The organism is Arthrobacter sp. NPDC093125, assembly GCF_044754225.1.
In the GTDB taxonomy this organism is placed as follows: domain Bacteria; phylum Actinomycetota; class Actinomycetes; order Actinomycetales; family Micrococcaceae; genus Arthrobacter.
This window is the reverse complement of sequence record NZ_JBIVOQ010000003.1, coordinates 297,819-339,269: the sequence shown is the minus strand read 5'-3', so window position 1 is coordinate 339,269 and position 41,451 is coordinate 297,819. Positions and strand designations below refer to the sequence as shown.

35 protein-coding genes and 1 pseudogene are annotated in these 41,451 nt (G+C 64.6%); 13 read left to right on the top strand and 23 right to left on the bottom strand.

What is annotated here, in order from left to right; translation table 11 throughout:
• The coding region (locus ACIP9X_RS08820) for a hypothetical protein (RefSeq protein WP_400479336.1) at nt 1–994 on the bottom strand (994 nt) is incomplete at its 3' end.
• A 304-nt stretch (nt 995–1,298) separates the two neighbouring features.
• On the opposite strand from ACIP9X_RS08820, the pseudogene ACIP9X_RS08815 reads away from it, so the two are divergent.
• Nucleotides 1,299–1,602: pseudogene (locus ACIP9X_RS08815) on the top strand (helix-turn-helix domain-containing protein); the annotation flags it as partial.
• A 104-nt stretch (nt 1,603–1,706) separates the two neighbouring features.
• Here the strand turns inward: ACIP9X_RS08815 and ACIP9X_RS08810 are convergent.
• The 6 genes from ACIP9X_RS08810 to ACIP9X_RS08785 form a co-directional block, all read right to left on the bottom strand.
• On the bottom strand, nt 1,707–1,943 hold the full coding sequence (locus tag ACIP9X_RS08810; RefSeq protein ID WP_400479335.1) for a hypothetical protein: 237 nt from the start codon (nt 1,941–1,943) through the stop codon (nt 1,707–1,709).
• Between the two features lie 197 nt (nt 1,944–2,140).
• The gene (locus tag ACIP9X_RS08805; RefSeq protein ID WP_400479334.1) at nt 2,141–2,416 is read right to left on the bottom strand and encodes a hypothetical protein; all 276 of its coding nucleotides are present in this window, start codon (nt 2,414–2,416) and stop codon (nt 2,141–2,143) included.
• Between the two features lie 40 nt (nt 2,417–2,456).
• Entirely contained in the window at nt 2,457–3,203 is a 747-nt protein-coding gene (locus tag ACIP9X_RS08800; RefSeq protein WP_400479333.1) for an ANTAR domain-containing protein, read from the bottom strand.
• A 190-nt stretch (nt 3,204–3,393) separates the two neighbouring features.
• Nucleotides 3,394–5,604 (bottom strand): S8 family serine peptidase, encoded by a 2,211-nt coding sequence (locus tag ACIP9X_RS08795; RefSeq protein ID WP_400479332.1) that lies wholly within the window; start codon nt 5,602–5,604, stop codon nt 3,394–3,396.
• Between the two features lie 152 nt (nt 5,605–5,756).
• Nucleotides 5,757–6,317, bottom strand: a complete 561-nt coding sequence (locus tag ACIP9X_RS08790) for a Clp protease N-terminal domain-containing protein (protein WP_400479331.1) — start codon at nt 6,315–6,317, stop codon at nt 5,757–5,759.
• On the bottom strand, nt 6,317–6,538 hold the full coding sequence (locus tag ACIP9X_RS08785; protein WP_400479330.1) for a helix-turn-helix domain-containing protein: 222 nt from the start codon (nt 6,536–6,538) through the stop codon (nt 6,317–6,319). The genes ACIP9X_RS08790 and ACIP9X_RS08785 overlap by 1 nt, the downstream gene beginning before the upstream one ends.
• A gap of 115 nt (nt 6,539–6,653) precedes the next feature.
• Between ACIP9X_RS08785 and ACIP9X_RS08780 the strand changes: the two genes are divergently transcribed.
• Nucleotides 6,654–7,844, top strand: coding sequence for a winged helix DNA-binding domain-containing protein (locus ACIP9X_RS08780; protein WP_400479329.1), 1,191 nt, complete (start codon nt 6,654–6,656; stop codon nt 7,842–7,844).
• 34 nt (nt 7,845–7,878) lie between these two features.
• Here ACIP9X_RS08780 and ACIP9X_RS08775 read toward each other — a convergent pair whose 3' ends face one another.
• Complete coding sequence (locus ACIP9X_RS08775) at nt 7,879–8,550, bottom strand: DNA alkylation repair protein (protein WP_400479328.1); 672 nt, start codon at nt 8,548–8,550, stop codon at nt 7,879–7,881.
• 2 nt (nt 8,551–8,552) lie between these two features.
• Nucleotides 8,553–9,005 carry a DUF1801 domain-containing protein gene (locus ACIP9X_RS08770; RefSeq protein WP_400479327.1) on the bottom strand — a complete coding sequence of 151 codons (453 nt, stop codon included), beginning with the start codon at nt 9,003–9,005 and terminating at the stop codon, nt 8,553–8,555.
• Nucleotides 9,006–9,237: 232 nt separating this feature from the next.
• On the opposite strand from ACIP9X_RS08770, the gene ACIP9X_RS08765 reads away from it, so the two are divergent.
• Nucleotides 9,238–9,837 carry a signal peptidase I gene (locus ACIP9X_RS08765; protein WP_400479326.1) on the top strand — a complete coding sequence of 200 codons (600 nt, stop codon included), beginning with the start codon at nt 9,238–9,240 and terminating at the stop codon, nt 9,835–9,837.
• A gap of 31 nt (nt 9,838–9,868) precedes the next feature.
• On the top strand, nt 9,869–10,522 hold the full coding sequence (locus ACIP9X_RS08760; RefSeq protein ID WP_400479325.1) for a TasA family protein: 654 nt from the start codon (nt 9,869–9,871) through the stop codon (nt 10,520–10,522).
• A gap of 283 nt (nt 10,523–10,805) precedes the next feature.
• Here ACIP9X_RS08760 and ACIP9X_RS08755 read toward each other — a convergent pair whose 3' ends face one another.
• The gene (locus ACIP9X_RS08755) at nt 10,806–11,057 is read right to left on the bottom strand and encodes a hypothetical protein (RefSeq protein ID WP_400479324.1); all 252 of its coding nucleotides are present in this window, start codon (nt 11,055–11,057) and stop codon (nt 10,806–10,808) included.
• Between the two features lie 85 nt (nt 11,058–11,142).
• On the opposite strand from ACIP9X_RS08755, the gene ACIP9X_RS08750 reads away from it, so the two are divergent.
• The 4 genes from ACIP9X_RS08750 to ACIP9X_RS08735 all read left to right on the top strand — a co-directional run bounded on the left by ACIP9X_RS08750 (nt 11,143) and on the right by ACIP9X_RS08735 (nt 14,750).
• On the top strand, nt 11,143–11,505 hold the full coding sequence (locus ACIP9X_RS08750; RefSeq protein ID WP_400479323.1) for a hypothetical protein: 363 nt from the start codon (nt 11,143–11,145) through the stop codon (nt 11,503–11,505).
• Nucleotides 11,506–11,566: 61 nt separating this feature from the next.
• Nucleotides 11,567–12,496 carry an ABC transporter ATP-binding protein gene (locus tag ACIP9X_RS08745; protein ID WP_400479322.1) on the top strand — a complete coding sequence of 310 codons (930 nt, stop codon included), beginning with the start codon at nt 11,567–11,569 and terminating at the stop codon, nt 12,494–12,496.
• 4 nt (nt 12,497–12,500) lie between these two features.
• Complete coding sequence (locus tag ACIP9X_RS08740; protein WP_400479321.1) at nt 12,501–13,748, top strand: ABC transporter permease; 1,248 nt, start codon at nt 12,501–12,503, stop codon at nt 13,746–13,748.
• A 117-nt stretch (nt 13,749–13,865) separates the two neighbouring features.
• Nucleotides 13,866–14,750, top strand: a complete 885-nt coding sequence (locus tag ACIP9X_RS08735) for a universal stress protein (RefSeq protein WP_400479320.1) — start codon at nt 13,866–13,868, stop codon at nt 14,748–14,750.
• A gap of 21 nt (nt 14,751–14,771) precedes the next feature.
• Here the strand turns inward: ACIP9X_RS08735 and ACIP9X_RS08730 are convergent, their stop codons facing one another.
• The 4 genes from ACIP9X_RS08730 to ACIP9X_RS08715 form a co-directional block, all read right to left on the bottom strand.
• Nucleotides 14,772–16,508 carry a choice-of-anchor G family protein gene (locus ACIP9X_RS08730; protein WP_400479319.1) on the bottom strand — a complete coding sequence of 579 codons (1,737 nt, stop codon included), beginning with the start codon at nt 16,506–16,508 and terminating at the stop codon, nt 14,772–14,774.
• The gene (locus ACIP9X_RS08725) at nt 16,505–17,188 is read right to left on the bottom strand and encodes a hypothetical protein (protein WP_400479318.1); all 684 of its coding nucleotides are present in this window, start codon (nt 17,186–17,188) and stop codon (nt 16,505–16,507) included. The genes ACIP9X_RS08730 and ACIP9X_RS08725 overlap by 4 nt, the downstream gene beginning before the upstream one ends.
• Nucleotides 17,166–17,735, bottom strand: a complete 570-nt coding sequence (locus tag ACIP9X_RS08720; RefSeq protein ID WP_400479501.1) for a signal peptidase I — start codon at nt 17,733–17,735, stop codon at nt 17,166–17,168. The genes ACIP9X_RS08725 and ACIP9X_RS08720 overlap by 23 nt, the downstream gene beginning before the upstream one ends.
• A 75-nt stretch (nt 17,736–17,810) precedes the next feature.
• Complete coding sequence (locus ACIP9X_RS08715) at nt 17,811–18,530, bottom strand: SipW-dependent-type signal peptide-containing protein (protein WP_400479317.1); 720 nt, start codon at nt 18,528–18,530, stop codon at nt 17,811–17,813.
• A 248-nt stretch (nt 18,531–18,778) separates the two neighbouring features.
• On the opposite strand from ACIP9X_RS08715, the gene ACIP9X_RS08710 reads away from it, so the two are divergent.
• Nucleotides 18,779–20,842: a S8 family serine peptidase gene (locus ACIP9X_RS08710; RefSeq protein ID WP_400479316.1), complete on the top strand. Its 2,064-nt coding sequence runs from the start codon at nt 18,779–18,781 to the stop codon at nt 20,840–20,842.
• A gap of 158 nt (nt 20,843–21,000) precedes the next feature.
• On the opposite strand, the gene ACIP9X_RS08705 is transcribed toward ACIP9X_RS08710, so the two are convergent.
• The 3 genes from ACIP9X_RS08705 to ACIP9X_RS08695 all read right to left on the bottom strand — a co-directional run bounded on the left by ACIP9X_RS08705 (nt 21,001) and on the right by ACIP9X_RS08695 (nt 27,735).
• Entirely contained in the window at nt 21,001–22,968 is a 1,968-nt protein-coding gene (locus ACIP9X_RS08705) for a hypothetical protein (protein ID WP_400479315.1), read from the bottom strand.
• Nucleotides 22,969–23,061: 93 nt separating this feature from the next.
• Nucleotides 23,062–25,227, bottom strand: coding sequence for a CAP domain-containing protein (locus tag ACIP9X_RS08700; RefSeq protein WP_400479314.1), 2,166 nt, complete (start codon nt 25,225–25,227; stop codon nt 23,062–23,064).
• A gap of 327 nt (nt 25,228–25,554) precedes the next feature.
• Nucleotides 25,555–27,735, bottom strand: a complete 2,181-nt coding sequence (locus ACIP9X_RS08695; RefSeq protein ID WP_400479313.1) for an FG-GAP-like repeat-containing protein — start codon at nt 27,733–27,735, stop codon at nt 25,555–25,557.
• 452 nt (nt 27,736–28,187) lie between these two features.
• Between ACIP9X_RS08695 and ACIP9X_RS08690 the strand changes: the two genes are divergently transcribed.
• Together ACIP9X_RS08690 and ACIP9X_RS08685 are read left to right on the top strand one after the other, a co-directional pair.
• On the top strand, nt 28,188–30,212 hold the full coding sequence (locus ACIP9X_RS08690) for a multicopper oxidase family protein (RefSeq protein WP_400479312.1): 2,025 nt from the start codon (nt 28,188–28,190) through the stop codon (nt 30,210–30,212).
• A gap of 162 nt (nt 30,213–30,374) precedes the next feature.
• Complete coding sequence (locus ACIP9X_RS08685; RefSeq protein ID WP_400479311.1) at nt 30,375–30,524, top strand: hypothetical protein; 150 nt, start codon at nt 30,375–30,377, stop codon at nt 30,522–30,524.
• Between the two features lie 15 nt (nt 30,525–30,539).
• Here ACIP9X_RS08685 and ACIP9X_RS08680 read toward each other — a convergent pair whose 3' ends face one another.
• The 5 genes from ACIP9X_RS08680 to ACIP9X_RS08660 form a co-directional block, all read right to left on the bottom strand.
• Nucleotides 30,540–30,839, bottom strand: coding sequence for a hypothetical protein (locus tag ACIP9X_RS08680; protein WP_400479310.1), 300 nt, complete (start codon nt 30,837–30,839; stop codon nt 30,540–30,542).
• Between the two features lie 317 nt (nt 30,840–31,156).
• Entirely contained in the window at nt 31,157–31,825 is a 669-nt protein-coding gene (locus ACIP9X_RS08675; RefSeq protein WP_400479309.1) for a GntR family transcriptional regulator, read from the bottom strand.
• A 42-nt stretch (nt 31,826–31,867) separates the two neighbouring features.
• Nucleotides 31,868–32,854, bottom strand: a complete 987-nt coding sequence (locus ACIP9X_RS08670; protein WP_400479308.1) for an ornithine cyclodeaminase family protein — start codon at nt 32,852–32,854, stop codon at nt 31,868–31,870.
• A gap of 72 nt (nt 32,855–32,926) precedes the next feature.
• Nucleotides 32,927–34,255: an amidohydrolase family protein gene (locus tag ACIP9X_RS08665; protein ID WP_400479307.1), complete on the bottom strand. Its 1,329-nt coding sequence runs from the start codon at nt 34,253–34,255 to the stop codon at nt 32,927–32,929.
• 260 nt (nt 34,256–34,515) lie between these two features.
• Nucleotides 34,516–36,003 (bottom strand): amidohydrolase family protein, encoded by a 1,488-nt coding sequence (locus ACIP9X_RS08660; RefSeq protein WP_400479306.1) that lies wholly within the window; start codon nt 36,001–36,003, stop codon nt 34,516–34,518.
• 165 nt (nt 36,004–36,168) lie between these two features.
• On the opposite strand from ACIP9X_RS08660, the gene ACIP9X_RS08655 reads away from it, so the two are divergent.
• Both ACIP9X_RS08655 and ACIP9X_RS08650 read left to right on the top strand, forming a co-directional pair.
• Nucleotides 36,169–37,626 (top strand): DUF3100 domain-containing protein, encoded by a 1,458-nt coding sequence (locus ACIP9X_RS08655; protein WP_400479305.1) that lies wholly within the window; start codon nt 36,169–36,171, stop codon nt 37,624–37,626.
• Between the two features lie 137 nt (nt 37,627–37,763).
• Complete coding sequence (locus ACIP9X_RS08650) at nt 37,764–38,987, top strand: amidohydrolase family protein (RefSeq protein ID WP_400479304.1); 1,224 nt, start codon at nt 37,764–37,766, stop codon at nt 38,985–38,987.
• 206 nt (nt 38,988–39,193) lie between these two features.
• Here ACIP9X_RS08650 and ACIP9X_RS08645 read toward each other — a convergent pair.
• Nucleotides 39,194–41,451 (bottom strand): FG-GAP-like repeat-containing protein (locus ACIP9X_RS08645; protein WP_400479303.1); only part of this gene is annotated, 2,258 nt, incomplete at its 5' end.

Here is a 41,451-nt window from a genome sequence, read left to right as displayed (position 1 = left end):
GATCGGCACCGGTGTCATTGCCCAGGACATCAATAATTGTGGCGGTGCCCTCGGTTGTCGTCACCGAGTCATCGGCAGCAACAGGCGGCACTGGAGCGGGTTCGGTCGCAACCACCTCCATGGCGTAAATGGAATTTTGAAAATCTGAGTTGTAGTGGAAAGACGAACCCGAGAAGTCGTAGATTATTGGCGAAACCCTCGCCGTCCCGGTGCCTACTACAGCAACATCGATCGTGACGTCGACGATGCCGCCGGCCTTGCCGCTGCCGGAGCAACTTAGGTAGTTGACGGAGGTAGGATCGCTGTCCCAGCCGCAGGCGTCGGCGTAGAACTGAGGTACCGACTGGCCACTCTCCACCACCGTTCGCACGGACCGAATCTCGAAGATGTCAGGGTCAAAGTAGGGCTGGGCAGCAAGTTGCTCATATGTCGTCGCCGTGCGACCGCGGAAGGAGAACGAATACGTCTGACCGACGGTGACCTGACTCGGCCCGCCAGACGAGGTGATGCTGTTTCGGTTCTGGCTTACAAACCGCTCCACATAGATCTCTCGAGGTGTCGGCGTGCTCGCGGCCCCGGCACCCGCAGCCGTCGCGGTGATGTGGAACTCCCTGGCTTTGTCGAACGACGCAGGCACCGGCTCGACCGCGACTCCAAACCACGCGGAGGCGCATTCGCCGGGAGCCAGATCTGGCAGGGAGCGCGACGCCGGCCCGTCGAGCGAAATGGCCGGGCTCTCGGAATCCCATGTCCACGTGGCGGCCACGTCCGTTGCCACGGCGTCACCCGTATTGCAGACGTCTGCACCCTTCAAGAAGCGGCTCGGGCCCTCGGCCGGTCTGTTTGAATCGAGACCCACCACGTTCCACTCAAGCGGCCTGACGGTCAATGCTGGCTCCGCAGCGACCGCTACCGTCGGCGGCGACATCGAGAGTAGGGCTAGGGCGGATGTGACCGCAAGAACTGTTCTGGCTCGGGACGATCGGGCTCTCATGCACCATCTCTTTTCGTTAGAGGTGGGCAACGCTCAACACAGCGGCCCACGGAGGTCGGGGCAGCAGGCAGGATCGGATAACGCCGTTGACGACACACTGCTCCCCCAAAGAGATAGTCGCCACGACCGTCTGAAAGACAAGTTGAATATAGCAGAACATTTCTCCCACAACCCCCGCCTGACCAGCGCTTATACCCTCTGCGGCGCGCTTAGCGGCTTGTCCCCCGGGCCTTCTGTGGCCACCGGGCCGACGTGGATCCTGGGCCCCGGGCGGGTCGAGGTGATCCTTCGCCGGCTGCCCCAACGATCAGGAATTGGCTTTGTCAGCCTGCCCGACTCAATCGATACCCCACAGCGTCTGGGCGTTTCTTCTTCGATGTCATGGCCTTGCTCGCCCAAATGGGACGCGCGCTCATCAGTCAGCCAGAGAACAAGGCAGGATCGGAGGCCGCAAACGAATTATGACGGACGTCAAAATCCGCTCAGCCAAGAAACTGCTTAGTCAGGACACTCCGCCAAGAGACGTAGCAGCCAGTCTCGGCGTCTCTGTGCCTACGCTGTACCGCTGGATCCCAGCAACCAAGACCATTGCAGCTGCAGCACCGTGACGTGCTTTTGGTGCAGGCCAATCTTGGAAAAACCGCCTACCAAAGCACGCGACTCCTGACAAGCCGTTGTCAATACCTGCCTGCACTCGCCCTGTTCATCTGCCCTACTTTTCCCCTAAGTCGTCCGCCACGCGGCGAAGGTCCTGGACCCAGCCGGTTGAGTGGCTGGGACCACCCACACCAGCTTCAAAGTTCGCCAGCGCTTCCGCTATGAGTTCCAGTGCTTCCGACATGTTGGCTTTGACCGCCGCATAGCCTTCATCCGAGCGGGGGTCGGATGAAGCGGATAACAGCAGCTCCGCTCCGGACTTGATGACCAATGAGGCCTCGTACTCGTTCACGCTCACACTCCGCGTCTTCCAGATGTTGGACGGTGCGGAAACTGCCCCGCCAGCCCAACCCTACCTCTGCCGAAACTCCGCCACTTATCGCCGCTGCGAGTTGGCCGACGGCGGGTCGGACTCGGACTGGGTCGGGCAGCGGTGAGCCGTCGACGGTGGCGGGCAGACCGAGCAGTCAACCGGGCGGGGAAGGCGCGTCAGCCGTCCCCGTGGCCCGGCTCCATCGCTAGGGGTGTCTGGCTGTAGGGGGCGCGGGGCAACCAGGGCGACTCCATCACGATTTCGTTCAGGGCCAGTGCCAGCAGGTCGCGTTCCTCCGGCGGCAGACTTCCTTCTTCAGCTGCATACGCGCTGACTTCGCTTTCGTCGGCGTTACCGCCGAGACCCAGGTAATAGATCCAGAGCTGGGCCAGATTCATCCCGAGCTCTCGGATTATGGACGCTGTCAGGATCTGCTGATCAGCTTCCTTCATCACAGACACCCCGCCACATGATTGTTGATTGAACTTCTAGTTAGGCATCGAAATGGGTGGTCACCGCGGTGTCTGAAGAGACAGACGCGATGACGGTGGCGGCAACGTCGCGCAGTTTGACGTTGCGGGCACTGGAGGCGTTCTTCAGAATTGCCATGGCCGTCGCCTGGCTGCACCGGTTCTGGGCCATGATCACCCCCGCGGCAAGGTCGATGGTGGTGCGGGACTTCATCGCTATCGTGAGATCATTCCGTGCGTCCGTGAGCTGGGCGATCCGAAGCGCCAGGCGCAGCGATGTGTTGGCCTGTATAGCGAACTTCTCGGCACGGCCAATGGAGTCGCCGGAGAACCCGTGGGCGTGGGTGGAGTACAGGTTCAGCCCTGCCTTGGCGTCACCTTCCCCCAGAAAGGGCACGGCAAGCATCGCACCGATTCCACCTTTCAGAGCAGCCGCGGCGTACTCGGGCCAGCGGTCGTCATGCCGCAGGTCGGGAGCATGGACGGTCACCGACTCACGGATGGCGGTGAGGCAGGGGCCATCGTCGAACGCGTATTGGACTTCGTCCATGGCCCGGGCATGGTCATCACTGCTGGCGATTGTTGCAGCCTTCTTCTGCCGGAGCAGGGTTACTCCGCAGAATACCTCCTGCCCAGGCGAGGACAATTCGGAGGCCGCGACTACTGCCAGTTCGTGGAGGAAGTCTTCAACATCGGAGCTGTTCAGGACGAGATCCTGAAGGTCTTCCTTGGTTCTGCTCCCGGCGCCGGGGGTTATTTCGTGGGCCATGACCGGCCTCGATCCTGATCGCTCCGTCATCCGCCCTTGCCGTCGCGCGGCCAGGTCGTGCGGCCAGGGAGTGGGTCCGCCCTGTATGGAACGGCCCCTTCAGCCTACATCCGCCGCGGTCCGGCGTCGGCTTGTTTTTTGCGCCAGCGGCCCGCCGTCGGGCTGCCCTAGCAGCCCGACGGCGGCCAGCTTAGTTCCAGCCGGATCCTGCCTGTACTCTGCCAAGCCATCCGCCCGCCCCGTTGCCGCGGTACAGCCACAGGCCACCGCTGACGGTGTCTGCCGCCAGGACGTCATTCCGCAGGTCCCCGTTGAAGTCGCCGCGCCCGACAATTGTCCGCATGTAGTTCCAGCCGTTCCCCGCTTGGCTCCGGCTCAGCCAGGCGCCGCGCCCGTTCCCCGGGTACAGCCACAGCGTCCCGGCGGTGTCGCGGGCCAGCAGGTCCGGCTTGCGGTCGCCGTTCATGTCACCGGGCCCGGCCACGGCGGTCATCGCGTTCCAGCCGTTCCCTGCCTGGATCCGGGTCAGCCAGCCGCCACGTCCGTTCCCCGGGTACAGCCACAGTGTTCCGCCGGCGTCACTGCCCAGCAGGTCCGATTTGCCGTCGCCGTTCATATCGCCGGCTCCGACCATTTCCGTCATGCCGTTCCAGCCGTTGCCCGCCTGGATCCGAGACAACCACCCGCCGCGTCCGTTCCCCGGGTACAGCCACAGCTTTCCGAAGCTGTCCCGGGCCAGCACATCCGCCTTGCCGTCGCCGTTCATGTCCCCGGAACCCACGACGGCGGTCATGACGTTCCAGCCCGAGCCCACCTGCGTCCGGGTCAGCCATCCCCCGCGTCCGTTTCCGGGATAAAGCCACAGCGCCCCGCTGCTGTCACGGGCCAACATATCGGCCCTCCTGTCGGAGTTCATGTCTCCCGGGGCGATGATCATGGTCATCCGGACGCGGTCGGGCTGCACGGCAACCGCCGCGTCCACCAGGCCTGCACCGCAGCCGAGCAGGCATCCGCCGGGCAGCGGCCGTGCGGTGGCTTTGAGCCGTGCTTCCAATGCTGCGGGGGCTGCATTGGGTCCGAGCTTGGCCATGAGCAGCGCCGCGACCCCGGCAACATGCGGAGCGGCGGAGGACGTGCCTTGGGCGAAGTAGTGGATCTGTTCCTCTGCTAGACCGCCGTTTTGTCCGCCATTTGCCGTGGACAGGATGCCGGCCTCGGCGCTTGCAGTCATATCCCCGCCGGGCGCCGTGACGTCAACAGCCTCACCGTAGTTGGAGTAGGGCGCCAAGGCCCCGGTGCGGCCGCTGGCGGCGACGCTGATGACGCCCTGACAGTTGGCCGGGCTGGAGTTTGCTGCAGGCTGGCTTTCATTGCCGGCGGCCACCACCACAGCCGCTCCGCGGCTGTTGGCCGCATCGAGTGTTTCCTGAAAGATTTCAGAGCATTGTTCGGCGCCGCCGAGGCTCAGGTTGATCACTCGGGCAGGGTTTTCATTTCGCGGCACTCCTGGGACCGCAGCTCCTGACGCCCAGGTTATGGCATCAATGATGTCCGAGGTGTAGCCACCGCACGGACCGAGTGCCCGCACCGGGAGGATTTTGGCTTCGGGCGCTACGCCGGCAATGCCCGCCCCATCGTCAGCAGCAGCGATGATCCCCGCGACATGGGTACCATGCCATGATGAATCCCACGGCGGCGACCCTACTCCGCACTGACCTGCGGCAGCCCAGTCGCCTTCGTCTGTCGGGTCGTCATCGCGCACGTCATCACCGTCGCGGGCTTCCACAGGATCGGAAATCATGTCGTAACCAGGCAGAACATTCGCATCCAGGTCATAGTGGACGGTGATGCCGGTGTCCACCACGGCCACCACTTCGCCGGCACCGCGGGTCACGTCCCAGGCGCCGTTCACACGCAAGCCGGCCGGTTCCTGGAACAGGTTCCACTGGTACGGCGCACCGGGATCATTCGGCAGGGCAGTCTTGGCCTGCATGATCGTGTCTAACTCGGCGTGGGCCACGGCGGGGTCGGCCCGCAAAGCGGCCAGGAGTTTATCAGCGTCCGCGGCGCCGAGCTTTTTGCTCGTGCGCAGGATGCGGGCACCGCCCACGGTGGCGCGAACGTCCTTGACCTGCGTGCCCAGCTTGGCGGCCGCGGGCCCGAAGGCCTTGACCCGTTCTGCCGGAGCGGCGGGGTTCTTGAACTTGACGATGAACTGGTCCGTCGGGACCGCTGTGCGGGCGGGGCGCTGTGCCGCCAGGGACGGCTTGGGTACCGGAAACGGTGCGGGCGTTTCCTGGGTGGCTGACGCAGGCGGCGCAATCAGCACCGTTGCCACCAGAGCGGCGACGCCTGCCAGTGTCAGGGATGAGTAGAACGAAGTTTGGCGCGGGTGAGGCATTGAGACCATCCTGTGCGGCTGACGTCCCGCCATGTGGGCGAGGACGCGATTTCTAGGGCGCGACCCCCCGCCGCGTCCGAGAAAAAGTGTATCCGCCGGGTGTGACACCCGCCTCTTAAGACTTCGAGGCCCCTGGGGCAGTCCCCGGAGCCCTAGGCGCTGGGGCGAAGCAAGTCTTCGACCTGACCCCGTAACCTGCTGGCGCCCATGTCTCCGCCGAGGAGGCCAGCCGCGGTGTCTGGTGATCGCAGGGTGCCCAGCAGCAGATGGGCGGCATCGATCGTCTTGTCTTTGTGGGCGATCGCCTCGCGGAGGGAGAGTTCGAGCACTTTTTTCGCCGCCGGACTGAAAGGGGTGTGCCCAAAGTACGTGAGGCCGCGACGCTTGGGCACGTCGGTTCTCTTGAGGGCGTCCGCACCGAACACGGCCTCGAGGCTGCGGCTCACGGCGTCGAGATCGATGCCAATGGAACGCAGTGCTTCCGCATCATCGGCCCCGAACGGCTGGGCCCCGGTCGTTTTCTCAAGACTTCGCGCCAGAAGCTCCCTCGTGACGCCGGCCCGCTCAAGCACGCCCGCCAGCTCCGGGCTCGAGTGCATCAACAGGCCGAGGAGCAGATGCTCGACGCCGACGTGGTCCGAATGGAACCGCTCGGCTTCGGCGACGGCGGCCGCGATGGTGGAATGGGCTTCCTTGCTGAATCTCTCGAACATCAGCTGCCCCTGCCTTTCTTGTTGTACTTGTGGTGGACTGCTTGTTTGCTGACCTCCAGCACGTCGGCGATTTCCTGCCAGGACCAGCCCTGCTCGCGGGCGCTCGCCACCTGCATCGCTTCCAGCCGCTCGAGCAACCGGCGGAGCGCCAGCACTGCCCGCAGGCCAATTCGAGGTTCGGGATTGCCGGCTTCAGCTGCCAGCTTCGTTGCCTCACTCATGCCGTCAATTTTCATTGACGGCAAGCCGGGTGTCAATAAAGGTTGACAAATTGTTCAAAGCCTACGCGAGTGCTTTCCCAACGGGCTGGATCAAGGGACGTGATAACGTGCGCGTGTGCCTGCCCAGGTTTCGAAGGGTGACGTCATCGCGTTTCGCCTCCAAGCCCACCACCTCAGCGAACGGTTGGGCGAGAACGGGCTGCTCGACGCGGCTGGCCAATGCGGAATTCAGAACAGCCCGCCCGGGTCGGCGCTGCTCGCCCTGCACGCCAGGGTGCGAAACGTCTCGCAGGAACAGGTGGGAGACGCGGTCGCCGAGGAGAAGAGCCTGCTACAGGCATGGTGCATGCGTGGCTCGCCCTACTACTTCCCCACAGCGGACGCACCGGTATTCACCACCGGCGTGCTCCCGCCAACCGAGGAGGCGATGCGCCATTTCATTCCCGGCGTGGAACAGTCGGTGGACAGACTCGGCATGAGCCTGGCCGAGACGGTCGAGCTGGCCGGCGCCGGGATCGGTGCCGTGCTGTCCGGGCACCAGCTCGCCATCAGCGAGCTGGGCGCAGTGATCGCCTCGCGGATTGCCCCCAAGCTGCCGAAGAGACAGCGCACCATCTGGGAAGAAGAAGGACCCTACGCTCCTGGCCAGCCGCTCGGCGAGGGTGTCGTACATTTCTGCATCCGCATCCTCTCATTGCAGCGGGTCGTCTGCTTCGCGCCGCGCGCCGAAAATAAATCGCCGTTCGTCCTGGTCGGTGAGTGGCTTGGCCATTCGATCCCGGACGTCGACCCGGAGGTCGCGCGCGCCGAACTGCTTCGCCGCTACCTGCGCAGCTACGGACCGTCGACGCGCGGGAACTTCGCCGCGTGGGCCGGGATCCATGCCGGTGACACCGCGTCCTGGTGGAACCCGGTCGAGGACGAGCTGACACAGGTCGATTTCGGCGGCAAATCGTGGATCCTCACCGAGGACCTCGACGTACTGCGGTCTGCACCGATGCCCAGGGGGGTGCGCCTGCTCCCACCGCATGACCCGTATACCCAGGGTCGCGACCGCGAAACGATCGTCGACAAGAAGTACCACCGGGAAGTGTGGAAGACGGTCGGCGAACGGGGCGCGGTCCTGGCGGGCGGCAACATCGCCGGCATTTGGCTTCCACGCAAGAGCGGCCGGAAGCTGACGATAACCGTCAAGCCGTTCGGCTCGCTGCGGGAGCGGGACAAGGAAGCGCTACAGAACGAGGCCGAGCAGGTTGCGCTGTTGCGAGGTGCGTCGTCGGTGAACGTCGAGTTCGGCACCTGCTGACACCCCTCGCCACGAGCAGGGAGGAGCTATTCCCTTACGCCCCGCGCCGCCGGCTCACCATCTCGTTTATCCAGACCGGCGCGAAGGGAGACGTGCAGTTCGCTGGAGTGGGATAGTCCTTGAGCACCTCCAGGCGTTCGCCGATGTCGATGGCGCGGGACCGATGCTCCGCGTGCTCGATCCCGATCTGCGCCAACGTATGGTTCATCGCCCATTGAAGGCGGTCCGGGGCGTCACTCATCTCGGATTCGATCGTGTCCAGTAAACCGGAAAGGTCGAGCCCCTCGGGCTTCTTCGCGACCCGTTCCGTGGTCAGCGCCCAGCCGGCACTGGCGACCACCAGGTCCGGATCTGCAGTCCAGGCCACGCGCAACTCTTCGGCGTGCGGGCTCTTCTTGACCACATAGTTCACCATCCAGTCCTGCACCTTGGGTGCGCGCGCCTGGCGCAGCATGGCGTCCAGCTCCTCGCGTTCGAAAGCTTTCGGCCGGCAAATCAACAGCGCCAGCAGCCGGGCCGCGGTGTCGTCTGTCGCCCACAATTCGCGGGCCAGCTCCTGCTGGGTCTTTAACCGCTTCGCTACCGCACGCAATCTGGACAGGTTCACGCCGTGGTCGTCGCCGCGCTTTTCGTTCGCCTCGCGCATCTTGGGCTCCTCGAGAGCGGACAGCTCGGCCATCACGGCGTCCATCACCGTCCCGGACATCCCTACCTCCCTTCGCTGGGTTCGGAACCCGGAGCCGGACGATGCATGACCGTCGTTGTGAACTCGTAGCCTTCGCGGGCGATTTGCCGCAAGACCGCCAGGTCGATGTCGGCGAGCTTGTTGACATAGACGCACCCCGCGCCGCGCCGGTGTTTTCCGAGTTTGGCCAGGAGCGGCTCTGCTGCCTCCCCATAGGTCAGCCCGTAAAAAACCAGGTTGGCCTTCCGTGGAGAAAAACCGATCGCGCACGAGTCGCCTTCGTGGCCGGAGGCGTAACGGTAGTGGTAGTGCCCGAAGCCCACGATCGAGGGTCCCCACATGGCGGCCTGCTGGCCTGTGACGTCCTCCAAAAGATCCAGCAGGACTTCTGCATCGGCTCTTCGGACGGGGTGGTCGACAGCCGCGATGAATTCCCGCGGATCGATGTCTGTGGGGCGGAGTACTTGGTTGGCCATGAAAGTAGTATGCCGTGCCAGGCAGTCAACAAAACCTTGGCGACCGTGAACAAACCCACCCCATACAGGGGGTTACAAGCTCTTTTGCCCGGAAAGCAGGGGGATGATTTGCCTTGACCCGATCTTGAGCAAGTGCTGATTCAGGTTTGATGCTTAGCAGACTCTTTCCTGAGCCTCAGGCGTCACTCTTGTACCTGTCAGAACAACAGTCTCAAGCAACGGGATGGTCGGCATGGGCACCTCAGCCAGCACAGCAGCCTCGGGCACAGCAGCCTCAGGCTCAGTGGCAGCAGGAGCAATCTTTGCCACTGCCCGGCGCATCCTGGGCATGGTCACGGGTACCGCCGTCGCCCTTGTCTTCCTGGCAACCTGCGTGGCAGCTCCGCTGCTGCACATCGGCTACTCCCCCGTCCTCACGGGCAGCATGCGCCCCGCATTTGCTCCCGGTGACCTGCTGATCACCGCGCCGAAAGCGGCAGCTGACCTGCAGCCGGGCCAGGTGGCAGTCTTCACTCCCCCAGGTGAAACCGCCCCGTACGCCCACCGCATCACCGCCGTCGCCGGCACCCCGGAACACCCGGCGCTCCTCACCAAGGGTGACGCCAACCCCGCTGCCGACAAGTGGCGGGCACGGCTCGACCAGGCAGAGGTGCCCGTGGTCGTGGCCACTGTCCCGCACGTGGGGAACGCGGTCCTCTGGGCGCAAAACCCGGTCCAGCGGGCACTCTTCACCGCCTTGTTCGGCCTATCCCTCACGGTCACCAGCGTGGTGTGGATTCTCCGCACACCCTCCAAAGTTTCCGGGCAGCCCAGCCCGGCTCCATCCGTCTAAACCCCAACCATCGCAAGTAAGGAACCCCCAAATGTCCGGTCTCGCTACACGTTCCGCTTCCCGCCCCAACCCCCGCCTGATCGCAGCCTTCGCCGTCGGCGCCGCCGGCCTCGCCATCACCGGCGGCGGCGTTTACGCCGCACTGAATGCCACCGCCTCGAACACCACCGCGCAGAACGCCACCAGCGGCGTCCTCAGCCTCACGATGACGAACGAAGCCAGCTTCGCGCAGGCAGTCTCCAACCTCGCCCCAGGGGATGTCGTCAACAGGTACGTCACCCTCCAGCAGGGCACCGACCTGGCGGGCCAGAACCTGGCCCTCGGTGTGAAGGCTGCACCGGCGACAAAGCTGACTAACGACGACGTCAAGGGGCTTCACGTCACGATTATCCAGTGCGTCGGAGGAACCTGGACCACGAGCGGTGCTGGCACTTGCTCGGGAACAACGCAGCAGCTGGCGCCAAAAACACCGCTCAAGACTCTCCTCACCACCCCGGCAACCCTGATCCCAGGTTCAGTCGCGGCAGGGTCTACGTTGAACTTGCAGGTCTCCTTGAACCTTCCCGACCAGGACGAAACCACCATCAACGGCGACGCCCCAACCAACAGCATCCAGGGCCTCTCCTCCGCCCTGACCTGGACCTTCAGCGAGACCCAGCGCACCGCCGCCACCACCGGAAGCTAGTCGCAGTGGACGTGCACTCTAGCAGCAGCAGAGCGGGGGCCGCTGCGGCGGTCACTGCTCTGCTGCTGTGCACGTCACTTGCGGCAGCCGACGCGGCCAACAGCGCGCAGGCAGTATCTACGAGAATGCCCGCCGCGAGCGGCAACTGGGGGGCCCTAGCAACGACCAGGACGACGGCGCCCTACGGCACCGGTTCACTGAAACTGACGTTCTCCGGTCCGCTGCCGCCATCCCAGTATTTCACTGTAGTCAACACCGGAACTCTGGCCCTGGCCGGTCAGATCTACAAGGCAACCACAAGCGGAAACAGTGTCGAAATCCAAATGTGCAGCACCACCTGGAACGAGTCAAATGACAGCTGCTCGGTGATACCTACGACTGTTCCGAGCAACGGCTCCAGCGCCTTCACTGCGGCACTTCCGGCCACAGGATCCAAGATCCGGCTTCGGGCCCGAATAATTGGCGTCCAGCTAAGCTCCTCCACTGTGACGATCAGCGTGAACGTCACGAGGACGCAAGTCCGCGCAGCGACCATTACTGGAAGCTGACAAGGGCGGGGTTTGCCGTCACGGTAACGAAAGCCCCAACCCGAGTGAAAGCGCAAAGGAAGGAACGAGACCATGGCAACAGAAGGCGACGCAGCCGTCTTCTCTGTTTTCCGGCTGCTTCGTCTCGCTGAAGACCTGGAAAGCGACGCCGTCGCGATCAACTACGCGTCCGCGTTCCTGGACATGCTGCCTGCCTGCATCGAGCGCCTCCTCTCGACCGTGCGCCGGGGCAATACCGCCGCAGCGATGGACACCGTCCTGAGCCTGAAAGTCCGCTCCTTCATGGTCGGCGGCCTTGCAATGGAACAGAGCTGCCGCGCTTTGGAAAAGTGCCTGTCCGACGGCGCCCCCTCCTCCGCGGTCACCGCTGCCCAGCACGTCGCGAAGGAGGCGCATGCGCTGCGCCTGGCGCTGGAAGAGTTCCTGAGGCAGTAGGGCCAATAGCAACAAAGCGACGGAAGTGAGACGGTCGAATCGGTTCAGTTAGGCTGAGTCCATGACGTTGGGGGACGCGGTAGAGCCGCTTGTGCACATCCAAAACTTTCGCATGGACTTCGGGGATACGACGGTCGTCAGGGACCTCTCCTTTGATGTCAGGGCCGGTGAAACCTTCGGGTTCCTGGGCAGCAACGGATCAGGGAAAACCACCACACTGCGGGCGCTGCTGGGCATCTACCAGCCCACCGCCGGGACGCTCCACATCGGCGGGAAGGTTTTTGAACCGCGGGACGGCGCGCGGCTGGGCTACCTGCCGGAAGAGCGGGGCCTGTACAAGAAGGAAGCCGTCATGGACGTGATGGTCTACTTCGGCCGGCTCAAGGGCCTGAGCAAATCGCACGCACGTACCTGGTCCCAGACCTACCTGGAGCGGGTCGGCCTCGCCGAGAAGGCCGCTGTCCGGCTGGACAAGCTCTCCGGCGGCCAGCAGCAGAAGGTCCAGCTGGGCGTGACCATCATGAACGACCCCGAGCTGCTCATCCTGGATGAGCCCACGAAGGGGTTCGATCCGGTCAACCGGCGGCTGCTGATGGACATCATCGAGGAGCAGAAGCTCGCCGGCGCCACGGTCATCATGGTCACCCACCAGATGGAGGAAGTGGAACGGCTCTGCGACCGGGTCATCCTGCTCAAGGACGGCACCTCCCGGGCGTACGGCACCGTCGCCGAAGTCCAGGACCAGTTCGGGGGCACCGTGTACCGGCTGGGCTACGAGGGCATCCTGCCCGCCTCAACCCTGTACGACGTCGTCCGCGACGCAGACGGCCACGCCGAGCTGGCCCCCGCCGCAGGGGCGGACGAAACCGCAGTTCTGCGGGAGCTGGTCGGAGCCGGCGTCGCTGTGCGCAGCTTCACCACCGCGCGGGCCTCCCTCGAGGAAATCTTCATCCAGGTGTACGGCGAACAGCACGAAATGGCGGAGGTCTAGGACGATGGCACGCACAGTATTCAAACAGCACAACCTGGGCACCGTCATCGGCTTCGAGTTCATGCGGACCATCAAGAAGCGCGGGTTCGTCGTGGCCACCCTGGCCATCCCGGTGGTCCTCGTGGTCATCTTCGCCCTCGTCAGCGCCAGCAACTCGGCCACTGAAGCAACCGCCGACGCCCAGAAGAACTCGGCCCTGGCGTTCACCTACACCGACGCCTCCGGCCTCATCCCGGAACCGCTGGCCAAAGCCGCCGGCGGCACCCTGTCCACCGACCCTGCCGCCGCACTCCAGGACGTGAAGGACGGCCGCAGCGAGGCGTACTTCGCCTACCCGGCCAACGCCGCCACCGAACCGGTCAAGGTCTACGGCGCGGACAAGGGCATGTTCGAGAACGGCAAATACGAGGCGGTCGCCAAGCACCTGCTCGTCACCGCAGCCCAGGCCGCGGTCGAATCACCCCAGCTCACGGCCGCCCTCAGCGGGGACGTGACGTTCGAGGCCGAGACGTACCGGGACGGCCGCGTCTCCGGCGGGATCGGGGCGGTGATACCGCCGCTGCTGTTCCTGGTCATCTTCTACATCAGCATGATCCTGCTCTCCAACCAGATGCTCAGCAGCACCCTGGAGGAGAAGGAAAACAGGGTCACGGAGATGATTCTGACAACCCTGAACCCGACCACCCTGATCACCGGCAAAATCATTTCCCTCTTCACGGTCGGGATACTCCAGATGGCCGTGTTCCTCACCCCGGTCGCCCTCGGCTACCTCTTCTTCCGCGACTCCCTCGCCCTGCCCGACGTCGACCTGTCCTCCCTGGCGTTCGAGCCCCTCCCGATGATCACGGGGGCGCTGCTGCTGCTGGGCGGATTCACCCTGTTCACCGGGGTGCTTGTCGCCATCGGCGCGATCATGCCCAGCGCGAAGGAAGCCGGCACGATCTTCGGACCCCTGATGGCCATGATGTTCGTGCCCTTCTACGCGGTCAGCCTCATCGTGAGCGACCCCACGGCCCTGATCGTGCAGGTCTTCACCTACTTCCCGCTCACCGCCCCGGTCACGGCCATGCTCCGCAACGGCTTCGGAACCCTTGGCCCGGTCGAATCCGCCATCGTGATCGCCGAGCTGTTCATCGTCGGGGTCCTCATTCTGCGGCTGGCCGTGCACCTGTTCCGCTACGGCTCCATCGAATACGGCCGCAAGCTCTCGATCGCAGGGACCTTCCGCCGGAAGGAACTGGCCGCCAAGTAGCATTGGCCGGCCGCGGAGCACGCCACAATTCCTTCTCGTGGTGGCAGGATGGGCACTGTCCACGCATCCGCAGGCGAAAACAGCTAACCGTCAGACACTCATACGAGGAGGAAGACGATGCAGGAAGCCAAATCCATAGTTGTCGGTTATGACGGTTCGGAAGAGGCGGAACAGGCCATCCGCTGGGCGGCGGAGCAGGCGTCCCTGCGCGGCTGTCCCCTTCAGGTGGTGCATTGCTCGCTGTGGCCGCTGCTGACCAAGAACCTCGGTCCGGTGCCGGGCGTGGCCGACAGCGGCCTGGAGCACGCCGGCCAGGCCACCCTCGACGAGGGTGTGGAACACGCGAAGGCCGCAGCGCCGAAGGCGGACGTCCGGTCCACCCTCGTCTACGGATGGCCCGCCGTGTACCTTCCCAAGCTTTCCGCCGGACAGGAAATGCTGGTGGTCGGAAGCCGGGGAATCGGCGGGTTCATGGGGCTCGTCGTGGGCTCTGTCAGCCTGGAAATGGCAGCCACCGCAGCCTGTCCCGTTGCAGTGATCCGCTCAGATGTTCACCGCGAGGGGCCTGTCGTCGTCGCGATCGACACTTCCGGGTCCCGCACGGCGCTGGAAGACGCATGCACCCTGGCCAGGGTGGGCAAAGCGGACCTCATCATCGTTCACGTCCAGCATGCGCCGGCCGGCTTCAGGATGCTTCGCGACCCCGCCGCTGCCCATCCGTCGTCACAGGCACTGCTGGATTCGGCGGTCAGCAAGGCCCGCGAACTGGCGCCGGAAAGCAATGTCGAGGGGCAGCTGCTCACCGATACCTCCATCCCCAAAGCCATCCTCAAGTCTGCACAGAACGCCCGCATCACCGTCGTCGGGACCAAAGGCCAGGGACTCATCAAGGGAACCTTCGGTTCCACTGCGCACGCGGTCCTCCACCATGCCAAGGGTCCGGTACTTATTTCCCGGCGCCGTCCCAGCGGGCAGCCCGACGTCCCGCACGGTGCGCCGTGAGCGGGAACCATGCAGGAGGGTTCAGCCCGCGGCGGGCCGGAACACGACCGGGCCGGCCGACGCCGTAGCGAGGTAAAGCTCGGCAGTGCTGCCAACCGCGCCGACCCTCAGCGCAGAGACCTTGTACTCCCCTTCAGCTGCACTTCCTGCGGCGGCATTACCGGCAGGGGCACCGGGCTGGTCCGGCTGCACGTTCACGGTGAGGGTCAGGGTGTCCGCCAGTGGCGCCAACGCCGTTTCGGCCTCCTTCGTGACGGGAACGACGGCGGAGCGGACCGCGGCTTCGGCTGTCGGGAGAAGCCCGCCGGTCACAGTCAGCGCGGTGTCGAGGGCACCGGCCACCACGCCGCCTGTCCCTCCGACCAATGCGTCGGTGACGGAGTTGAGAAGTCCCAGGTCAGGAGTTCCTAGAACTTTAGTGGAGGGTGTCGGTGCGGGCGGGGACTCGGACAGCAATGCTCCAGCCGTTGTGTCGTAGCCCAGGGTCACTTCAGCCGCGTCAACATCGATGTCGACAAGTCCTAAACGGACGCTGGTCCGCAGCAGGACCCTTGATTCGATAGTGAGGGAAGTGGCAGCCACGGCTTTGTCGATCTCGGCCGTCATGTCATCGGCCCATTTTTGGAGCAGTGCGGAGATCCGTTTCGTCAGGTCCTGCACGGCAGCAGCGTTCAGGAGCACCTGCGTGTTGGCCGGGCGATCATTGAGCCCCGCCGGACCGTAGGTGAGCCTGGCCAGGTCAAAGTGAATCCGGGCGGTGGCCAGGTCGATGGTGACCACTCCGTCAGTGATGGTCCTCCCGAGCAACTGCCGGGCCGCCGTCAGGTCAGGAGCGCCAAAGGTGATTTCGGTGCTCACACCGCCAAGGCTCAGAGCGCCAGCTGGAATGAGGCCGGCTACCCCTAGATTGATGGAGGTTGTGAGGGAGCCAGTGGGTGAGGCGAGGGCGGTCAGGTTCTCTGGGATGGCATTCAACGTCCTCGACACGCTGGTCGTCATAGGCCCGATCGCCGGGGCGGAAAGGTTCAACCCGAGCGCGGCGATGCCGTAGTCGCGCGCCACCAGAGGGGCCGGATTTAGCGACGGCCAGCCGTTGTTCAGGACGCACGCATCCATCTCGGACGAACTGGCGACAGCGCCGACGTCGAGCGTCATGGCAGCTTGCGATGTGGGAATGAAGGACGCGAGGTTGATGCTGGCCGTCGTCGGGGTGCTGGTGGATCCGTCGGCGGTTCCGGTGGCGTGAATGGCCCCTGACTGGTCGCTCACCAAGCCCGCAGCCCCGGCGGCCTGGCCGCTTGCCCTTGCGCGCGCCCACTGGGTGTAAGCCCCGGCGTTTCCGGCTGCCTGGTTCAGCCCCACCTTCGCCGAAAGCAGTGGCGAACCGAGGGCTCCGGCTTCAAGGGCCGTTGTGTACGTGACGGAATCGATCCGGGTGGCTGTCGAAGGCGCCACGGTCACCGTCCCGCTCGTGTTTCCTACCTGAATGCCCTCGACATCTGCCAGCGTGTCCAGGTCCTGGCCGCCCAAGGACCCGGACACCTGGCGTGCCGTCGACTCGGTCTTGAACAGCGTGGTTGTGCTGCAGTCGCCGGCCACCATGACGCCCGCGCCCGTGCTGACGTACTCGTCGTCCGTCCACGCGGCAAGGGTCCCCGAGGTGGAGGCCAGCAGGGCCGTGGATGCGACGGTCAGGGCCGCGAGCGGCGCCACGACTGTCAGCCTGCGAGCGCGCCGTTTCCCGGTCGAGGGGGTCATGAGAACCTCCGACGGCAGGCCAGCAGTGCGCCGGTACCGGCGGCTACCAGCAGGATGCCGGCGCCGATATAGCCAAGGATCTGTGCCCCGGTGGTGGCGAGCGGGCCGGTGAGCGGGGTCGCGGACGTCTCGTCTCCGCCGGCCACCACGCCAATACCGAACTTCAGGGTTCCTGGATTGGACTCAAGAGCAGTCGAAGGGCGTTCCAGCGTAAACAGCACCCAGGGCGCGTCCGCCGTTGTGAAACTGCCGAGGGGGTAGCTGAAGGTGCCGGCTGCGGAGAAGCTGTCGGCGGAGAGGATCCGCCGTTCTCCGGTTGGGCAGATCATGCGGGCGTTCGTGCCGCTGGTCCCCTGCCACTGCACAGGACAGGAGCGCGCGGTGATCCGATAGGCGCCGGGCCCTGACGCGAGGGAGCCGGAGGCCTGCAGCTGGACGGTGGCAGAGGCACTCGTGGGCCCGTCGAGCACCACTCCCACCTGCCAGCTGAATGACTGGCCGCCGGACAGCGGAGGAAGATCCAGCGGGTAGACCGATGACGTCAGCCGCAGCATTCCCTCTCCTCCTGTTTCCGGCACGGGTATGACGTCGTCGGCCGCAGCGGCGGGACCGGCTCCTGTGAGCAACATGAACAATGCGGTGCCTGCGAGCGCGGCGCTACCGCGGTGCGGCCGTCCCATCGGGCACCTCCCCGGTGTGTTCCGCTGAAGCGGCATCGGGAGAACCGGCGTCGGACGTTTCAGGCTCCTGCCGCGGCCAAAAGACCCAGCCCACCAGGCCGGCCAGCAGGGCGGTACTGCCGCCGATGACCCAGGGTGACCGCGCACCCATGACCCACGAACCCAGCTCGGGAACGGCGAAGAGCATCGTGCGTACCGACTGGACGCGGTATTCCACGGGGTCCTCCGACGTGTTGGCGTCACCTTTCAGGATCAGGACGGCACCGTCAGTGGACGCGGGGTCGGGCGTGACGGTGACGACGCGGTGGGTGACCGGAACGGACTCAGCCGTCCGTTGGACGGTGGCAACGTCGCCCGGCTTGAGGGACGACGCCGGAACCTCGTGGACCGCTGCCAGCGCACCCACCGGATACGCGGGTGTCATGGACCCGGTGCGGAACACCACGAAGCTCACCTTGAACAGCACGGAGGCGAGAATAGCGGCGATGCAGGCGGCGCCGAGGACAGCCACCAGGGTCAGACCAAGGGATCCGGCCCGTGTCAGCATTCCTCTCAAGAGATCACGCTGAAGAGTCGGACCATCAGATTCAAGGGGCTGCCTTGAACGGCTTCCCATGGCTGGTTAGACAGCCGGCTGGCCGACTGAGCTCGTGAAGCGCCATAGCGGCACAACGTTCTTGCCCTGCAGGGTGCTAGGAGCATCAGCCGGCAACGTCATTGCGAAGCACAGGTCGACGGGTTTGCCGGGGTCGCTGGAGCTATCACCTGCGGGAAGGATGAAGGCGTCAGCACCGAGGGTGTTAAGCGGAAGGCCGGCACCGGTGCCTGGCCCTACTAGAACTGAAACCCCTTCCCCCGTCTTAAGGCCATCTGCATTGCAGTTCTCTGCCTTCACGCCGACCCAGGCCCGGTAGCGCAGGGCGTTGTACAAGGTGCTGCTGTTGGTGGGTTCTACGGCCCCATCTGCCTGCCGTGCTTCCGCCAGCGTCACCGTCAGGGTTTCGGATTTAACCTTGGCGCGGAGCTGGAACGGAGCGTAAACGGTGTCGCCGGGCAGCATGCTGGCGGCCTTGATGGTGAAATCAAGGCGTCCACCGTTGGGCGACCCCTGGTCGGTCCAGACCGCCGCAGCGGGCGGGACCACAGTGTTCTGTTCCATGCCATAGTTCTTCGTGCCCGGTTTATCGTTGCCGGGCCCTGCGCCGCCGAACACCCACTCGTTGTCGGTCCAGGCGGCGAGCGTGAAGGCTGCCCCTACTCCGAGGACCAGCCCCGAGGCCAGAATGGCGCGGACTTTTCCGGGACGCCGGGATTTTGAGACTGAAACAACTGGAGCAGGCATAATTTCCCCCCATGGGCAGTTAGCTACAACTTCCGGAAAGGAAGCTGTAGCTAACGTATGGCCCAACCCGCAACGTTCGATCAAATGTCAATCAACAACAACCAAGGATTGGCACAGCAATATCTTGAGGTGGGAGGACTTCCCAAGACTTGCCGCAGGATCGCGACAGTTCAGGAAGCCGGGTCGCCAACCGACGCTACGCTTAATGCAGATCCCAGCGGACCGTCCCACGGCCCCCCGCCCAACATATGAAGGACCCCCAAATTCGTTCATCGTCGCTCCGCCCTGCCCTCGCCACACTGCTGCTGACAGCATTCGCGGCCACTTCCGCCGGCACTGCCGCCACAGCCGCTCCGGCCACGCTGGAATCCCCGGCCAAGGAATCCCCCAAGCAGGAGTCCCCGGCAGCAGAAACCCCGACGGCGACCCGGCAGCCGGGCGCCGCCCGTTACCTCGTGCGCTATGCGGCGGGGACTGATGTGGCAGCGAAGGCGAGGACCCTGCGGGCGCGGAATGTCGCCGTCGGACGCACCTTCTCGAAGGCGCTGCGCGGCGCCGTCGTCACGGCCACCCCGGCCCAGCTGGCGGACCTGCAGCGCTCCCCCGACGTGGCCGCCGTCGAAATCGACGCGCCCGTCACGATCTCCGAGACTCAGCAGCCGGCGCCGTGGGGCCTGGATCGCACGGACCAGCGGACCCTGCCCCTGTCCGGTTCCTACACCTCGGCCACCGCCGGCGCCGGGGTCACCGCGTACGTCGTCGATACCGGTGTGCTAGCCTCCCACGCGGACTTCGGCGGACGCGTCGCCGCGGGCTGGGCAACTGTTACTGACGGACTCGACACCGGCGACTGCAATGGCCACGGAACCCATGTGGCCGGAATTATCGCCGGCAAGACCTATGGCATGGCCAAGGCCGCCACGGTCGTTCCCGTGCGGGCCCTGGACTGTAACGGCGCCGGGTACAACTCACAGGTGGTTGCGGGCCTCGAGTGGATCGTCTCCCACCACCAGGCGGGAACGCCCGCCGTGGCCAACCTCAGCCTCGGCAGCACCCCCAGCGCCATGGTGGACGCCGCGGTGAAGGGCGTGATCGCCGACGGCGTCTCGGTCGCCGTCTCTGCCGGCAACTCCGCCGTTGACGCCTGCAACAGCTCCCCGGCCCGGGTGCCGGAGGCCCTGACCGTCGCCGCGAGCGACTCCTCGGACCGGCAGGCCTCCTTCTCCAACTTTGGCACCTGTGTCGACCTGTACGCGCCGGGCGTGGGCATCGCGTCCGCGGGCATCAGCTCGACGACGGCGAAGGCCACCATGAGCGGGACCTCCATGGCCTCGCCGCACGTGGCCGGCGCGGCCGCTCTCCTGCTGTCCGCGAACCCTGCACTGAGCCCGGCTGACGTCTCCGCGAAGCTGCTGGCCCGCACCAGCACGGATGTCATTGCCGCTCCCGGGCCGGGGACGCCCAACCGGCTGCTGAACACCGAAGCCGCCGCCCCTGCACCGGCCCCGGCGCCGGTGTCCGAGGAACCCGTTTCGCAGCTGCCCGTAGCCCAGGAACCCGCGCCCGCGCCCGCCGCTTCCGGGCCGTCCATCCGCAGCGGTGCCGACATCGTGGCGGCCGCTCCGGATGGCGTGCTGTGGAACTACCCGGCCAACGGCAAGGGCGGCTTCCAGACACGGGAGAAGATCGGCACCGGCTGGTCTTCGCTGGCTAAGGGCTTCGTGACCGACTGGAACACCGACGGCGTCTTCGACGTCATCGCGCAGTGGAAGGACGGCCGGCTGAGCTTGTACGCCGGAAAGCCCGGCGGCGGTCTCGCCGCCGCCAAGGCCATCGGCTCGGGATGGGGCAGCTACCACGTGACGGTCGGCCGCTGGCGGACGGCGGACAAGTACCCGGGCATCCTTGCCTACGACGCTGCGGGAACTCTCTGGTACTACGGCAACAGCACCGGATCAACGCTGGCATCGCGCACCAAGGCTGGAACCGGCTGGGGCGGCCTCTACCTGACCATGGTGGACTTCGACCAGGACGGGAAGCAGGACCTCCTCGCCAAGCGCAGCGACGGCGGCCTCGTGTTGTACCGCTCCACCGGAACCGGCGCTTTCGTGGCCGAGTCCAGGCGCGTGGTGGGCACCGGATGGAACACCATTAACAGCATCACCGGCGTGGGCGGATTCACCATCGGAAGCCACGGGCTCATGAGCCGGCTCGGTGACGGCAGGCTCGCCCACTACCCCTACAGCAGGGGCACCTGGGGTGCCCGGACCATCGTCGGCTCGGGCTGGGGCAGCTTCAACATCTTCCGGTGACGGCCTTGACCGGCCTGCGAACTATGGACCTGCTGCCTAGCTGATCTGCAGGGGTTACTTCTTCGATGTCCTCGGCAACGGATGCCCGCCCCTCCCGCGACGGCACCGATCGCCCCTCCACCGTTTTGACGGCGGAGGGGCGGCACCGTGGCGAAGGTTCAACGAGCAGGAACGGCCAAGGGCGTCTTCCCGTCGAAGTCGTCCGGTGCCTCTGGGCGCGAAGAGTCGTCAGAACCCGGAGGATCGGCCTTGGTTGTTATGCGGAAGTAAGCCCAAAAACCCACGGCCAGTATTGCGTAGCTGACGAAAATTCCAACCCAGAGCGCCAACGATTGCGAGATTTCCTTCCAGGAGGTGGGCATCGGAACGAGCACGAACGAGTAGGCAGCCAGTCCGGCACCATACGTGACTACCCAAACCCACTTCTTCCACTGCCACAGAGCTGAGCCGCTGAGGAACGCCAAAGGAAGCAAGGCGATTGGTACCGTGGTCAAAGCCTGTACGCAGATGGTGCTCGCCAGCTCGCCGAGCGCCGTTTGCGTGAACGAGATGGCCGTGTACACGGTGAAGGTGTATTGGTTATCAATTTCTGTGAGGTTGCCGACATCCGCCAACTTGAAGTGAGCTATAGCTGTGTAACCGATCCAGGCGCCGACGCCGAGCATGGTGGCGTATGCGGCACCAAGGATGGATACCCAAGCGCTGCGGGCTTGGGAGAGCCTTACGCCATAATCGATGGCTAGCAGGGTGCCGAAGACCAGAGCCGGTTCCACCGTGACGGTTCGGGCGAAGACCACCGTGGCCAGGATGAGCACCAGGTAAACCGGACGCGCGCGCAGCCGCGGCTTTTCCGTTCCGGTGTGCCGCCGGGTGAGGAGCCAGGTCAGAAAGGTCCCGCCGAGGTTCACGACGAGAAACGCCACGAACAGGGTGACGACGAGTCGAAGGGACATCCAGTTGATGCCGAACTTAGGTTCTGCGAACCCGGCAATCACCGCTCCGGCAAGCAAGGTCGGAAAAGACCACCAGCGGGACACTCCACCGAGAACCCGGAACCCCCACGGTCGTTGCACTGCCGGAACTTCCGCGAGGGGTTGTTCTCCCTCTGAAGCGCGGCCTGAGGCAGCACCATGTCGCCGGGCGGGCAGCAGTTTTCTGGTAAAGGCTGCGATCCGCGAATGGTTCTTCGAAATCGTGTTTTCCACCAGCTCAGTGGGAAGAGCAATAAGGATTGCCAAGACCAGTGCAACAGCAACGGTCAGCCCGGCTCTCGTGAACGTGTCGTCTTGTGCGCCGGAGCCTCCAAAGCCTGGGCTTGCAGGGAGTTGGCTGAAGATCGTGGAGCGGAATGCCGATCCCTCTGCCACATCGGCAGCAGGAAGCACAGTGTCCGGTACCGAAGGGTACGGCACAGTCACGGTGAAAGTTACCGGCTCTGATGTCAAGAATTGGCAACCCGCATTAGCCCAACTGCCATCCGCGTAGGTCACCTCGGCGCAACCCGGCTGGCCCTGGCTGGTACCTTCGGGGTTTTCCACACCGATCACAAACAGGGCGTGTGTCCCGGGTCCCAAAAGGTCCAGAGGTATGTCTATGCGCCCTCCGGTATCAGTTGGGCTTTCGCGGACCTGCTCTGAACCCAGACCGGAAGCGGCAAAGCAAGCGGCGAGACTCTTATCAATCTCCGGCGTGGCCCATTTATCCGGCTCAGGCGCCGTGTCATGGGCCTTCACCTCAGCGTATGAATTCCATTTGCCTACCCAGGCCTTTTTGACGGCCATCTGGCAGTCACCAAGGCGATGCAGTGCGGCTTCGGCTTCAGCAGGTGAGGACCACAAACCATGTGAACGGGCCCATGATGCAATGTACATCTGCCCCTTGGGGGCCTCGAAACTGACTCCCCAGGAATAGGAGCCATCTGCATCCTTGTTCAGCTGCACGATCCCGCTGCGCTTAGGCTCCGTAATCACTGGCTGAGCGACAGCGTCTGCTTGCGCCGGCCCGGCCGCCAAAAGTGCCGCTGATCCTATGAATGCAGAAACCAACAACAACTTTAGAAAGGCAGATAGCCGCGTCAAAATATCCCCCAATGAATAAGATGAGAACACATCCGAATTCGTGACCACGAGTTCGAGATGTACGGGTTGTAGATGGTCGAATGTTGTTGCAAGTTGGCGGGCCCGGCGAGCTGAAAGCCGGAGGCGACGAACAGGTTCAGATCAATGGCTGCCGATGCTATATAGTCCCCAGCCAGCGCCGAGCGTCCGCGAGCCAGCCCAGGCGGACTTGTTCGCCTGGTAGTACACCAGCGTCCCGGACTTTGTGCGTGCCAGGAGACCTTGGGTGCCGGCCCCGCCCAGGCCTCGAGCTACTGTGAGGGACGTGAAGCTTTGCCAGCCCGTTCCAATGACCGGGCGCTTCTCCGGCAGGAAGGAGCCCCGGCCGTTAGTACGGTAGAGCACCATCTGGCCGTTGGGATTTCGAGCGATTATGTCCATGGCGCCGTCGCGGTTCCAGTCGAGCAGGCTGACATCCAGCTTCTGCCAGCCAGCACCGATCTCGACGCCACGGCCGAGTGCCTCACCGGAGGCATTGGCGTAGTGGTACAGCTTTCCGGTGGAGCTGTGCTTGGCCACAACAGACGGAAACTTCTCGGCAGCCTTCCAGGTTCCTATGTCGATGGTCAGGTTCTGCCAGCCGGACGCACCGATGGTCTCTCTGGCGAAGCCACCCCCGCGCAGGGCCCTGTACAGGTAGAGCTGCCCGGCCTTGGTCTTTCCGAGGATGTCGAAGTAGCCATCCCGATTCCAGTCGGTAACGTGAATATCGCTGAAGCTGCCCCAGCCGGTGCCGATCTTTACCCGGGCGTTCTTCAGGTTCCCGTAGTTCCAAAGAATGCCTGAAGAATCAATGGCGAGAACGCTGTCCTGCGACTTGATGGTGGGCGCTGCGGGAGGGGTTGGGGGCGGCGGCGGAAATGAGTGCGTCCACACCACTGTCCCGGTGAGTGCGTAACCGGCGAGGGCACCAGCGTAGACCGTGACGGAACCTGATGCGGGGTACGTGCCGGCCGCGCGCTCGACCCCCTCTATCAGGTAGCGGACTCCGGTCACTGACGGAATCGTGAAGGAGGATGTGCCGAAGGTGGGTGCAGGAGCTTCAACGTTGGTAAAGGGAACCGGCCGGAAGTCCTTGAACCAGGATGCCGTGCCCTGCAGGACGTAGCCGTACACGGCCTCAGCGGTAACCGTGATGGCGTTCGAAGCGTAATAGGTTCCCGGCGCGTGGACAGTACCCTCCACGAAGTAGCGGACTCCCGGTGTGGACGGAATCGTGTAGGTGTTTGTGCCGAAGGAAGGCGCCGCCGGCGTGACGGCCACGTCCTCACGGATCTGGGGCGGTGTGGGGTCGGGCGTGCTGGGACCGGTCACGGTGCCGTCGATCAGCTTCACGGTATAGGTGTGCTCGATCGGCATCCCGTCCCGGACCATGCCCGTGACTTTGACGGTGTAGTTTGTTTCCGCCGCGCCGCTGGGTAGCTGCAGCTGGGGGACGTCAAAGACCACTGTGTTCGGCCCATAGCCGTTCATCGCGTGGTAGGTCGTCGCCATCATGTCAGTGCCGGCAGCGTTGGTGACCGTAACGCGGGCCTTTGAAAAATCTACGTCATGGCCGGATGACAGCGACCAGCGTTCCGGCGGCAGCAGCTGGGCGGGGAAATAGCCGGCGTTCGGGAATGCGATGAAATCCGGATTGACCCGTGTCGCACTGGTACCGCCGCCAATGACGCTGATGGCATTGAACATGCTGGTGGTGCCGATTCCCATGGTGGTCGTCGTGGGGTTCAAGAGCCAGCGGCGGTGCCCCACGTCCGCGTTGTTGTAGCCTTCGTCGTCCATGTACCCCATGACAGCTGTGGATATGGAGGAAATCTCAGGATACGTGTAGTGAAGGTTGGAGGTTGCCGCGCCGGCCTGGCCCTGCGGCGTATAGCACGTCCAATCGCTGGTTGGATAGTGGTTCAGCGCGCCCTTGGCATGCATCATCAGTGCGGCCGCCTGCGCCTTCGCGTTCTGCTCGGCCGTGAGGACGATGCTGTCCAATCCTGAGAGACCGCGAAAGAAGTTGATCGCCGCCGTTCCGCTTGCCAGCGAACTTGCCGACTGGGTTCCCGGATCGCACCCCGCCACTGACCCTGTCCAGTTGATGTCCTCCGCCTCGGAAGGAAGGTAGCGGGTCTGGTACGCGGCCACCACAGCATCGCGCGATTGAGTGTTGATAGCGTTATCCGTCTCGGCTGCCCGAGAAGGCGCGGCAATTCCACCGGAAATAAGGCCAGCAGCAAGCAGCACCGAGGCGAGCCGAGGCATCACCAACTTATTCATTTGTTCCCCCAATGAGGCTCCTGGCACTGACCCGGAAGCCTCTTTCGCGTGACGTCTTCGGTGAGGCCTAAAAGCACCAGACGTGCGTATAGACCTCACGATGAAAGTGAAACCACAACGTAACACCGGTTTTCACTTCAACCTCCGGAAATGCGTCAATCCTTCGACGATATTGAGGTTGATTAGCGGCCGCAGGGAAACCGCTGCCTATCTGCGCTTGCCCCGTAAGGGTGGGCAGCTTCAACAATTCGCGCAAAAGGGCACCGCCCGCGTACCGGGTGTACGCGGGCGGTGCTTTTGCTGATCGGGCCGTGAAGCTCCTGGGAACTAGCTCAGCGAGTTCATGGTGTTCCAGCCGGTGCCGATCTGAAGCTTCCCGAGGAAGCCTCCGGTTCCGCTGCCCCGGTACAGGAAGAGCCGTCCGCTGGCATCGCGGGCCGTCAGGTCGGCCTTGCGGTCACCGTTGAAGTCACCGTTGGCCGTGATGCTGTTCATGGTGTTCCACCCGTTGCCGATCTTGACCTTTCCGAGGAATCCCGTACCTCCGTCGCCGCGGTAGAGGAAGAGGTTCCCGGCAGCGTCACGGGCCACGAGGTCGGCTTTGCCGTCACCGTTGAAGTCACCGGGAGCGACGATGCTGTTCATGGTGTTCCAGCCGTTGCCGATCTGAACGTTTCCGGGGAAGAAGCCACCTGTCCCGTTGCCGAAGTAGAGGTACAGGTTTCCTGCAGCATTGCGGGCTGCCAGGTCGGTCCTGCCGTCATTGTTGAAGTCTCCGGGGCCGAAAATGGCGTTCATGGTGTTCCACCCGTTGCCGATCTGGATCCCTGCGCCGAAGCCGCCTGTGCCGTTGCCCCGGTAGAGCCACAATGCGCCGGCCGAGTTGCGGGCCACGATGTCGGCCCTGCCGTCACCGCTGAAGTCGCCCGGGCTCACGATGGACGTCATGGAGTTCCAGCCGCTGCCCACCAGGGACTTTCCGAGGAAGCCACCGGTGCCGTTGCCGCGGTAGAGCCAGAGCCGTCCGCTGGAGTCGCGGGAGACGACGTCGGCCCTGCCGTCAGAGTTGAAGTCCTGCAGCTTGGCCTTTGCCGCAGTCACGCGCTGCCCGATGTGCACCGTCCTGGTCGCCGTGGCGCTGACGTTGCCGGCGGCGTCCGTGGCGCGGACGTTGAAGAGGTGCGCACCGTTGGCCTGCGCATCCCAGGTCTTGGGCGAGGGGCAGGTGGGATCCCATGTTGCGTTCGTCGGCAACAGCTGGCATTCGAACCGGGCCTGCCGGTCGGCACTGCTGAAGTTCAGCGTGGGAGTGTTGTCCAGGCTCGGAGTGGACGGGAACGGCGATGTTATGGAAACTGTCGGCGCGGTGGTGTCCACGGTGAAAGTGAGCGTCGGGGAAACCAGGTCACCGGCGCGGGCTTGAATACGGTGCACGCCCGGGGACAGTGCGCCCAGCGTGGCGGAATAGGTGGAGCCGGTGACGGTGGCTGCCTGGGGCGTGCCGTCGTCGACAATCAGTTCCACAGGTCCTTCTGTACCGGCGGGCAGTGTGCCCGCGACGGTGGGCGTTGTCACCTTGGTGATGTTGTCCGTGGTGGAACGGCCGCTGTCGCTGGCCGCCACGAGATCCGGAGTCGAGGGGCTGCCGTCGTCGCCCTCGGCGATCAGGCCCTGGACGGTGAAGGTGTCCACCCTCAGCGTATCCACTCCTGGGCCGCCGGCGTCCGGGCCCACGACCTGGACGAAGTTGTTGCCCGATGGGGCTCCGGTGACCCGCCGCGCGGTGTCAATACTGCCGATGGTGCCGGCCTCTGCGCCCTCCTGCCGCAGGAACGAGGCGGTTGTTCCATCGGCGAAGTCACCCAGGAAGGCCCGGCCAACCCCGGCCCAGTCGCAGGGCGTAGTCGGGCTGGGAGTGCAGACGCCGGCGTCGATCGTTTCGTTGATCTCGCCGACACCCCTATCATCATCGACGGCCTCGAAGGTGTGAACACCGTACGGGTGGGTGATGGTGTACTCGGCGCCGATTACCAGATTGCTGAGCCGGAACCGAAGCCGTGCGAAGCCCTGCTGGTCCCCATCGACCACCGCTTCGTTGGCGTGCGCGGCTTCGAGGGCGGCCTCGTAAAGGTCCAAAGTTGTCCCGCCTGACGCCTCAGCAGCGAACCAGAACGCTTCATCCGGGAAGTTATCCGGGTAGGAGGGCTCTGCCGCAGGGTCAGGCAGTTCGGCAAGGCAGCCCTGATTGGCTCGGTAGCAGAGCTGCAGCTTGACCGTGCCGTCCGAATACCAGGTGGGAAAACCGTTCGCCTCATCCACTGGCCCAAAGCCGGCAGTTTCTGCGTTGGCCGGAACAGCAGCCAGCGGCGCCAGCGAAGCGGCCAGCAGCGCACCGGAAACGACGGCGGCAAGGCGGCGGGACGTCGTCGTCATCGGCTGGCGGACAGCCCGACGGGAGCGTGGCGCTCCCTCCGGCAGCTGAGGCCAGTCTAAAAACTTGGAAAACATGGTGGCTCCTCAATGGACACTCGATTCGTGGCCCCCCAGTACCTTCAAGGCCAAGCGGAAAATTCTGTTCCGCCACGAACACGGTGACGCGGTGACCTTGGGATTAACCTTGGATTTAACGCAGCGGGCGGGCAGCAACCGGCCGACTAACCCGGCCCATGCGCCTCACGGTCATCATTTGCACCACGGACACCTTGCTCAAAAGACCCCTCGTTTTGGGGGTACCGCTGCGTTTCGTACCGGTAATTCCCCGCCCGTTAATGAAGCGGCTGCGACGACAAAGGGACCTCGTCGGATCCTGCTGGCGGACGGCAGGAAACACCTCCCCTGACAACTCCGGGAGCCCCCCTGCCTCCAGCGTTTCCGCAAGGTGGGGTTCATACGTTGTGGGCACGCATCATGCGCCCCTATCTGCGGGGGTTTTGATTCTTGACGTTACACAGGGGGTAGTCATGTCAGTTTCACGCCGTCAGGCACTGCAAATTGGCGGGGTAGGCGTTATTGGGGCTTTGGGGCTGGCCGTGCCCCTCTCGTCCGTTGACGCCAAATCCGCCAGCCAGCTGAGCTCCAGGAACATGCCGAAGCTGTACCAGCGGGCGCTGCCGATCCCGCCGGTGCTCTCGCCCAAGAGCACCACCATCGGGGCCGACGGCCAAAAGACCCACCTTTACCAGATCGAGCAGACCGCCGGCATGGCCAGCATCGTTCCCGGACTGAGCACACCGATTCTGGGCTACAACGGATCGTTTCCGGGACCGACCATCAAGGTGAACCAGGGTGAGCGGATCACGCTGGAGATGGACAACCTGCTGCCGCTCTTCCACCCGCAGTGGGGCTACCGCCTGGACACCTCCACCCACCTCCACGGTTCCGCCTCACTGCCCCAGTACGACGGCTACGCCAACGACGTCACCGGCCGGGGGATGTGCAAGGACTACGAGTACCCCAACTTCCAGCCGGCCCGCACCCTCTGGTACCACGACCACGCCGTGCACAACACGGCCCAAAGCGTGTACTCGGGACTTGCCGGGCAGTACCACCTGCACGACGAGGTGGAGCGGAACCTGCTGCCGCAGGGCAAGTTCGATGTGCCGCTGACCATCTCCGATGCCATGTTTGCCAGCAACGGCGCCCTTGGCTACAACGACAACTCCCACTCGGGCCTCTACGGCGACGTCATCCTGGTCAACGGTGCACCCTGGCCCGTGATGAAGGTGCAGCGCCGCATCTACCGCTTCCGCATCCTCAATGCCTCGATCTCCCGCTCCTACCGGTTCCAGCTCAGTACCGGAGACGCGGTCACCATGGTTGGTACCGACGGCGGCCTGATGCCGTCCGCGCAGCAGGTCACCTCCTGGCGGCATGCCGGCGCGGAACGCTATGAAATCCTGATCGACTTCTCCAAATATCCCGTGGGCAAGAGGGTGGAACTGCGCAACCTGTCGAACAAGAACAACATCGACTACGACTACACGGGCAGGGTCATGGCCTTCGACGTTACCGGGGACCCGGTGGACACCTCAGGCCCGGCCGCCAAGGTGATGCCCACCCTGCTCACCGGCAGCGCCGTGATGGACCTCAAAACGTCCCAGTCGGTCAAGACCCGCAGGATGCGGGTCAAGAGGGACAACAGCATCTGGACGATCGGCGGGCTTACCTGGGACGAAATCGTAAAGAGCGGCTACAAGAAAGTCCTTGCCGATCCGGACCTCAACGATGTCGAGATCTGGGAAATCGAGAACAGCTCGGGGGGCTGGTTCCATCCGGTGCACATCCACCTCATTGATTTCCAGGTTCTCAGCCGCAACGGCCGGCCGCCCTTTCCCTATGAGAAGGGGCCGAAAGACGTTGTCTACGTCGGTGAGGGCGAGACCGTGCGCCTGCTGATGCAGTTCGGGCCGCACCGGGGGCGGTACATGATCCACTGCCACAACCTGCCCCATGAGGACCACGACATGATGGCCCAGTTCAGTGTGGGCTACGACCCCAAGGACCCCGACCCCAACGATCCGATCGAAGCCGTGAAGCCCCATCGGATCGACGAGGTGGTGCCGGTTCCGGATGAAGCGGCGGCGGACACCTCGGACGCCACGGAGACCGCACAGGCTACGGCAACCGAAACGGCACAGCCCACCCAGACGAGCGGTTCCACGACGGCAAATGAAACAGCAGCGCCTGTAACCGCACAGCCGGCTGTTCAAAAGGACGTCGTCACCATCACCACCGCCAGGCACCGTCTCAGAAAGGACATCGATTTCGCCGGCACCTCGAAGACCACCGGCACGACGGCGGCGGGAACCGTGGTGCTGTACGACGTCACGCCGGGCCGGGCAGCGGCACGGATCGGCACGGCCTCCATCAATGCCCTTGGCAACTGGTCCTGGAAGACCAAGCCCGGGCCGTCGCGCCTCATTACTGCAGTCCGGGCAGAATCCAGCCGCGGCGGCACCGCGACGGCGGTGGTACGCACTCGCTGAGGAATTGACTTTCAGCTTCCAGGACGAGAATGGCGTGCGCTGATTTTGTCGAAGTAATGCGGTGACTGTGCAGGTATCCGTCGTAAATCTTGATCGAAGCCGCAGATCATGATTGCAGCAGGCAGCGACAGACAATCGACGGTGAAAGCGAAGGCAGTCAAAGTGGCAACAAGGGCAGAAAAATCGAACTACCGCTACAGCGACTTTTACTGCTTCATGTCACTCGCTGACTTCACCGCGTACATTTCCGTTGACGACGTCGACGGGGATGGCGGCGTCTCGATTAGCCACCGCTACGATTCGGCTGCATAAACCGGGAGCCGCGTTCTAGCTTCGGTCAACGGCTCCGGTGTCACCGGCGCCGCGAGCACAGTTGGCGCAGCAGTACATGACTCCCCCGCTCTCGGTGCCGTGTCCGATGACCCGGCAGCCGCAGTGGGCACAGGTCGGAGCCATGGCATGGATGGCGCACTCGAAGCTGTCGAAGGTGGCGGACTGGTCACCTCTTGTGATGGTGAAGGCCTTGTCGTAATCGTTGCCGCAGGTGTCGCAGATCGCCATGACGAGCTCCTTTGATCGGAAGACGAGTTTTGTGTCGGCTGAAGTCAGCAGAGTGGCTTCTTCCATTAGTAGGCGCCCAACCGTCACTGAGCACAAGACCAATCGCGGGACCTGCATCCAGCGATTTTCCGTCTTCAACGCCACCTTCGAGGAAAGCGTCAGCGATTGAGAGCCATCCATACGACGGCCACCGTCACCACGGCCAACAGAACCAGCCCTATATAAGAGAAGGCCCGCAGCCGGCGCTGCCGTGCATTGTGCTGCTGGAAGCGGTCACGGCGTGGTTTCCCCATGCGTCCGACGCTAGGAGGAAGACCTTGGGCTAACCTTGGGCCACGTGGGACGGCGGCTCAACTGATTGAGGCGATATCGGAGTTCCTCGCTCAGGCCTCAGGCAGGCGCCCGGCCAGCCCCTGGAGCGAGGGTGCACGGCCCAGCTCGACATGGGCAAAGGCCAGCGCCGCCGCCAGTTCCGCCTTGCCGTCGTAGATGGCTTGGCACAGGCTGAGGTGTTCCGCGCACTGTACCTGCGGATCACGGTGCCCGGTCAACGTGAAGAGCCACTGCATCCTGCCCAACAGGGGCTTCATGGAGTACTCCAGCAGAGAGTTGCCGCCCATCGAAACGATCTCCGCATGCAGTGCTGTGTTTATGAGTGGTATCTGCTGATGGTCATGGCGCAAGGTTGCGTCTTCTGCCTGATCCATCATCTGCTGCAGCCGCGCCGACGACTCGCCGCGTGCCGAGGCCTGGGCCGCCAGGCGTGCGGCGAGGACTTCGAGGCTCAGCCGTACGTCAAAGAGTTCGTTGACGTCGCGCAGCGTGATCTGCTTGACGGTGGCCCCGCGCCGCGGGGAGGTGTCGATGAAACCTTCGGCTTCCAGCTGCTGGAGGGCCTCCCGGACAGGTACCCGGGAAACATCCAAGGCATGGGACAGCTCGCGTTCCCTGAGCCGGGATCCCGGCGCAAACTCACCCGAGATGATCAGCTCACGGATCCGTGCCCGCGTAGCATCCGCCGAGGACGCGGGGGATTCCGCCTGGACTGCCATTGGTGCCTCCCGTTATTGCCGGCGTCTTACGTCCGCCCTGTCTCAGCTATTCAGCTCCACATGGGTGCCGATCCCCTGGCTGAGGGCAGCGTCATACAGGAGCCGGCCGATGGCAAGATCCTGCAGACCGATACCCACCGAGTTGAACAAGGTTACGTCCTCGTCCCCCAGGCGCCCTGTTTTTGTCCCTGCCGCCACGTCACCAAGTTCGGCTTCCACATCGTCGAAGCCCATCACGCCTTCGGCCACCGGGATGATCAACCCGCCGGACTTGGCCTTAGCCGTGGCGAGGCTGTCCACGAAGACCCGCGCCCGCACCATGCCCGCTGAATCGATTTCCCGGTGGTCCGGCCGGGGACGGGATCCGACCGCGTTGACGTGCAGTCCCGGCTGGAACCACTCCCCCTTGACGAGCGGTTCAGCGGCCGGCGTGAGTGTGCAGAGCACGTCGGCGCCTTCCACGACTTCCCGTGCGGTGGCAGCAGGCGTGATGTTGAGTCCATAACGGGAAATTTCCTGGCGGAAGGCAGCGACGGTGTCCGCCGAACGGGACCACACCAGAACGTTTTCAATCGGCAGGACGGCCAGCATGGCCTCCACATGCGCCACGGCCAGGGCGCCGGCCCCCACCAGTCCCAAGGTGGTGCTGCCTGGCCTCGCGAGGAGCTTGGACGCGACGGCGCTGGCGGCTGCGGTGCGGACCCTGGTTGGGACTTTGCCATCCAGGATGGCCAGGGTTTCGCCCGTCAGCTGGGATACGAGCATGATGGTGGACCGCTGGGTGGGGAGGTTGGCTGCCCGGTTCTCCGGGATGTCCGCCAGCAGCTTTACGGAAGCGAGCTCCTCGGACCCGGACAGCGCCGCCATAGGCAGGAACCTTGCATCGGAGGCTGGCAGGAGAAGTGAATCCGGCGCGGGCTGGACGGCGGTGCCCCGGCTGAGACCGGCAAAGACGCGTTCGACGGCGGCGATGGTCCCCGGCATATCGGCCAGGGACTGGAGCTCGGAGGCCTTAAGAATCAGGGTCATGGGTCGCTTTCTGGCTAGGAGGGCGCGTGGTAAGGGAAGGGGCGGCGTCCGGTTACCGGGCGCAGCCGTTGGTCAGGGGTTGTTCCGCACAAGGACTCCCTGCGCCACCACGGCGCCGATCTGCTCCAGGGCTGACGCACTCTTCAGCGGATCAGCGTTCACAATGACGGCATCTGCATAAGAACCGCGGACCAGACGTCCGGCATCCCTACTCCAGCCGAGCAGGGCAGCGGCATTGACTGTCGCTGCCCTCAGCGCATCCAGCGGAGACAGCCCGGCCTCAGCAAGCAGACGCGCTTCCGTGCCGATCGGCGTCACGTCGGACCCGAAGGAGTCCGTTCCCGCCACGACCGTCACACCGGCTTCGTGGGCGGCCCGCACTGCCGCCTTGATGATGGGCGTGTATTCCCGGCCGCGTGCGGCAAGGACGGGATCGGAGGAGCCTGCCATGCTGGTGATGGCATCCATGGTGGGCGTGAAGTACGTCCCGCGGCTGGCCATCCGGGAGATGGTCTCCTCGGTGACGAAGACGCCGTGTTCGATGCTGCGCACACCCGCCCGGACCGCGCCGTCAATGCCCTCCGCGCTATAGGCATGGCAGAGCACGCCCGCTTTGCCCGCGGCTTTGACCACCGCGGACAGTTGGTCGTAGCCGTAGACGAGTTCCCGGGGGTCCTGTTCCGCCAAGCCTGCACGCGGATTGGCCCGGGTCTTGATCACCTGGGCGCCGCGTTTGAGGTTGACGCGCGTGAGGTAGGCGAGGTCCGTATGTTCGGTGACTCCCCCTTGCAGGGACGCGAGCGGCGCAAGGTCCGGGTCCGCCAGCAGCGAGTCCCCCAGCTCGGGCGAAATGAACAGGCCCGCCGGGCTCATCCGGGGCGACGCGCCGGCGGCCCATTCAGGCAGTGCAGCGAGGGCGACGTCCTGGTAAAAGCTGCTCGAGCCGCTCCGGACGCTGGTCGCCCCGCCCTGCAGGATGGCCGCCGCATCGGACAGCGCATTGGCATGCACATGCACGTCGATGAGGCCGGGAAGGACCCAACGCCCGGAGGCATCCACCATGCGCGCCCGGCCGGCCAGGGCGGCGACTGCACGCCGGGTTTCGTCACGGCTGCCGACGGCGCTGACCCTGCCTTCTTCCAGCACCAGGACACCGTCTTCCACTGCATTGCCCGTCTTGGGGTCCACGATGGTGCCGCCCTCGATGATCATGGGCGGAGGTGGAACGGGGCGGCCGGAATGTGGGGCGTTGCCTGCCGCCTTTGCGGCGGGCGCGCTTCCGAGCTGGGCGGCAAGGCTGGCAACCGAAATTCCGGCGAGCGCGGCTGCCCCGGCAAGGACGCCGCGGCGCGGGACAGCACTGGCGGGCAGGGCTGCAGGGGTGTGGTCGTGCAGGCACATGGTTCTCTCCAAGAAGGTGGGCGGCGCCCGGGGAGCGGGCCGCATCAGCAGGTCAGGGTCGGGGTGCTGCAGAGGGGGAGGAACGTTCCCACCATGCGCTGCAGCCCTCGGACATTCCCCAGAATACCGCTTTTGGTATACCAAACCAAGAGTATGGGTCGACGAGTTTCTTGTGGGTTCCTGCCACCACGCTTCCCCCGCAGCAAACAGCACGCCCCTTTCCCGGCGGGAGAAGGGCGTGCTGCAAGGAGCCGAAGGAACTACAGGCCGGCAGCCGGCGCCGCGACCCGGGACGGCGGATAGGTGGGCGGAAACAGCTCGTCAGGCTCCCGCAGTTGCCCGTCCCGCTCCGAGTAGGCCGCACGCATCTGGTCGAACAGCCGCTGCCCCTCGGCGCGCAGGGCGCCGAGATCGATGCCAGGGAGCGCACCGCCGACGACGACGGGACGTCCCGCCACGAAGGTATCCGTCACCTGGCGGGCCGTACCGTTCAAAACGAGTGTTCGCAGAGGATCTTCGATGACGCCGTCCCCAAAGTTGCCCAGCGAGGCTACCGTGATGTCGGCCTGCATGCCGGGGGCAATCCGCCCCAGGTCAGCCCGCCCGAGGGCCCGCGCGCCGCCGAGCGTGGCGGCGTCGAAATAGTCCGCCAGCTTCCCGGCATCAGGCCTTTCCTCGAGCATGCGGGCCAAGTGCATCCCGACGTCCATGCCCCGGATGAGATCCGGCGGAAAGGAGTCAGTGCCCAGGCACAGGTTGACGCCTGCTGAGCGGAAGCGGTCGAACGAGACAAGCTGCTTCTGGTACCGGAAGGACGTCAGCGGGCAGTGGACAATGCTGACGTTGTGCCTGGCCAGCAGGTCGAGCGGGCCTCCTGGAGCCAGCGCGCCGGGGTCCTTGCCGTTGATCACCACGCCGTGCGGAATGAGCAGGCGCGTGCCGAAAAGCCCCGTGGTCTCAAGGAGTTCCAGGACTCTGCGTCCGGCGGACCGCTTCAGGAGGTCGTCCTCGAGCGGGGACTGGAGGCAGTGAAGACGCACCAGTGCGTCCCGCTCCCGGGCGATGCGGGCCGTCTCCCGCATAAGGCCTTCAGACAGCGTCTCGATGCGGCACGGCAGCAAGACCCCCGTGACGAGGGGGTCTGCGAGACTTGCGGCGTAGTCCAGGAAGCGTTCGGCATCCCGCAGGGCCGCGAGCCCTTCGGCTTCGTCAAAGTGGACCTCGCGGGCACCTGCGGCAGTGGTGACATGGACCCCGGAGCGGTAGGCTGGCCCCAGGTAGCCACGAAGCCCGATGCGGAGGCTTGTCTCTGTCATATCCACCAGCTCATCGAGGCTCTCGGCCCAGGAACTATGGATCTCTGAGGCGATCGGCATGTACGTCGTGACGCCATGCAATGCGAGCTGCGCAAGGGCGAATTCGCGAACCTTGGCCCGCTCGGCCCGGGTGAACACGTCCCTTCGGCGGTTGGCAAAGTAGTCCTCGGACCACAGGTGGCCGGCCGCGACGTCGGGCGCGGCCCACGAGTCCAGGATGAGGTGGTCGATGTCCGCCAGGGCATCGAGATCAATCAACCCCGGCATGATCAGGCTCTGCCCGTAGTCGCGCTCCTCATCCACCGGCCCGTCGTAGCCGCGCCCCACGAAGACGATCGAGTCTCCCTGGAAGACGACTTCCCCGTCCTCGATGAGCGTGTGCTGTTTTCCGTCTGATCCCAAAACGTACCGGGCCGAGATTTTCGTAAACAAAACGTGCCTCCTTGCACAGGGGCCGGGGGCTTTCCCGGCGAACGAAAAAATGTGACTTGCCTCTCAATGGGTACGAGTATACGGTACTTGGTATACCGAAACGCATATTCCGCCATATGGAACTGCGGCTTCCCCTCCCCCAATCCCCCTCGAAAGGCCTGCGTCATGCGCAATGAAGCGAAGACCACAGTCGGCTCCGCGCCTGCCTTAGTGGACGTGACCCCCACGCGTTCTTTCCGTGCCCGCCCCGCCCTCTGGCTCGCAATGATCGGAACCTCCACCGCCATATGTGCCGTGGCCATCATGATCGGAACCCATAAGTTCCACCTTGGCCCGGCCGCCATCGTCCTGATGCCCATACTCTGGACGGTGCTCATCGGAGGATTCCTCGGCGTCCAGAAGTGGAAACCAATCGGAGGGCGGGCACGGGCAGTGTCCACCCACCTGATGGACGTATCCATTGTTTTCTTCCTCGCAGGTCTCGGCACCCAGATCGGCCCGTCGCTGACCAAATTCACCAACATCGGCCCCGCCATCCTCCTTCAGGAGGTCGGCCACGTGGTGGGCACGGTGATCCTGGCCCTGCCGGTGGCAGTGGCACTGGGGTTGGGCCGCACGGCAGTCGGCGCCACCTGGTCCATCGACCGGGAGTCGTACCTTGCCTTCGCCATTCAGCGTTTCGGCGTCCGCTCCCCCGAGTACCGCGGCGTCTTCGCGGTGTGGGTGCTGGGCAGCGTCTTCGGTGCCGTTTTCATCTCCCTCCTGGCCGGCCTGCTCGGCGGGCTGGACTTCTTTGACCCGCGGGCCCTTGCGCTGGGCCTCGGGCTCGGGTCCGCCTCCATGATGCTCGGCGGCGTCGGCGCCCTGTCCATCCTGTATCCGGAGATGGCCGGGGAGATCATGGCCCTCGCCGCCCTGTCCAACCTCGTCACCAACATCGTCGGCTTCTACGCAGGCGTCTTCATCGCGCTGCCAATGTGCCAGAAGCTCTACACGATGTGGTCCCGTCTGTTCGGACGCGACGACCTCGGCCGCCGTGTCCGGAGCGGTGTCCTGGTCGGAGCTGCCCGCGGAACCCACGGGAGCACCTTGAGCCCGGCAGGCCAAGCCGGGGCAGCAACCGAGCCGGATGAAGCACCGGGCGCAGACACCGTGGATGTTCACGGCGTCGAGGAGGACCCCACTGTTGTCCGGACTCCATGGACGTGGCTCACCGCGTTTGCCGCAACAGGCGTGGCGGGCGTGCTGCTCAACGCCCTCGGCACCGGATCCACCCGGCCGCTGGATGTCCTCGGCGTGCTCATCCTCCTCACCCTGACCGCCGTCGCGCTTGTTCTTGCGAAGCTCGTCCCGGCAGTCCCGTCAAGCATCTGGGTCCTGGCCCTGGCCACCATTGCCTCTGCCACTTTCCTGCCCATCGGCCCCTTCATCGCCTCCTCCACCCAGCACATCAACGTCCTCTTTGCCGGCCTGCCCATGATCGCCCTGATCGGCATGTCGCTCGGCCGGGACGTCAAGGCGCTGCGGTCGTTGAGCTGGAAGATCGTCATCGTCGCCCTGATGACGTTCACGGCGAGCTTCGTTGCCGCGGCAGCCATCGCCCAGGTTGCCCTGAACTTCTAGTTGCCCTGAATTTCCAGTTGCCTTGGACTTCTAGTCCATGCTGCTGTGGGAGGGTACCGGCCGCACGCCGGTACCCTCCCCGCTGTCAGCCGCGTCTCAGACACCGCCACCGCCACCGCCGCCGAAAGGAATGACCGATGCTTATGACCAATGTCCGCCCATGGGGCGGGGACGCAGTGGACCTTGAGGTCCGGGAGGGGCGGATTGCCGCCCTTCATCCCGCGGGGACCGCCGTCGTCGGTGCAGGCGCTGGAGGTGACGCGGTGGACGGGCGCAACAGGATCGCCATTCCAGCGTTCACTGACGTGCACGTCCACCTCGACTCGACCCGGATCGGGCTGCCGTTCCGGGAGCACACGGCGCAGCCCGGAGTATGGAACATGATGTGCAACGACCGGGAAAACTGGCGCGACACCCCCATCCCCTACAGGGATGTGGTGGCGGGAACGCTGGAACGGATGATTGCACGGGGCACCACCCGCGTCCGTTCCTACGCCCAGATCGACGCCGACTGCAAGCTGGAGCGCTTCGAGGCGGTCATGGCCGCCAAGGAGCGCTTCGCCCGCGCCGCCACAGTAGAGGTCATGGCCTTCCCCCAGGCGGGTCTCCTGCTTGAGGACGGCACGGTCCCCCTCCTTGAGGAGGCGCTCCGTGCCGGCGCCACGACCATCGGCGGCATTGATCCCTGTCAGCTGGACCGGGACCCGGCCCGCCATTTGGACATCGTTTTCGGTCTGGCAGAGAAGTACGGGGTCGACGTCGACATCCACCTGCACGAGCCCGGCCACCTTGGGGTCTTCAGCGCGGAACTCATCTTCGAACGCACCCGCGCACTCGGGATGGAGGGGCGCGTTTCGCTCTCCCACGCCTATGATCTGGCCAACGTCCATCCCGATGTGACCGCCCGGCTCGTGGAGCAGATGGCCGAGCTTGACGTCGCCTGGGCGACGGTTGCCCCGGCAAGCGGCGGTACCCAGTTCGACCTTGCCCAGATGACCGGGGCCGGGATCCGCGTGGGGCTGGGCGAGGACGGCCAGCGGGACTATTGGAGCCCGTACGGCAATTGCGACATGCTGGACCGTACCTGGCAGCTGGCCTTCACCCACCGGCTGCGCAAGGACCGGCTGATCGAGCACTGCATGGCGATCGCCACGATCGGGGGCGCCTCCATCCTGGACCGCACCGTTCCGCGCCTCACCAGCCCGGACGACCGGCCCGGCCTGGCCGTTGGAGACCCGGCAGACATCGTCTTGGTCGACGGCGAAACCATCACGAGCACCGTCATGGACCGCGGCAGGGACCGCACCGTCATCCACGACGGCAAGGTCGTCGCCGACGGGTTGTCCGTTCTAGCGCGCTAACAAGAAGACTCCCGGTACCCGCCGCAGTAATCCTGCTGGACAGTAAGTTCTTGCCCCAGCCCAGAGTACAGCTCCGGTCGACGGCTCCGGTGACACCGGCGCCCCAGCGCAATTGGCATCGCCTAGCAAACGTTCATGCCAAAATCGCCGACGGCCGCTACGCAAATTCTGCGCAGCGGCCGTCCGACAACGGAAGACGTGGCGTATCAGTTCCAGCCGGTACCCGCGGAGGTCCGGCCTAGCCAGGACCCTGTTCCGCTGCCCTTATACAGCCAGAGAACGCCAGCAGCATCCACGGCGAGAACATCGTTCCTACCATCGCCGTTGAAGTCGCCACGGCCCGTGATGGTGCTCATGGCGTTCCAGCCGCTACCCGCCCGCAGCCGGTTCAGCCAACCGCCTCGCCCGTTGCCGGGATAAAGCCACAACGTTCCACTGCTGTCGCGCGCCAGCACATCAGCCTTGCGGTCACCGTTCATGTCACCAGGCCCGACGACGGCGGTCATCACGTTCCAGCCGCCGCCCGCCCGAACGCGAGTAAGCCAACCGCCACGCCCATTGCCAGGATAAAGCCACAGCGTTCCGCTGCTGTCGCGGGCGAGCAGGTCAGACTTCCCGTCTCCGTTCAGATCCCCCGGGCCAACAATCGAGGTCATCCCGTGCCAGCCATTACCTGCCCGGACCCGAGACTGCCAGCCGCCATGCCCATTGCCCGGGTACAGCCACAGGGTCCCGGCAGTATCGCGGGCCAGCACATCGGCCTTCCGGTCACCGTTAAGGTCCCCCGCCCCAACAAGCGAATTCATGATGTTCCATCCGCCGCCGGCCTTGATTCGTGCCAGCCAGCCGCCACGCCCATTGCTGGGGTACAGCCACAAGGTTCCGCCACCGTCACGGGCGAGCACGTCCGCTCTGCCGTCACTGTTCAAATCTCCCGCGGCAACGACCATGGTCATGCGGAACACAGCCTTGAAGGTCGTTGCCCAGGAGGTTACGGAACCAGCTTTGAGCACGTAGTCCGGCTTGGCCTTGGCAACAACACTGACCGTGCCTGTGCCCGAATAGGTGCCGGCTGCAATTGTCTTGCCTGCGATCAAGTAGTCAACGCCGTCGATGAACGGGACCGTGTAGGTGTCCTGGGCGGTGCCATCCTTATCCACGAACACCACAGCAGCCGGAACCACCTCATACGGGGTCGCCTTGAACGTCGCCGTCCACTCCGCGGCGGCGCCGGCCTTCAGCACGTAATCAGTCTTCGCCCTGGCAGAGACCTTGACGGTACCGGCACCCGGGAACGAGCCTGCTTGGACGACCTTCTCCCCGAGAAGGTACTCCACACCCTCGGTGGCGGGAACAGTGTAAGTGTCCTCGGCGGTGCCGTCCTTATCCGTGAACCCCACAGCGCCCGGAACCACCTCATATGGGGTCGCCTTGAACGTCGCCGTCCACTCCGCGGCAGCACCGGCCTTGAAGAGGTAATCCGTCTTCGCCCTCGCGGTCACAGTTACCGAACCCGTGCCAGGGTAAGTGCCCGCCTCCACGACCTTCCCACTAACCACATACTCGACGCCGTCAGACGTCGGGACCGTGTACGTATCCTCCGCCGTGCCGTCCTTATCCGTGAACACCACAGTGCCCGGAACCACCTCATACGGCGTCGCCTTGAACGAGAACGTCCACTCCGTCACAGCACCGGCCTTGAACACGTAATCCGTCTTCGCCTTGGCGGTCACAATTACCGAACCCGTGCCAGGGTAAGTGCCCGCCTCAACGACCTTCTCACCGACCAGGTACTCAACGCCCTCAACGGCCGGGACCGTGTACGTATCTTCCGCGGTGCCATCCTTATCCGTGAACACCACAACCGCCGGGACCACCTCATACGGGGTTGCCTTGAACGTCGCCGTCCAATCAGTGACCGCACCGGCCTTGAAGACGTAATCGGTCTTCGCTTGCGCGGTGACCGTCACCGTCCCGGTACCGGGGTAGGTTCCGGCCTCGACGACCTTCTCACCCACCAGATACTCAACGCCGTCAGCCGTCGGGACCGAGTAGGTATCCTCGGCGGTGCCGTCCATTTCCGTGAACACCACAGCAGCCGGAACCACCTCATACGGGGTCGCCTTGAACGAAAAATTCCACTCCGTGACAGCTCCGGCCTTGAAGGCGTAGTCCGTCGTCGCCCGCGCGGTCACCGTCACCGAACCGGCACCCGGGTAGGTGCCCGCCTCAACAACATGGTCACCGACCAGGTACTCCACACCCCCAGTCGTAGGGATCGTGTAGCTGTCCTCGGCGGTGCCGTCCTTATCCGTGAACACCACGCCAGCCGGGGTTACTTCATACGGCGTTGCCTTGAACGAAAACTTCCACTCCGTGACAGCTCCGGCCTTGAAGGCGTAGTCCGTCGTCGCCCGCGCGGTCACCGTCACCGAACCGGCACCCGGGTAGGTGCCCGCCTCAA

What these genes read in the sequence shown, in the direction of transcription:
- ACIP9X_RS08795 (WP_400479332.1), bottom strand. Translation starts at nt 5,604, where the DNA reads ATGCCTCACCCGCGCCAAACTTCGTTCTACTCATCCCTGACACTGGCA.
- ACIP9X_RS08700 (WP_400479314.1), bottom strand. Translation starts at nt 25,227, where the DNA reads ATGAATAAGTTGGTGATGCCTCGGCTCGCCTCGGTGCTGCTTGCTGCT.
- ACIP9X_RS08725 (WP_400479318.1), bottom strand. Translation starts at nt 17,188, where the DNA reads ATGGGACGGCCGCACCGCGGTAGCGCCGCGCTCGCAGGCACCGCATTG.
- ACIP9X_RS08785 (WP_400479330.1), bottom strand. Translation starts at nt 6,538, where the DNA reads ATGAGTGAGGCAACGAAGCTGGCAGCTGAAGCCGGCAATCCCGAACCT.
- ACIP9X_RS08690 (WP_400479312.1), top strand. Translation starts at nt 28,188, where the DNA reads ATGTCAGTTTCACGCCGTCAGGCACTGCAAATTGGCGGGGTAGGCGTT.
- ACIP9X_RS08720 (WP_400479501.1), bottom strand. Translation starts at nt 17,735, where the DNA reads ATGCTGACACGGGCCGGATCCCTTGGTCTGACCCTGGTGGCTGTCCTC.
- ACIP9X_RS08655 (WP_400479305.1), top strand. Translation starts at nt 36,169, where the DNA reads ATGCGCAATGAAGCGAAGACCACAGTCGGCTCCGCGCCTGCCTTAGTG.
- ACIP9X_RS08740 (WP_400479321.1), top strand. Translation starts at nt 12,501, where the DNA reads ATGGCACGCACAGTATTCAAACAGCACAACCTGGGCACCGTCATCGGC.
- ACIP9X_RS08765 (WP_400479326.1), top strand. Translation starts at nt 9,238, where the DNA reads ATGGGCACCTCAGCCAGCACAGCAGCCTCGGGCACAGCAGCCTCAGGC.
- ACIP9X_RS08730 (WP_400479319.1), bottom strand. Translation starts at nt 16,508, where the DNA reads ATGACCCCCTCGACCGGGAAACGGCGCGCTCGCAGGCTGACAGTCGTG.
- ACIP9X_RS08750 (WP_400479323.1), top strand. Translation starts at nt 11,143, where the DNA reads ATGGCAACAGAAGGCGACGCAGCCGTCTTCTCTGTTTTCCGGCTGCTT.
- ACIP9X_RS08755 (WP_400479324.1), bottom strand. Translation starts at nt 11,057, where the DNA reads ATGGTCGCTGCGCGGACTTGCGTCCTCGTGACGTTCACGCTGATCGTC.
- ACIP9X_RS08735 (WP_400479320.1), top strand. Translation starts at nt 13,866, where the DNA reads ATGCAGGAAGCCAAATCCATAGTTGTCGGTTATGACGGTTCGGAAGAG.
- ACIP9X_RS08770 (WP_400479327.1), bottom strand. Translation starts at nt 9,005, where the DNA reads ATGGCCAACCAAGTACTCCGCCCCACAGACATCGATCCGCGGGAATTC.
- ACIP9X_RS08650 (WP_400479304.1), top strand. Translation starts at nt 37,764, where the DNA reads ATGCTTATGACCAATGTCCGCCCATGGGGCGGGGACGCAGTGGACCTT.
- ACIP9X_RS08805 (WP_400479334.1), bottom strand. Translation starts at nt 2,416, where the DNA reads ATGAAGGAAGCTGATCAGCAGATCCTGACAGCGTCCATAATCCGAGAG.
- ACIP9X_RS08710 (WP_400479316.1), top strand. Translation starts at nt 18,779, where the DNA reads ATGAAGGACCCCCAAATTCGTTCATCGTCGCTCCGCCCTGCCCTCGCC.
- ACIP9X_RS08800 (WP_400479333.1), bottom strand. Translation starts at nt 3,203, where the DNA reads ATGGCCCACGAAATAACCCCCGGCGCCGGGAGCAGAACCAAGGAAGAC.
- ACIP9X_RS08680 (WP_400479310.1), bottom strand. Translation starts at nt 30,839, where the DNA reads ATGGAAGAAGCCACTCTGCTGACTTCAGCCGACACAAAACTCGTCTTC.
- ACIP9X_RS08775 (WP_400479328.1), bottom strand. Translation starts at nt 8,550, where the DNA reads ATGTCCGGGACGGTGATGGACGCCGTGATGGCCGAGCTGTCCGCTCTC.
- ACIP9X_RS08745 (WP_400479322.1), top strand. Translation starts at nt 11,567, where the DNA reads ATGACGTTGGGGGACGCGGTAGAGCCGCTTGTGCACATCCAAAACTTT.
- ACIP9X_RS08760 (WP_400479325.1), top strand. Translation starts at nt 9,869, where the DNA reads ATGTCCGGTCTCGCTACACGTTCCGCTTCCCGCCCCAACCCCCGCCTG.
- ACIP9X_RS08675 (WP_400479309.1), bottom strand. Translation starts at nt 31,825, where the DNA reads ATGGCAGTCCAGGCGGAATCCCCCGCGTCCTCGGCGGATGCTACGCGG.
- ACIP9X_RS08790 (WP_400479331.1), bottom strand. Translation starts at nt 6,317, where the DNA reads ATGTTCGAGAGATTCAGCAAGGAAGCCCATTCCACCATCGCGGCCGCC.
- ACIP9X_RS08665 (WP_400479307.1), bottom strand. Translation starts at nt 34,255, where the DNA reads ATGTGCCTGCACGACCACACCCCTGCAGCCCTGCCCGCCAGTGCTGTC.
- ACIP9X_RS08695 (WP_400479313.1), bottom strand. Translation starts at nt 27,735, where the DNA reads ATGTTTTCCAAGTTTTTAGACTGGCCTCAGCTGCCGGAGGGAGCGCCA.
- ACIP9X_RS08670 (WP_400479308.1), bottom strand. Translation starts at nt 32,854, where the DNA reads ATGACCCTGATTCTTAAGGCCTCCGAGCTCCAGTCCCTGGCCGATATG.
- ACIP9X_RS08715 (WP_400479317.1), bottom strand. Translation starts at nt 18,530, where the DNA reads ATGCCTGCTCCAGTTGTTTCAGTCTCAAAATCCCGGCGTCCCGGAAAA.